47 protein-coding genes (1 of these 47 running past the window's edge) are annotated in these 57,671 nt (G+C 60.0%); 22 read left to right on the top strand and 25 right to left on the bottom strand.

Going from position 1 to position 57,671, the window contains the following annotated elements:
* The 3 genes from UIA24_RS16035 to UIA24_RS16045 form a co-directional block, all read left to right on the top strand.
* Nucleotides 1-762: bacteriophage T4 gp5 trimerisation domain-containing protein (locus UIA24_RS16035; RefSeq protein WP_330523284.1), on the top strand; the 762-nt coding region annotated here is incomplete at its 5' end.
* A complete protein-coding gene (locus tag UIA24_RS16040) occupies nt 759-1,589 on the top strand; it encodes a DUF4123 domain-containing protein (RefSeq protein WP_099775102.1) in 831 nt (276 codons plus the stop codon). The genes UIA24_RS16035 and UIA24_RS16040, both read left to right, overlap by 4 nt.
* Before the next feature lie 29 nt (nt 1,590-1,618).
* A complete protein-coding gene (locus UIA24_RS16045) occupies nt 1,619-4,120 on the top strand; it encodes a LysM peptidoglycan-binding domain-containing protein (RefSeq protein WP_330523286.1) in 2,502 nt (833 codons plus the stop codon).
* 40 nt (nt 4,121-4,160) lie between these two features.
* Here UIA24_RS16045 and UIA24_RS16050 read toward each other — a convergent pair whose 3' ends face one another.
* The 4 genes from UIA24_RS16050 to UIA24_RS16065 form a co-directional block, all read right to left on the bottom strand.
* The gene (locus tag UIA24_RS16050) at nt 4,161-5,165 is read right to left on the bottom strand and encodes a formylglycine-generating enzyme family protein (protein WP_330523287.1); all 1,005 of its coding nucleotides are present in this window, start codon (nt 5,163-5,165) and stop codon (nt 4,161-4,163) included.
* Nucleotides 5,166-5,323: 158 nt separating this feature from the next.
* Entirely contained in the window at nt 5,324-6,328 is a 1,005-nt protein-coding gene (locus UIA24_RS16055) for a formylglycine-generating enzyme family protein (RefSeq protein WP_330523288.1), read from the bottom strand.
* A gap of 147 nt (nt 6,329-6,475) precedes the next feature.
* A complete protein-coding gene (locus tag UIA24_RS16060) occupies nt 6,476-7,480 on the bottom strand; it encodes a formylglycine-generating enzyme family protein (RefSeq protein ID WP_330523289.1) in 1,005 nt (334 codons plus the stop codon).
* Nucleotides 7,481-7,620: 140 nt separating this feature from the next.
* Nucleotides 7,621-8,922 carry a glycosyltransferase gene (locus UIA24_RS16065; protein ID WP_330523290.1) on the bottom strand — a complete coding sequence of 434 codons (1,302 nt, stop codon included), beginning with the start codon at nt 8,920-8,922 and terminating at the stop codon, nt 7,621-7,623.
* Between the two features lie 244 nt (nt 8,923-9,166).
* Here UIA24_RS16065 and UIA24_RS16070 point away from each other — a divergent pair, with 244 nt between their 5' ends.
* The 3 genes from UIA24_RS16070 to UIA24_RS16080 all read left to right on the top strand — a co-directional run bounded on the left by UIA24_RS16070 (nt 9,167) and on the right by UIA24_RS16080 (nt 14,012).
* The gene (locus tag UIA24_RS16070) at nt 9,167-12,649 is read left to right on the top strand and encodes a response regulator (RefSeq protein ID WP_330523291.1); all 3,483 of its coding nucleotides are present in this window, start codon (nt 9,167-9,169) and stop codon (nt 12,647-12,649) included.
* Nucleotides 12,646-13,467: a CheR family methyltransferase gene (locus tag UIA24_RS16075; RefSeq protein ID WP_099775096.1), complete on the top strand. Its 822-nt coding sequence runs from the start codon at nt 12,646-12,648 to the stop codon at nt 13,465-13,467. Before UIA24_RS16070 ends, UIA24_RS16075 begins: the two co-directional genes overlap by 4 nt.
* A 167-nt stretch (nt 13,468-13,634) precedes the next feature.
* Nucleotides 13,635-14,012 (top strand): response regulator, encoded by a 378-nt coding sequence (locus UIA24_RS16080; protein ID WP_099775095.1) that lies wholly within the window; start codon nt 13,635-13,637, stop codon nt 14,010-14,012.
* A gap of 5 nt (nt 14,013-14,017) precedes the next feature.
* On the opposite strand, the gene UIA24_RS16085 is transcribed toward UIA24_RS16080, so the two are convergent.
* Genes UIA24_RS16085 through UIA24_RS16095 form a run of 3 tightly spaced genes read right to left on the bottom strand, consistent with a single transcriptional unit; the run spans nt 14,018 to nt 16,690 of the window.
* Complete coding sequence (locus tag UIA24_RS16085) at nt 14,018-14,626, bottom strand: TetR/AcrR family transcriptional regulator (protein WP_065757686.1); 609 nt, start codon at nt 14,624-14,626, stop codon at nt 14,018-14,020.
* 10 nt (nt 14,627-14,636) lie between these two features.
* On the bottom strand, nt 14,637-15,485 hold the full coding sequence (locus tag UIA24_RS16090; RefSeq protein WP_330523293.1) for a 3-hydroxybutyryl-CoA dehydrogenase: 849 nt from the start codon (nt 15,483-15,485) through the stop codon (nt 14,637-14,639).
* Between the two features lie 20 nt (nt 15,486-15,505).
* Nucleotides 15,506-16,690 (bottom strand): acetyl-CoA C-acyltransferase family protein, encoded by a 1,185-nt coding sequence (locus UIA24_RS16095; protein ID WP_102051510.1) that lies wholly within the window; start codon nt 16,688-16,690, stop codon nt 15,506-15,508.
* A 177-nt stretch (nt 16,691-16,867) separates the two neighbouring features.
* Between UIA24_RS16095 and UIA24_RS16100 the strand changes: the two genes are divergently transcribed.
* Complete coding sequence (locus UIA24_RS16100; protein ID WP_099775092.1) at nt 16,868-17,881, top strand: AraC family transcriptional regulator; 1,014 nt, start codon at nt 16,868-16,870, stop codon at nt 17,879-17,881.
* A 25-nt stretch (nt 17,882-17,906) separates the two neighbouring features.
* Here UIA24_RS16100 and UIA24_RS16105 read toward each other — a convergent pair whose 3' ends face one another.
* The 3 genes from UIA24_RS16105 to UIA24_RS16115 all read right to left on the bottom strand — a co-directional run bounded on the left by UIA24_RS16105 (nt 17,907) and on the right by UIA24_RS16115 (nt 20,281).
* A complete protein-coding gene (locus tag UIA24_RS16105; protein WP_330523294.1) occupies nt 17,907-19,055 on the bottom strand; it encodes a M14 family metallopeptidase in 1,149 nt (382 codons plus the stop codon).
* A 48-nt stretch (nt 19,056-19,103) separates the two neighbouring features.
* Nucleotides 19,104-19,613, bottom strand: coding sequence for a sigma factor-like helix-turn-helix DNA-binding protein (locus UIA24_RS16110; RefSeq protein ID WP_330523295.1), 510 nt, complete (start codon nt 19,611-19,613; stop codon nt 19,104-19,106).
* Between the two features lie 311 nt (nt 19,614-19,924).
* Entirely contained in the window at nt 19,925-20,281 is a 357-nt protein-coding gene (locus tag UIA24_RS16115; protein WP_065757681.1) for a DUF6124 family protein, read from the bottom strand.
* Between the two features lie 125 nt (nt 20,282-20,406).
* Between UIA24_RS16115 and UIA24_RS16120 the strand changes: the two genes are divergently transcribed.
* A complete protein-coding gene (locus UIA24_RS16120) occupies nt 20,407-21,060 on the top strand; it encodes a LexA family protein (RefSeq protein WP_099775089.1) in 654 nt (217 codons plus the stop codon).
* 61 nt (nt 21,061-21,121) lie between these two features.
* Here UIA24_RS16120 and UIA24_RS16125 read toward each other — a convergent pair whose 3' ends face one another.
* The 4 genes from UIA24_RS16125 to UIA24_RS16140 are packed head-to-tail and all read right to left on the bottom strand — an operon-like array spanning nt 21,122 to nt 26,696.
* Nucleotides 21,122-23,083, bottom strand: a complete 1,962-nt coding sequence (locus UIA24_RS16125) for an acetyl/propionyl/methylcrotonyl-CoA carboxylase subunit alpha (RefSeq protein ID WP_330523296.1) — start codon at nt 23,081-23,083, stop codon at nt 21,122-21,124.
* Nucleotides 23,080-23,898, bottom strand: a complete 819-nt coding sequence (locus UIA24_RS16130; RefSeq protein WP_065757678.1) for a gamma-carboxygeranoyl-CoA hydratase — start codon at nt 23,896-23,898, stop codon at nt 23,080-23,082. The genes UIA24_RS16125 and UIA24_RS16130 overlap by 4 nt, the downstream gene beginning before the upstream one ends.
* Nucleotides 23,899-23,901: 3 nt before the next feature.
* Nucleotides 23,902-25,509 carry a carboxyl transferase domain-containing protein gene (locus UIA24_RS16135; RefSeq protein WP_065757677.1) on the bottom strand — a complete coding sequence of 536 codons (1,608 nt, stop codon included), beginning with the start codon at nt 25,507-25,509 and terminating at the stop codon, nt 23,902-23,904.
* A 23-nt stretch (nt 25,510-25,532) separates the two neighbouring features.
* Nucleotides 25,533-26,696: an isovaleryl-CoA dehydrogenase gene (locus UIA24_RS16140; protein WP_065757676.1), complete on the bottom strand. Its 1,164-nt coding sequence runs from the start codon at nt 26,694-26,696 to the stop codon at nt 25,533-25,535.
* A 227-nt stretch (nt 26,697-26,923) separates the two neighbouring features.
* Between UIA24_RS16140 and UIA24_RS16145 the strand changes: the two genes are divergently transcribed.
* The 6 genes from UIA24_RS16145 (at nt 26,924) to glgB (ending at nt 32,486) form a co-directional block, all read left to right on the top strand.
* Nucleotides 26,924-28,612, top strand: a complete 1,689-nt coding sequence (locus tag UIA24_RS16145) for an AMP-binding protein (protein ID WP_065757675.1) — start codon at nt 26,924-26,926, stop codon at nt 28,610-28,612.
* A gap of 124 nt (nt 28,613-28,736) precedes the next feature.
* The gene (locus tag UIA24_RS16150) at nt 28,737-29,063 is read left to right on the top strand and encodes an ArsR/SmtB family transcription factor (RefSeq protein WP_065757674.1); all 327 of its coding nucleotides are present in this window, start codon (nt 28,737-28,739) and stop codon (nt 29,061-29,063) included.
* Nucleotides 29,060-29,494, top strand: a complete 435-nt coding sequence (locus UIA24_RS16155) for a YeeE/YedE family protein (protein ID WP_065757673.1) — start codon at nt 29,060-29,062, stop codon at nt 29,492-29,494. Before UIA24_RS16150 ends, UIA24_RS16155 begins: the two co-directional genes overlap by 4 nt.
* Nucleotides 29,495-29,496: 2 nt before the next feature.
* Nucleotides 29,497-29,916, top strand: coding sequence for a DUF6691 family protein (locus UIA24_RS16160; protein ID WP_099775086.1), 420 nt, complete (start codon nt 29,497-29,499; stop codon nt 29,914-29,916).
* 13 nt (nt 29,917-29,929) lie between these two features.
* On the top strand, nt 29,930-30,118 hold the full coding sequence (locus UIA24_RS16165) for a YgaP family membrane protein (RefSeq protein ID WP_065757671.1): 189 nt from the start codon (nt 29,930-29,932) through the stop codon (nt 30,116-30,118).
* 157 nt (nt 30,119-30,275) lie between these two features.
* Entirely contained in the window at nt 30,276-32,486 is a 2,211-nt protein-coding gene (glgB, locus tag UIA24_RS16170) for a 1,4-alpha-glucan branching protein GlgB (protein ID WP_102051557.1), read from the top strand.
* A 75-nt stretch (nt 32,487-32,561) separates the two neighbouring features.
* Here the strand turns inward: glgB and UIA24_RS16175 are convergent, their stop codons facing one another.
* The 5 genes from UIA24_RS16175 to glgA form a co-directional block, all read right to left on the bottom strand.
* Nucleotides 32,562-33,629, bottom strand: coding sequence for an autotransporter domain-containing protein (locus UIA24_RS16175; protein ID WP_102051558.1), 1,068 nt, complete (start codon nt 33,627-33,629; stop codon nt 32,562-32,564).
* A gap of 502 nt (nt 33,630-34,131) precedes the next feature.
* Nucleotides 34,132-36,285 (bottom strand): glycogen debranching protein GlgX, encoded by a 2,154-nt coding sequence (gene glgX / locus UIA24_RS16180; protein ID WP_330523298.1) that lies wholly within the window; start codon nt 36,283-36,285, stop codon nt 34,132-34,134.
* A 148-nt stretch (nt 36,286-36,433) separates the two neighbouring features.
* The gene (locus UIA24_RS16185; RefSeq protein WP_065757667.1) at nt 36,434-36,688 is read right to left on the bottom strand and encodes a DUF2934 domain-containing protein; all 255 of its coding nucleotides are present in this window, start codon (nt 36,686-36,688) and stop codon (nt 36,434-36,436) included.
* Between the two features lie 200 nt (nt 36,689-36,888).
* Nucleotides 36,889-38,958 carry a 4-alpha-glucanotransferase gene (malQ, locus tag UIA24_RS16190; protein ID WP_330523299.1) on the bottom strand — a complete coding sequence of 690 codons (2,070 nt, stop codon included), beginning with the start codon at nt 38,956-38,958 and terminating at the stop codon, nt 36,889-36,891.
* 111 nt (nt 38,959-39,069) lie between these two features.
* The gene (glgA, locus tag UIA24_RS16195; protein ID WP_330523300.1) at nt 39,070-40,629 is read right to left on the bottom strand and encodes a glycogen synthase GlgA; all 1,560 of its coding nucleotides are present in this window, start codon (nt 40,627-40,629) and stop codon (nt 39,070-39,072) included.
* A gap of 449 nt (nt 40,630-41,078) precedes the next feature.
* Here glgA and UIA24_RS16200 point away from each other — a divergent pair, with 449 nt between their 5' ends.
* From UIA24_RS16200 to zwf, 3 genes are all read left to right on the top strand, one after another.
* On the top strand, nt 41,079-45,608 hold the full coding sequence (locus UIA24_RS16200; RefSeq protein WP_330523301.1) for a dermonecrotic toxin domain-containing protein: 4,530 nt from the start codon (nt 41,079-41,081) through the stop codon (nt 45,606-45,608).
* 140 nt (nt 45,609-45,748) lie between these two features.
* Nucleotides 45,749-46,729: a phosphogluconate dehydrogenase (NAD(+)-dependent, decarboxylating) gene (gene gnd, locus UIA24_RS16205; protein ID WP_330523302.1), complete on the top strand. Its 981-nt coding sequence runs from the start codon at nt 45,749-45,751 to the stop codon at nt 46,727-46,729.
* Nucleotides 46,726-48,225, top strand: a complete 1,500-nt coding sequence (gene zwf, locus UIA24_RS16210; protein WP_330523303.1) for a glucose-6-phosphate dehydrogenase — start codon at nt 46,726-46,728, stop codon at nt 48,223-48,225. The genes gnd and zwf overlap by 4 nt, the downstream gene beginning before the upstream one ends.
* Before the next feature lie 78 nt (nt 48,226-48,303).
* Here zwf and nhaB read toward each other — a convergent pair whose 3' ends face one another.
* On the bottom strand, nt 48,304-49,806 hold the full coding sequence (gene nhaB, locus UIA24_RS16215; protein WP_330523305.1) for a sodium/proton antiporter NhaB: 1,503 nt from the start codon (nt 49,804-49,806) through the stop codon (nt 48,304-48,306).
* 164 nt (nt 49,807-49,970) lie between these two features.
* Between nhaB and UIA24_RS16220 the strand changes: the two genes are divergently transcribed.
* The gene (locus tag UIA24_RS16220) at nt 49,971-50,783 is read left to right on the top strand and encodes a crotonase/enoyl-CoA hydratase family protein (protein WP_330523306.1); all 813 of its coding nucleotides are present in this window, start codon (nt 49,971-49,973) and stop codon (nt 50,781-50,783) included.
* 37 nt (nt 50,784-50,820) lie between these two features.
* Nucleotides 50,821-51,651 (top strand): NAD(+) diphosphatase, encoded by an 831-nt coding sequence (nudC, locus tag UIA24_RS16225; protein WP_330523307.1) that lies wholly within the window; start codon nt 50,821-50,823, stop codon nt 51,649-51,651.
* On the opposite strand, the gene UIA24_RS16230 is transcribed toward nudC, so the two are convergent.
* The 5 genes from UIA24_RS16230 to UIA24_RS16250 form a co-directional block, all read right to left on the bottom strand.
* Nucleotides 51,619-52,398: a TSUP family transporter gene (locus UIA24_RS16230; protein ID WP_065757657.1), complete on the bottom strand. Its 780-nt coding sequence runs from the start codon at nt 52,396-52,398 to the stop codon at nt 51,619-51,621. The genes nudC and UIA24_RS16230 overlap by 33 nt on opposite strands.
* Before the next feature lie 122 nt (nt 52,399-52,520).
* Nucleotides 52,521-53,288, bottom strand: coding sequence for an SDR family oxidoreductase (locus UIA24_RS16235; RefSeq protein WP_065757656.1), 768 nt, complete (start codon nt 53,286-53,288; stop codon nt 52,521-52,523).
* Nucleotides 53,289-53,314: 26 nt separating this feature from the next.
* Nucleotides 53,315-54,382: a phosphotransferase family protein gene (locus UIA24_RS16240; protein WP_330523308.1), complete on the bottom strand. Its 1,068-nt coding sequence runs from the start codon at nt 54,380-54,382 to the stop codon at nt 53,315-53,317.
* A gap of 192 nt (nt 54,383-54,574) precedes the next feature.
* On the bottom strand, nt 54,575-54,892 hold the full coding sequence (locus UIA24_RS16245) for an SCP2 sterol-binding domain-containing protein (protein WP_065757654.1): 318 nt from the start codon (nt 54,890-54,892) through the stop codon (nt 54,575-54,577).
* A gap of 57 nt (nt 54,893-54,949) precedes the next feature.
* Nucleotides 54,950-55,660 (bottom strand): histidine phosphatase family protein, encoded by a 711-nt coding sequence (locus tag UIA24_RS16250; protein WP_330523309.1) that lies wholly within the window; start codon nt 55,658-55,660, stop codon nt 54,950-54,952.
* A 203-nt stretch (nt 55,661-55,863) separates the two neighbouring features.
* Here UIA24_RS16250 and sohB point away from each other — a divergent pair, with 203 nt between their 5' ends.
* The 3 genes from sohB to UIA24_RS16265 all read left to right on the top strand — a co-directional run.
* Entirely contained in the window at nt 55,864-56,880 is a 1,017-nt protein-coding gene (sohB, locus tag UIA24_RS16255; protein ID WP_099775067.1) for a protease SohB, read from the top strand.
* Between the two features lie 157 nt (nt 56,881-57,037).
* Nucleotides 57,038-57,232: a hypothetical protein gene (locus tag UIA24_RS16260; protein WP_065757651.1), complete on the top strand. Its 195-nt coding sequence runs from the start codon at nt 57,038-57,040 to the stop codon at nt 57,230-57,232.
* A gap of 182 nt (nt 57,233-57,414) precedes the next feature.
* Nucleotides 57,415-57,671: the 5' portion of a hypothetical protein gene (locus UIA24_RS16265; protein ID WP_099775065.1), read on the top strand. It continues 46 nt past the right edge of the window; only the first 257 of its 303 coding nucleotides appear in the window; its start codon is at nt 57,415-57,417; its stop codon lies beyond the right edge, outside the window.

Below are 57,671 nucleotides of genomic sequence, written 5' to 3' on the forward strand. Positions count from 1 at the left end.
TGGGCCGGCAATGGCCACGGCAGCGTCAGCATTCCGCGGGTGGGCATGGAGGTATTGGTGGTCTTTCTGGAGGGCGATCCGGACCGTCCGCTGGTCAGCGGTTGCCTATCCAATAGCCTCAACCCGGTGCCCCATGCCTTGCCGGCGAACAAGACCCGCAGCGTGTTTCGCAGCCGCAGCACACCGGGTGGTGGTGGCTACAACGAACTGCATGTGGAGGACCGCAAAGGTCACGAACTGATCTACCTGCGCGCCCAGCGAGACCTGGAGCAGAAGGTCGAGCGTGACAGCCGGCTGGAGGTGGGCGGTGAGTACTCGGCCCGGGTCGCGGGCAACAGCACCACGGTACTGGAAGCAGAAGAGCATTTCACGGTACTGGCGGATCGCAAGGTTCAGCTCAAGGCCAGTGAGTACCTGGACGTGGGGGCCAGCAGCCACACCCGGATCGGGCAGACGCTGGTGGTGGAGGCGGGGCAACAGATACACCTGAGCTCCGGGTTGAAGGTAGTGCTTGAGGCCGGGGCCAGCCTCACCTTGAGGGCGGGAGGCCACCACCTCGTCATCAGCGCCGGAGGGATATTCAGCAGTACGGAAATTCAACTGGGCGGTGCACCCATGACCGGCACGGCTGCAGCCTCGGTGCCGGTAAGACTGCCGATTTACCAACCGCATGCAGTGCTGGGAGCCTTGTCACCACCCGAAGTCTGTAGTTGCGGCGGCAAGGGTGAGTGCCCAGTTCATCAATCAGGGAAGCCAGCATGATCACATCCATTACTTCGCCGTTCGAGGCACCTGTTGCGTCGGGAACCCTGTGCGTCATCCTCGACGCCTGTTTCGACATGAACCTGCCGACCACCCTCAAGCATGCCTATGGCTACACCCCCGCCTGCTGCGTGCCATTGTTCGAGGGCACGCCCTACGCCGGGCTGCAAGCCGCTGGCCCCTATGTGCTGCGTTGCCCGGCCCATGGCGAACTCGCCGACTACGCCCGTGGCCTGCTGGAGCGGGCCGATGCCGGTTATGTGGCGTACCTGGCGGACGACGCCACCCTTGCGCAGGCCGTGGAGCATTGGCGCAGCCTGCTGACGATGCGCACCGACACCTCCCTGCGGATGCTGCGTTTTTTCGATCCACGCTGGCTCGAACCGTTGCTAACCAGTTTCGACGAGCGTGAGCGGGCGCATTTCATCGGCCCCTGCACTGACCTGGCCTGGCGCAACGAACTTGGCTGGCGTCACTGCGCCAACCCTTACCCCGAGTGGGACGGCGAACTGCGTGCGCCGGGTTGGCTGTACCTGAGCCAGGCGCATCAGGCAGGTCTGGAACAGCGACAACTTGAGGTACTGGCGCAACGCCTGGCTCAGGATTATCAGCGGGCGTTACCCATGCCTGAACCGGTCGAGTTTGTGCTTCGACAACTGCTGGGCGCCCGGCAGGCGGGGTATGCGCACGTAGCTGAGTTTGAGCGCTGGCTGTGCCTGGCCCTCCAGCGAGGCGATGGCTTTTGGCATCGCTCCCCAGACAGCGATCTGTTGGCCCGTAATGACCTTGCCAGCGTGGACAAGCTCAACGCGCTTGAACGGCTCTAACTGTAATAACGTACAAGGACGACAAACAGATGCTGGTTAACACCTACACCGTCAAAGCCGGCGACACGCTGGTGCTTATCGCCCAGCAGAATGGGTCTAGCGTGCCAGAGGTACTGGCGCTCAACCCGATCATCAAGGATCCCGATGTGATCAAGGTGGGCTGGCAACTGAACCTGCCTGCTACGCCTTCGCGTCCGCGGTTGCCCCCGCGCATGCACGCGGACAGCCAGACCTGCCTTTCCGTTGAAGGCAGTATCGAATGCAAGGAAGAGCTGGTTGATGTGGTCCATGTGACAGGCTCGCCGCACCTGTGCGTGTTGACCGCCCCGCAGGCCAAGGCCCTGAAACAGGAAGTCGTCTTCGTTCGCGAACTGATGGACGAACTGCACGAAACGCTGGCAGCCGCCCAGTCTGTCAGCCACTGCGCCCGCATCGAAGTGCCTTATGCCGCGTGCAGTTGCACCCGTTGCGTCAAGGAGGACTGGACGCTCAAGGCCGAAGCCGCAGGCGTGCTCACCCGTGAGGCGCCGGTCGAACCTGCTGAGCCGAGCACACCAACGCCGACGACCGAGGAAGATCTGTCCGGGCAACTCCATACCCTGCAGGAAGCCCGCGACTGGTACCAACGCTATGAGCCCAGCCTGTTCTCGGGCAGCCGCAGCGAAAGCAACTGGGAACAACTGCAGCAGCAGAAAGTGCAGGATATCGACGCGAAAATCACCGAACTGCGCACGAAATTGGCGGCCCAGCGCAAGGGCGAAGCCGAAGCCAGCAGCACCCGCTCCACGGCGGCCATGCCCGACCTCAAACACGGTAAAGGCCGTGAGCGCAGAGCAGAACAAGGGCATCAACAGCGCACCGGCATCCATGTGGTGGAAGTGATCCTGTTCAGCGACCCGAGCCGTCGCTACTACATTCGAACAATGTTTCATGAGCGCATCGACTGGAAAGTGCGCATCAGCACGCAGACTCTTGCCAGTAAACCCTTCAACAAGCAGTTGGCCGGTGAGCTGATCAAGGACATTCAGTCGGCGATCAGCACCAGCCGTAAATCAGGGCCACTGGGTAGCCTGGAGGCCAAGCTGGCCTCGTGGAGCAGTGACAAGGACAACCTGCTCAATACCCTGCACCAGGAAGTCTCCTGGACCTCCAACGCCACCGACGCGACCCGCTACGCCGTCTCGGCCGACGCCCAGGCCCTGCGCTTCGCCGCCAGCGCCAGTGCCGGTATCAATAGCTGGAACCCGGCGCAGGGGTTGATCGACGTCGGGGTCAAGGGCACGGCCGAATTTTCCCTGGCCGACGCCGCGGTGTCCTTCAACAGCTACTTCCCCAGCCAGGGCGGCTACCTGGCCAGCATCACCTACCGCAACGGCGAGGGTAAGACCGTGCGTCACCCCCTGGGCGTGTTCCGCCTGAGTGGCCGGCTGGAACTGAGTTGCTTCGTGGGCACCCAATTACAGGGGGAAGCGGCAACAAAGACACAGTACAAACCCCGCGAACAGCCCGCGGGCGCAACGGCCTTGCTCGGCACGCCAACCCTGGACGTGGGCAAAAGTGGCTACATCGGAGTCAAAGCCACTGCGTTTGCTGGCGCCCAAACCGGTGGCGCCTTGACCGGCAGCTTTCAATGGATCGAACCCGACCTGCAAGGCATCGGCAACATCGAGCCCGGGCAGGCGAATGCCAGCAGCAACTGGGTGGATTTGGCGCAGATCAAGGCGGAGGGGAATGTTGCCGCAGGCATTGGCGTGAGTGGCGAGTTTGGTATTGAAATCGCGAAGAACCGGCTGGCTATACGCTGCAGTGGTTCGCTGGTACTGGGGCCAGGGGCCGGCGGCGGCTTCACTACCGTAGTCGACGTGGAGCTGGTCGGGAAACTGGCGCTACTGTTTTGCAAGGCATTAGCTGAGGTGGATTATCGGTATCTATTCGGTGTTACTGAGGAGGCTTTTAGCTACCTAAGTTCAGTGTTTTTCCAGGCAGCAACCAATCCAGTAGATAGAACGTTTGAGGCATTTGACAAAGGTGCGCTTGAAGTTGCTGATTGGTGGGCAACCAGAACGGCAACAAAGATGGAAGCCTATTCGCTGGCAGGACACTTACTCGAAAAGGCAGAGGTCATGGTGAGGGGGCAATGCATTCCCTTGGCGCTTTTACCACCTCAAGCCATGGGGCCGATGGTTCATTTGTTGACTGAAAGCTATGTTGAGAGTTTTGAGGATACACAGGAATTGGCGCTGGTGAAGCTGTTGTCAGTACTGAGAAGTTGGCGACAGTTCATCGAAGTGCTGGAGCACTGCGACCCTCAAGCCAGAAAAGTCAATGCGATGGAGAGTCTGGAACGAATCAACGCCTTGCTTGATTGGCGGCAGCAAGATGAATTCAACTGCTTTATCGATGCTTTGGCTGTTGATCGGAGCCATCTGCAGGGTGAGCGGAAAGCGGCCTGGACTCCAGGACCGTACCGCCACAAAACGAATACTCTGCTGGCTGCGCGGCGTAGTGGCAGGTTTATAGGACTAGCCTAAATTGCTAATCAGCAAGGGCGCTTGGTCGCGCTCTTGTAGCTCATAGCATTTGATTGGACTGTATGGCGCAGCGAAAGCTGTACCCTGGGAAGTACCCCGATTTGACGGGCTCTGCCGCCCAGCGTCGAACGGTGCTTGCGGTAATTAACGGGCTCTCAACAAACGCGGAGCCCCTATGAATACGTAATGTACCTGTTGCTGGACCTGTCGGATTCTCCAAAGGGGAGTGATGATAGTAGTCCTCGCCATACCAGTCATTTACCCAATCGACAGCATTTCCTGAAAGGTTGTAAATACCTAATGGGTTGGGTGCGAAACTATCAACTTCAAAGGTGCGCCCCTTCCCGGGTTTTGGAAAGTTACGTCCGTAATCCAGGTTGCCATTATCGGTAGAAAAGTATACGTATTGGCCGCGACTGCGAGCGGCATATTCCCATTGTGCTTCGGTGGGCAAACTCACTGGATAGCCACTTAGTTGGCCTAGCCAAGCACAGTAATCCTTGGCTTCTTGCCAGGATTTAGTGGGGGCGGGCATTGTGGACTGAAAACGAAACGCTAAATCCTTTCGTTTGCGAAGCTCTCTGTCAAAAAGTGGCTTGCCTTGAGCAATAAAAAAATGGTCAAAATCACGTATCGTGGTCTGGAACTTAGAAAGATAGTAGCTACTTAACTTAACCGGATGAACAAAATCATCATCCCCATCCATGCTGATATTGCACAACCGCTCGGGCTCAACCCCACACGGCCATTCACACATATTGCTAGGGTCATAGTCACACTTCCAGCCAAAATCCCCCATCTGAAACTCGCCGCCTTCGACAAACACCATATTGTCCAGCGACTGCACCACGGTGTTGAGCAGTTGGGTACGTACGTCGGTGGACAGCTTCGGGTAGGTCTGGTCGATGGTCGTCGCGATCTGCGCGACTTTTTCCGCAGAGAGTTTTTCGCTCTTGGGCAATGGCAGGGATTGGGCCTGGCAGCCGGTCAGTAACAGCAGTGCGCAGGCGGGCAGAAGTACGCGAACAGCGGGTAGGTAGAACATGGCAGCATCCCTGTGGGCCAAGCGTCAGAAAAGCTTGGACGCTAGCAGATCCGGCTACTGGTTGGATGTAGGACCTTTCCCAAACTCCATTGCCAGCGAATGCGCATGCATGCATGGATTGTGAGGGGAGCTGCAGGACTGCATTAGAGGCATAGGTTTTAGAGCGGTTGATCAAACTGAATCGCGCAACGGAAGCCTGTACCGGGATAGTATCCCGTTCTGACGGGATCATTGGGGAAGCGACGCACCGTGCTGGCTGTCAGCAATGGGCTTTCACCAGCATTGGTCCCACGACGGATTTTCTGAGTTCCAGTACTGGGGCCTTGAGGGTTTTCAATCGGAGAGTGGCGGTAATAATCTTCTCCGTACCAGTCGTTGACCCAGTCGGTTGCATTGCCTGACATATTGTAAAAGCCCAATGGGTTGGGCACAAAACTGTCGACGGCGAATGTGCGCCCGAGGCCCTGAACGGGGAAGTTTCGCCCATAGTCCAAGCCGCCATTGTCCGTAGGGTAAAACAAATACTGACCGCGACTACGAGCGGCATACTCCCACTGTGCCTCGGTGGGTAGATCTACAGGGTAATCGCTTAGCTCACCTAGCCAGCTGCAGTAGTCTTTGGCTTCTTGCCAGGTTTTTGTAAATGCAGGGTTGTTCGGTTGATAGCGAAATTTCAAGTTTTCACGCTGACGGTACTCTGCATCAAAAAGAGGCTTACCTTGGATGGTGAAAAACAAATCGAAATCTCTAAGCGCTACCTGAAATTTCGATAGGTAATAGCTGCTCAACTTAACCTGATGAACAAAGTCATCATTGTTGCGAAAGCTGATCGGGCACAACCGCTCTGGCTCAACGCCACACGGCCATTCACACATATTGCTCTGGTCGTAGTCACACTTCCAGCCAAAATCCCCCATCTGAAACTCACCGCCTTCGACAAACACCATATTGTCCAGCGACTGCACCACGGTATTGAGCAGTTGGGTGCGTATGTCGGTGGGCAGCTTCGGGTAGGTCTGGTTGATGGTCGTCGCGATCTGCGCGACTTTTTCCGCGGAGAGCTTTTCGCTCTTGGGCAATGGCAGGGATTGAGCCTGGCAACCGGTCAGTAGCAGCAGTGCGCAGGCGGGCAGAAGTACGCGAACAGCGGGCAGGTAGAACATGGCAGCATCCCTGTGGGCCAAACGTCAGAAAAGCTTGGACGCTAGCAGATCCAGTCAGTGGCTGGATGTAGGACCTTTCCCAAACTCCATTGTCAGCGAATGCGCATACATGGGGCAGGAACTATAGGGCTGCTTTGGTACAGGGTTTTAGAGGGCCTGATCGGACTGCACTGAACAGCGGAAACCGAATCCTGGCAAGTATCCATTTTTGACCGGATCATCACCCCAGCGCCGAACAGTGCTCGCAGATATTAACGGGCCTTCACCATAGTACGAACCTCTATGGATGCGTAACGTGCCGGTCTCTGGGCCGGTTGGGTTTTCCAGTGGAGAATGACGGTAGTAATCCGCACCATACCAGTCATTAACCCAGTCAACGGCGTTGCCAGAGAGGTTATAGATACCCAGGGGGTTGGGTACAAAACGGTCAACAGCAAAGGTGAGCGATTCGTCGGGGTGAGGAAAATTTCGCCCATAGTCCAAACCACCGTTATCGGTAGCAAAAAAAACATACTGACCACGGTTGCGAGCAGCATATTCCCACTGTGCTTCGCTGGGTAAATCGACTGGGTAACCACTCAGCTTGCCCAGCCAATTGCAGTAACTCTTAGCTTCATCCCAGCTTTTGGGTGGTGCAGGATTATTGGGTGTGTACAGGAACTGTATGTCCTCACGCTTACGATCTTCTGCGTCATACAGCGGCTTGCCTTGAGCAATAAAAAACAGATCGAAATCGCGTATCGTGGTCTGAAATTTTGAAAGGTAGTAGCTGCTCAGCTTTACCGGATGAACAAAATCATCATCCCCATCCATGCTGATGTTGCACAACCGCTCGGGCTCAACCCCACACGGCCATTCACACATATTGCTCTGGTCATAGTCACACTTCCAGCCAAAATCCCCCATCTCAAACTCGCCGCCTTCGACAAACACCATATTGTCCAGCGACTGCACCACGGTATTGAGCAGTTGGGTGCGTATGTCGGTAGACAGCTTCGGGTAGGTCTGGTCGATGGTCGTCGCGATCTGCGCGACTTTTTCCGAGGAGAGTTTTTCGCTCTTGGGCAATGGCAGGGATTGGGCCTGGCAGCCGGTCAGTAACAGCAGGACCGCAACTGGAAACAGCATTTGAGTCGTTGGCAGGCAGAACACGGCAGCATCCCCAAGGGCCTCAAGGCCAGAGGTTTGGACGCTAGCAGATTGGACCGACGACTTGTTGTAGGACCTTTCCGAAAAGGCGATCGCTGTGAAGGGGCTCAGTGATCGCCTTGGGGCCTGTCGCTGCGCGACGGTTATGAGGCCTGTGTCGGGAAGCGGTTTTTCGCTTCGATCCACTGGGCCATGTACTGGGTGCTTTTGTGCTGGTGATGACGAAGCATGGCGCCGGTGAAGTTGTTCAGGCGTTGTTGTGGCAGGTCGGCCAGGGTTTGTTCGATCCGTTCGACCAGCGCGGTCGCGTGGATGCGCCGGTTGAAGCGCGTCGCGATGAGCGGCGTGCATGCCTGTTGTGCCGCGTTCCAGCGGGCTTCGTCCTGGTAAAGCTGCACGGCCGCTTCGGCCAGCGCTTCGGCGGTCACTTCAACAGCGCCAGGCCAGGGCAGGGCACCGTGCATGGCTTCGGCCCCTATCGGGGTGGTGACGCTGGGGGTGCCGCAGAGCATGGCATCGGTCAGTTTGCCCTTGATCCCGGCGCCGAAGCGCAGAGGCGCCAGGCACAGGCGTGCGGCGCTCATGACCTCCAGGGCATCTTCGGCCCAGTTCAGTACATGAAAGCCCTGCGCCGGGTTGTGCAATGCGGTGGCTTTGGGCGGGGTGTAGGCGCCGTAGACATGCAGTTGGGCCTGCGGCAGTTGTCGACGGATCATCGGCCACAGGCTGTGCTTCATCCAGAGCACGGCGTCCCAGTTCGGGGCGTGGCGGAAGTTGCCGATGCTGAGAAAGTGCGCGCGTTCGGCAAAACCTCGTACAGGGGGTGCCGGCTGGTCAAGCATCAGCGGGCACCAGTGCAGCAGCGCGGGTGGAACACCGAAATGCGCGGTCAACAGGTCGATTTCTACATCCGAGATCATCAGGCTCAGGTCGCTGCGGTAGATCGCGGCCACTTCACGTTGGGGCAGGTCGGCGTTGGCCATCTGGCGGTAAAGGGTCGCGCTCGGGGTGGCAAACAGCTCGCTGAAGTCGTTGCTGTCCAGGCCCTCGATCAAGCGGCGGCGCAAAAGCTGTTGACGGGCATCGCGCAGGCTTTGAAGGTCGGAGGTTTCCAGCACGCGCAGCGCCGCAGGGCAGTGTTTCTCGACACGCCAGCCAAACTGCTCCTCCATCATGAAGCGGTCGAACAGCACGACATCGGGTGCCAGTTCCGCGACAAAATGATCGAAACTGCTGCAGTTGAGCACGATGGCCTGTTCGGCAATGCCCAGTGCCGCGAGGTCTGCCTTGTGCTCGCCAACGGTGGCCGGGCTGCTGAAGGTGATTTGCCAGCCGCGTTCAAGAAAACTCTCGAGGATCTGCATCATGTGCCCGCCAGCGGCTGACGAGCGCGGTTCCGGCCAGACATAACCAATAACGAGAACCTTGAGCGGTGATGCGGGCATGAGCGATCGGCCTTCAGCGAAAAATGCGTATTTAACCACAGTGCAGCCTGCCGACGTGGGCACGCAGCGATTGTCGGTAATCTGCCTGAAAGGCACGCTTTCTATGCTGCTCAAGGGTTCTAGCGGTTAGACTCCAGCCCTGGCGAGTGCGTTGCGTTACAGCACGATTGCGAAAATGGAACTATTACTCGAGAGAACGCCAGACTCTCTTGTCCTGATACACCGTTACGGGGGCTTTTTAAGGATGATTCAGCCAACCGCAATCGACCAGCGGAGTTTTCGCAAGCTCCTGGGTCGTAATATCAGCTTGCCGTTGGGCGTTGGATTGCTCAGCGCGGTGGTGTTTGTTGCCGTCATCAGCTACTTGCTGTCAGTGATCCAGTGGGTGGAGCATACCGACCGGGTGATCAACAGTGCCAATGAGTCGATCAAGCTGTCCATCGACATGGAGACCGGGCTGCGTGGGTTCCTGATTGCCGGTGATGAGCATTTTCTCGAACCCTACAGCGTGGCCAAGCCCAGGATAGACGCCGACCTGGCTTCGCTGCAGGCACTGGTGTCGAACAACCCTCAACAGGTTGAACGGGTGGCTCGGATAAAGTCCCTGCAAGCCGAGTGGAATCGCTTTGCCGAGAACATGATCAACCTGCGTCGCAGCGGAGGTGCTTATGTCGAGGCGATGCGGGCGGGTCACGGCAAGCGCCTGACCGACCAGATCCGCCAGGAGTATGAAGCCTTCGTGTCCACCGAGCAGCAACTGCGCCAAGCGCGCAGCGATCGTGTGCAGAGCACGACGGTGGCCTCGATTTCGCTGTACCTGGGCTTCGTTGTGTTGCTCAGTGGCATGCTGGCCTATTTTGGTCGGCGCGATCTGTTGGGGTTGTCCAGCAGTTACAACAGTAACCTCGAAGCTCAACAACGCAGTGCTTTGAGCCTGCAGCAAGAGGCCTGGCTGCGCACGGGCCAGACCCGCCTGGCCGAACAACTGCTGGGGCAGTTGAGCTTGCCGTTGCTGGGACGCAACGCCTTGCAGTTTTTTGCCGAGTATCTGGGAACGGTGGTTGCGGCGCTGTATGTTCGTGATGCACAGGGCCACTTGCGTCGCGTGGCGTCCTATGGCCTGCCCCGAGAGCAAGAACAGCAGGAGCAACTGATCGGCAGCAATGAGGGCATGGTGGCCCAGGCGGTGCTGCAGGAACGCGTGTTGCGTCTGGACGACTTGCCGGGTGACTACCTGCGGGTCAGCTCCGGGCTGGGTGAAGGTTCGCCACACAGCGTTCTGGTAGCCCCGACCCGCAATGATGGGCAGATCAATGGTGTTGTCGAACTGGGCTTCCTGCGTCCGCTGGAGTCGCGTGATGTCGAGTTGCTGGAGCGGGTGGCCAATAACCTGGGCATTTCGATCGAGAGCGCCCGATATCGACAGCGCTTGCAGGAAGTGCTGGCTGAAACCCAGTTGCTCAATGAGGAGCTGCAGGTTCAGCAGGAAGAACTGAAATCCGCCAACGAGGAACTGGAAGAACAGTCACGTGTGCTCAAGGAGTCACAGGCGTATTTGGAGGCCCAGCAGGCAGAGTTGGAGCAAACCAATGAGCAACTGGCGGAGCGCACCGAAGCGCTTGCCCGGCAGCGCGACACGCTGGACCGCAAGAACGCTGAGCTGAACGAGGCTCAGATCGAACTGGAGCAACGTGCCGAAGCGCTGCAGCGTTCAAGCCAGTACAAATCCGAGTTTCTTGCCAACATGTCCCATGAGCTGCGCACGCCATTGAACAGTTCGCTGATTCTGGCCCGGTTGCTGGCTGAGAACGAACAGGGAAACCTCAGCGAAGAACAGGTGAAGTTTGCCGAGTCGATCTATTCGGCCGGTAATGATCTGCTCAATTTGATCAATGACATTCTCGACATTGCCAAGGTCGAGGCCGGCAAGCTTGAGGTGCGCCCGGAGACCACTCAGGTCGAGGGCCTGACCGAGCGCTTGCGCCAGCTGTTCGAGCCGCTGGCTGAGCACAAGGGCTTGGGCTTCAGTATCAACGTCGACGCCACGGCCCCAAAAGCCCTTTACACCGACCACCAACGCCTGGAGCAGATCCTCAAGAACCTGCTGTCCAATGCGGTGAAGTTCACCGAACATGGCGAGGTCAACCTGAGCATTGCTCGACAGGCGGGCGAGGGGATTGTTTTTCGTGTCCGCGACAGTGGTATCGGTATTGCGGCCCATCAGCAGCAGACTATCTTTGAGGCCTTTCACCAGGCCGATGGCACCACCAACCGGCGCTATGGCGGCACGGGCCTCGGGCTTTCGATTTCTCGCGACCTGGCCCAGTTGCTGGGTGGCCAGATCAGCGTCGAAAGCCGTTTGGGGGAGGGCAGTGAGTTCGCCCTGATCCTCCCGGAGCGCTACGAGCCGATTGTCGAGCAAACCGTTTCGCCGGTTATCATTCGTTCATCCGTTGTGCCGGTTCAGGCTGATTGTGCGCCGCCAGAGACAGTGCCGCGCGCGCCAGGTTTTGCTGATGACCGCCAGCTAGCGCCATTCAGCAAACGCTGCATTCTGGTGATTGAGGACGATCCGGACTTCGCTCGCATCCTCTTCGACCTGGCCCATGAACTGGGCTACAGCTGCCTGGTGGCGCACGCGGCCGATGAAGGGTTCGACCTGGCCGTCAGTTATGTGCCCGATGCCATATTGCTGGACATGCGCCTGCCGGATCACTCCGGGTTGACGGTGTTGCAACGGCTCAAGGAGCAGGCGCTCACCCGGCATATCCCGGTTCATGTGATCTCGGTGGAGGACCGCGTCGAGGCGGCGCTGCACATGGGGGCGATTGGTTATGCGGTAAAACCGGCCAGTCGAGAACAGCTCAAGGCGGTGTTTGGCCGGCTGGAGGCCACGCTGAGCCAGAAGCTCAAGCACATCCTGCTGGTCGAAGATGACGACCTGCAACGTGACAGCATTGCCCGGCTGATCGGCGATGAGGATATCGAAATCACGGCGGTCGGCATGGCCCAGGACGCCCTCGAATTGCTGCGCGAGCAGGTCTACGATTGCATGATCATCGACCTCAAGTTGCCTGACATGCAGGGCAATGAGCTGCTGCAGCGCATGGCCGAGGACAGTATCCGGGCCTTCCCGCCGGTGATCGTCTATACCGGGCGCAACCTGAGCCGCGATGAAGAGGCCAACCTGCTCAAGTACTCGCGCTCGATCATCATCAAGGGCGCACGTTCTCCAGAGCGCCTGCTCGACGAAGTGACGCTGTTTCTGCACAAGGTCGAATCGCAGTTGTCCCACGAGCGCCAGCGCATGCTCAAGACCGCGCGCAGCCGCGACCGGGTGTTCGAGGGGCGCACGGTGCTTCTGGTTGACGACGACGTTCGCAATATCTTCGCCTTGACCAGTGCATTGGAGCAGAAGGGGGCCATTGTCGAGGTCGGCCGTAATGGCCGCGAGGCCATCGACAGGCTTGAGCAGAACGAGGCTATCGATCTGGTCTTGATGGACGTGATGATGCCGGAAATGGATGGCTATGAGGCAACCCGATTGATTCGCAAAGACCCACGCTGGCGCAAGTTGCCGATCATCGCCGTGACGGCAAAGGCGATGAAGGATGATCAGCAACGCTGCCTGCAGGCTGGTGCCAACGACTACCTGGCCAAGCCGATAGAGCTGGAGCGATTGTTCTCGCTGATTCGCGTGTGGTTGCCGCATCTGGAGCGCATTTGACCAGTGAGTGCAGTGCCGATATCGAGATTCAAGGGCTGATCGAGGCGATTTACCTCACGTACAGCTATGACTTTCGCAACTACTCTGGCGCCTCTATCACGCGTCGGATACAGCACGCGTTGCGTCAGCTCGGCTGTGCGACCGTAGCGGCCTTGCAGACGCGCGTATTGCAGGACCCCGCGGCCTTCATGGCGTTATTGCAATACTTGACCATTCCGGTCAGCGAGATGTTCCGTGATCCCGAGCACGTCCTTGCATTGCGCCGGGAGGTGGTGCCGTTGTTGCGTACCTGGCCGTCGATCAAACTCTGGATCGCCGGTTGCAGCACGGGTGAGGAGGTGTATTCCATGGCCATCCTGTTGCGTGAGGAGGGGCTGCTGGAGCGCTCGATCATCTACGCAACCGACATCAACCCGTATTCACTGGAGCGGGCCAGGCAGGGTATCTATTCGATGCAGGCGATGGAGCGGTATGCGCGCAACTATGAAAAGGCAGGAGGCCTGCAGAGGCTCAGTGATTACTACACGGCGGCCTACGGCAGCGCGATACTCGACAGCAGCCTGCGTGAGAAGGTGACCTTCGCCGATCATAGCCTGGCGACTGACAGCGTATTTTCCGAGACCCACTTGATCTCGTGCCGGAATGTGTTGATCTACTTCAACAAGCCGTTGCAGGACCGGGCCCTGGGTTTGTTCCACGAGTCATTGTGCCACCGTGGTTTTCTGGTCTTGGGCAGCAAGGAAACCCTGAGCTTTTCGGGCTATAGCGAGCGCTTCGAGGCGTTGGTCAAAGCCGAACGAATCTACCGCAAGTCCTGAACCGTGTGGTGGCAAGGGGTATCGACGTACAGGAGTGCAGGCAAGGGGCTGACCTTTGCGGTACGCTTACAGGTGGCACGCCACGTGCAGGAAATTGACCGGCAGCAGGCAACCTCTGCCTGACGCTGGGGTCGGATAGCGATTGAATTGAAAAACAAGGCGTTGATATGAGTGAAGATGCACAAGATGTCGTGCTGATCGTCGAGGATGAGCCGGCGATCCGCAGGGTGCTGCACGATTATCTGGCCAGGGAAGGTTACCGGGTACTGGTGGCCGAAGATGGTGCGCAGGCGTTTGAAATGCTTGCCAGCAAACCGCACCTGGACCTGATGGTCACGGATTTTCGTCTGCCGGGCGGGATCTCGGGGGTCGATATTGCCGAGCCCGCGGTGAAGTTGCGGCCCGAGCTGAAAGTGATCTTCATCAGTGGCTACCCCGAAGAAATTCTGGAGTCCGGCAGTGCCATTGCGCGCAAGGCGCCGATCCTGACCAAGCCCTTCGACCTCGATACGCTGGGCGAGCGCATTCAACAGTTGCTCGCCTGAGTGCTTCAGGCAGCGCACACCTGAGCACTATCGTGCAGCGTCCGCTCGATGGCGCCCAACAGCAGGTTCTGCATCAACGTCAGGCGCTGGGCTTCGGGCAATTCACTCGACTGTAGCCAGCCCGGCAAACTGTTGAGCAGTGTCGCGATGGCATGGCCGGCCGCCTGCCGTGCCGCCTTCGACAGCGCCGCCGTCGGTGCGATCAGGCGCAGCAACTGGCATTCGTAGTCATCGCGCAGGTGCTTGATCCGGGCCTGTTGCTCGTCGGTCAGGCAGCACAGGTCACGCTCGGCCAGACGAAACTGTAGCGGACGTTCGCGGTGCAACTGCCAGTGCGCATCGATGACGCTCGTCAGCCAGTCCTCGCTGCTGCCACGGCTGCGCCGTGGCGGCTGCAGCGTGGCCAGCAACTCCTCGAACAGCTCTTCGATCAGGTCGAACAGCAGGTGCTGCTTGCTCGGGAAGTGGTGGTACAGCGAGCCTGCGGTCAGGCCCAGGTGGCTGGCCAGTTCGCGCATGCTGACCTGGCCGAAGCCCTTGACTGCAAGGAGTTCGAGCGCCTTGTCGCGCCGCTCTTCATAGTAGCCACCGCGTTCGGCACAGGTCATTGGCATGGTGATAGCCTCAGTAGGTGTAGAAACCGCGACCGGTCTTACGGCCCAGGTAGCCAGCGGCGACCATTTCCTTGAGCAGTGCGGCCGGGCGATATTTGCTGTCGTTGAAACCGTCGTAGAAGGCTTCGAGGATCGCCAGCAAGGTGTCCAGGCCAATCAGGTCAGCCAGGGCCAGCGGGCCGATAGGCTGGTTGCAGCCCAGGCGCATGCCGGTGTCGATGTCTTCCGGGCTGGCAAGACCTTCCTGCAGCACCATGATCGCTTCGTTGATCATCGGAACCAGAATCCGGTTGACCACAAAGCCCGGACGGTTGCCGGCGCTGATGGCGGTCTTGCCCAGTGCTTCGGTCAGGGCCAGCGCTGCTGCGTGAGTCGCGTCGCTGGTCTGCAGGCCACGGATCACCTCCACCAGGGCCATCATGGGCACCGGGTTGAAGAAGTGCACCCCAATGAAGCGCTCTGGCAGGCTGATGGTCGCGCCCAGTTGGGTGATCGACAGCGACGAGGTGTTGGTCGCGATGATGCAGGTATCGCTGACACTGGCTGCGACCTGGCCGAGAATGCGCTGCTTGAGCTCAAGGTTCTCGGTAGCCGCTTCGATGACCAGTTGCGCGCTCTTGAGCTGGGCGTAGTCGGTGCTGGTGCTGATTCTTTGCAGCGCCGCCTCGGCCTGTGCGGCATCCAGCGTTTGCTTGTTGACCTGACGCTCGAGGTTCTTGCGCAGGGTGGCTACGCCACGCTCAAGGGCAGCGTCGGAAATGTCGATCAGGGTGACCTGGAAGCCGGCCACGGCACAGACCTGAGCAATACCGTTGCCCATGGTCCCGGCGCCGATCACGGCGATGTTGTTGATTGTCACGGTATAAAACTCCTTTGGGCTCAAGTGCGTTCGAACAGTACGGCGATACCTTGGCCGCCGCCGATGCACATGGTCGCCAGGGCATAACGGCCCTGGATGCGGTGCAATTCATGAATGGCCTTGGTCGCGATGATCGCGCCGGTCGCACCCACTGGATGGCCGAGCGAGATGCCGGAGCCGTTGGGGTTGACCTTCTCAGGGTCCAAGCCCAGTTCGCGGGCAACGGCGCAAGCCTGGGCGGCGAAGGCTTCGTTGGACTCGATCACATCCAGGTCAGCGACGGTCAGACCGGCCTTTTCCAGCACCTTGCGGCTGGCCGGAATCGGCCCCAGGCCCATGAGTTCCGGCTCAACCCCGGCATGGGCATAGCCCACCAGGCGGGCGAGCGGCTTGAGCCCTTGGCGGCGTACCGTATCGCCAGTGGCCAGCACCAAGGCCCCGGCACCGTCGTTCAGGCCGCTGGCGTTACCGGCGGTGACCGTACCGTCCTTCTTGAATACGGTTTTCATGCCGGCCAGTTGCTCAAGGCTGACCTCGCCGCGCACGTGTTCATCGATGCTGAACTGCTGTGGCCCTTTGCGCCCAGGGACTTCGACCGTAACGATCTGCCCGGCGAAGCGGCCCTCGGCAATGGCGCGGGCTGCGCGGCGCTGGCTGGTCAGGGCCAGTTCGTCCTGCATCTGGCGGCTGATGCCCAGTTTGGCCGCGACGTTTTCGGCGGTGATGCCCATATGGAAGTGTTCAAAGGGGTCATGCAGGACGCCGACCATATAGTCGATACCCTGCAGGTCGCCCATGCGCGCGCCCCAACGGGCCTGTGGCAGCAGGTAAGGGCCACGGCTCATGGATTCGGCGCCGGTGGCCAGTGCGACTTCGGCATCGCCCAGCATCAGGCTCTGGGCGGCGGAGACGATTGCCTGCAGGCCCGAACCGCACAGGCGGTTGACGTTGAAGGCCGGGGTTTCCTTGGGAATGCCGGCATTCATTGCTGCAACGCGGCCCAGGTAGGCATCGCGCGCTTCGGTTGGAATCACGGTGCCCATGACCACATGGCCGATCTGGGCCGGGTCGATGCCGGCGCGTTCGATGCTGGCGCGGCAGACTTGAGTGGCCAGATCCGCCAGCGGCAGGTCTTTCAGCGAGCCGCCAAATGTACCAATGGCCGAGCGTACGGCGCTGACTACATAGATTTCGTGGTTGTTCATCGTCGACTCCAGAGTGCGAAAGCGTGGCGTGGCAGTGTTCGGCTCTGCGAGAATGCCGGGCACCAGCTTCAGGATGCAGTCGAGTCTAGGCAAAGGGACGCTGTCGTCCTATGCCATAACTGTCCAGACGAGCTGGCATTTTTTGCCATACCAGTGCGTGTTACAGCGGAACCAGCCATGCGGGAAAACGATTCGGTCGCGGTGTATTTTGTTCATGTCATGCTTCATGGCTTGCGTGATCAGCCTGCGCGCGCGGCTGCGCTGCTGGAGCAGGCCGGCATCGCTGTTGAGTTGCTTGACGAGCCGGGCGCCCGGGTGCCGGCGAAGGCCTTCGCCCGGCTCTGGCTTATTCTGATTCACGAACTGGATGACGAGTTCTTCCACCTCGACAGCCACGGCATGCCATTGGGCAGTTTTGCCTTGATTTGCCGTGGCCTGATCCAGGAGCCCAACCTGGAAAAAGCCTTGCGCCAGTGTTTGAGTTACTTTGCGCTGTTCCTGCGTGACCTCAAGGGTGTATTGACCCTCAAGGGGCAGCGCGCGGTGATCCGCCTGGAGTCGACGATGGCCGATGCACAGACCCGGGTCTATGCCGAGGAAACCTTCCTGGTGCTGGTGATCAGCCTGTTGTGCTGGCTGAGTGGGCGGCGCATCGGCATCGACCGCACGGAGCTGGCCGACTCCCGGGCACCGCTGGATGATGACGCGCTGCTGTGGGGGCCGAACCTGCAGTTGGGGGCGGGGCATACCGAAATCGAATTTGCTGCCGATTACCTGCGCCTACCGGTGGTTCAGGACCTGGGGGCACTGAAGACCTTCCTGCACAGTGCGCCGCAGTGGCTGGTGATTCGCTACCGTAATCAGAACGGCCTGGCAGCAAGGGTTTATCGGCACTTGCGTGCACGGCAGTACGGGCAATGGCCGACATTGTTGGCCATGGCCGAGGGGGAAGGCTTGAGCCCCAGCAGTTTTCGTCGGCAGTTGGAGCGTGAGGGCTGTTCGTTCCAGCAGATCAAGGATGAAGTGCGCCGGGCGATGGCGTTCGAGTGCCTGCGTGGCAGCGAACTGAGTGTTGCGGAAATTGCCGAGCAGACGGGTTTTCAGGAGCCCAGTGCCTTTCACCGGGCCTTCAAGAAATGGACGGGTGAGAGCCCGGGAAGCTATCGGTTGCGGTTGGCCACGACGCGCTGAGCGCAGCAGGGCCAACCGCAAGCACTCAACGCAGGTCGCCGACCATCGGCGCTAGCGTATCCAGCACCGCACTGGCCAGCGCTTTGGAGCGCTGCCCAGACCAGCCGGTAATGGCATTGGGTGCGTCGTCGTGGTCTTTGAACGGCATTTCGAGGGTCAGTGCCAGGCAGCCATAGGCCTGCGCAACGCTGTTACAGGCCAGGGTCAGGTTCGCCTGCCCAGGTTTGTCGCGCGGGTAGCCATGCACTTGCTGGAAGTCCGCGGTCAGGCGGCACAAGCGCTCACGGAACGCGCTTTCCAGTTGCTCGATACGGGGCGTGTAGCCTGGTGTACCTTCGCTGCCTGCGGTGAAGACGTGAGGGATTTCTTCATCGCCGTGAATGTCGAGGAACAGATCGACACCCTGCAGTTTCATTTGTTGCTGCGCAAAGAACACTTCCGGACTGTGTTCGACACTGGCGTCCTGCCAGGCGCGGTTGAGGTCCTTGCCCTGAGCATTGGTGCGCAGGTGCCCGTGGAAGGCACCATCGGGGTTCATGTTCGGGATCAGGTACAGGTCGGCCACCTTCAGCAGCGCCTGAACCGTTGCATCGTTGGCCTGCAGGCGATCAATCACGCCCTCCATGAACCACTCTGCCATGTGCTCGCCGGGATGCTGCTGGGCGATGATCCATAGCTTGCGTTTGCCTGCTGCGCCGTCGCCTGCGCGCAGTAGCGGGATGTCTCGCCCTTCGACGCTGCGCCCTGTGGCCAGCAGTTCCACGCCAGGCAGGCTGACCGCCCGTTCAATCAGTTGGTTGTGGCGGGCGCGGGAGTAGGGTTCAAAGTAGGCAAACCAGGCCTGCTGTTCGCCGGCCTCAAGCTGGAAGTGCAGCGCCTGGCCGTCGAACTGGGTCGGTACCCGAAACCAGTGTTGCTGATCATAAGAGGCAACCGCCTGATAGCCGTCCCATGCCTGGTTATAGGAGGATTGCCCAGCGTTCTCCAGGGTGAAGCGGTGTGTGTGCCCTGGGGTCAGCCCGCTGGCCTTGAAGTGAAACCACTGGAAATGATCGCTGCGGGTATCGGGACGGATCGCCAGGCGCACCTGAGAGGGCTCGCTGGCATCGCGAACCACGATGTTACCGGAATCGAAATCGCAAGTGATGTGCAGGGGGGACAGCGTCACGCTCATTACCAGGCTCCTTCAGCGTTGTTGTGCCCTTTACTCTACACCCCTGCGTCAGGCGCAGAAACCGAGTGTCAGTAGCGTACCGAGCAGTACGGCAATGGCGACCGAGCAACCACCCAGGGCCAGTACCGGACGAACCTGACGGTAGCCTTGGCCATCGCCCAGTACCTGCGCGGGTGCGAGCAGGCTTCGCCAGCGCAGCTCAGTGGCATGGAACGCGGTCAGGTGGGCGGGTGCGCTGTCCAGCCAGCGGCGAAAGTCGATACGTTCGCTGGCGGTAATCTGCGGGTTTTGCAGGCGCACATACCAGTACCCGGCCTCACGGGCTAGCGGGTCAGTGGCGGGTTGCACGCTTTGCAGCACCTGGTTCATGTACCGCTCCACCGTGCTTGGAGGGACGGCCAGGTGTTCGGCGATCATGGCAAACGACCATTGATCGAGGCGACTGAGCAGGAACACCTGTTGAGCGCGGCGCGGGAGTTTTTTCAGGCGCTGCAGCAGTGCCTGATCACCCGGGGCGGCGAGGGCAGGGGATTCAAGGGGCAGCAACAGAGGGGTCATGGTACGGGCTCCTTGCAAGAAAACGGGTGGGGCGTGGTGCTTGAATGCGGCCATTCGGACGGGACAAGCGCAAAAAAAAGACCCGGCAAAAAGCCGGGTCAAAAACCGTGATTAGCCTGATGAGGAGATAACCTGAGAGTCCGACCTGTGAGCTTTCAGTTTATCCAACCAGTCTCGCGACCAGTTGCTGACAATAATAATCGTTATCATTTACAGGTCAAGTGAATTTTCTGTCATGGCAGAAAATAGGTTTCTCGGTGTGTCTGTTTTCCCGCGTGATGACCCATTCGGGCCATTACTGACCCGCCGGGTCAGGTGCTTTCGATTCCTGGCGGCAAGCCAGTTCGCTCGCCCAGGCTGTGCTCCACCAGAGCCAATGCCATGTTGATGATGTGCACCACTGACAGCGCCATGTCGCGCCGTGTCCCTTTGAGGTCGTCTGCCATTTCATAGGTGGTTGCCGACGCACAGCGCAGCAGGCTGCAGGCGTGTTCGCTGGCTTTCAGGCGGCCAAGATCGGGGCGCGGGACAAAAAACGGTGCCTCCATTTCTGCGGCGCGCTGTGGGGGGTTGAGGTAGTAGTCCAATGCACGTCGGGCGGCGTCGCTGCTGCTCAGCGATTCGCTGTCCAGTTTGGCATCCAGTGCATCCGGTGAATGTGAGCTCATGGGGGCTGCCTGTGGCGATTGTGGGTGGGTGTATTAACGATAAGTACGGGATGTATTTATTTCGACGTTTTAAATACTACAATTTGTGTATTGAGAGCTTCGGGGCAGTCCGTATCGTGCCAGCAATGGATAAATGGATTGCCCTGGTCAGGGCCAGAATGTGTGAGCTGAAGATCACGCAGGAAAAGTTGGGTGAGCGCATTGGGGTGACTCAAGGCGCCGTCGGGCATTGGTTGCGCAACGAGCGCCGGCCAAAACTGGAGACGATGAACCAGATTCTGGTGGTGCTCGGATTGCCGCCAATGGAGTTCGCGCTGGTTACCGAACTCGCCGAATCCTCCGGTTCCTATGGTGACGATCAGAATTCGGCTACAGATGCCGAAGGACGTATCCCACAGCACAATCTGTATTTTCGCTACCCGGTCACGCGCTGGGAAAGCCTCGGGGTGGAAGACCCTGAGGCACGTTTTGAAGCCACCGATTATTACGCCCAGGGTTCGGCGTTCTGGCTGGAGGTGCAGGGCGATGCGATGACGGCGCCGGTGGGCTTGAGTGTGCCCGCCGGGATGCTGATCCTGGTGGATGCGGGGCTATCGGCACTGCCCGGCAAACTGGTGATTGCCCGCTTGCCCACGAGTGCAACGCCGGTCTTCCGGCAGTTGATCGAGGAAGGCGGGCAGCGTTATCTGCGCCCGCTCAACCCGACCTATCCCAAGGTTGTATGCGATGACGCGTGTGAAATGATCGGTGTGGTGGTGCAGGCCACGATGAAGTTCTGATCGGCACCCTTCGCTCGGCGCCAGCAGCCGGTCTCCCAGGCTACTGGCGTCGCAGGTGGTATTACGCGTCGCTGCCTTCCAGCTCGACCAGTACGCTGCCTTCGCTGACCATGTCGCCTTCCTCACAGAACAAGGCTTTCACTGTACCGTTATGCGGTGCACGGATGCTGTGTTCCATCTTCATGGCTTCCAGTACCACCAGTGGTGTACCGGCTTCGACAACCTGGCCGACTTCCACCATGACCCGCACAATGCTGCCGTTCATGGGCGCGCCCAAGCCGCCTTGATGGCTGTGGCTGGCATCGGCTTCGGCAATCGGGTCGAGCTGAGTGATTGCCTGGAGTTCGCCATTCCACTGCAAATAAAGCGTATTGCCACGGCGGATCGCCAGGTGCTGGCGACGCAAGCCGTTGTGCTCGTGGACCAACTGCTCACCGCGCAGCGTCAGGGTTGAGGGCGCGCTGTGGTCAAGGCTGACGGCCTGTTCTTCGGTATTGCAGCGCAGGTGCAGGCTGATATGCGCTGGCACGCCCAGGCGCAAGCCGCTGTGGGTGGCCCATGGCGAATGCCGGTCGTCATCGCGTTGTACCAGCGGTTCACTCTGGATGAAGGCTTCGGCAGCCGCTTGCCAGAACTCGGCAGGTAGCGTGTCGGCTTCAGGCAACAGTTGCGCCTGATAGCGTGGAATGAACCCGGTATCCAGCTCGGCGTCGGCAAACGCCGGGTGCGCGAGAATGCGCCGCAGGAAGGCAATGTTGGTTTTCAGGCCACCGATGGCGAACTCGTCGAGCATCGCCAGCAGGCGAAGGCGTGCCTGCTCACGGTTTTCGCCCCAGGCAATCAGCTTGCCGAGCATTGGGTCGTAGTAGGGCGAAATGCTGTCGCCTTCGCTGACACCGCTGTCGACCCGACGCCCAGCACCGGGAGCCGACTCGCGGTACAGCGTCAGATCCCCAGTGGCCGGGAGAAAATCGTTGGCCGGATCCTCTGCGTACAAGCGCACTTCGATGGCGTGACCGTTGAGCGGTACCTGTGCCTGGGTGATCGGCAACGGCTCACCGCAGGCAACACGGATCTGCCAGGCGACCAGGTCGAGGCCGGTAATGGCTTCGGTGACCGGGTGTTCAACCTGCAGGCGGGTGTTCATCTCCATGAAGAAGAATTCGCCCCGGGCGTCGAGCAGGAACTCTACGGTACCGGCCCCCACATAACCGATGGCTTGAGCCGCGCGCACAGCGGCTTCACCCATCGCCTGACGTTGTTGCTCACTCAGACCGGGCGCTGGCGCTTCCTCGACGACCTTCTGGTGGCGCCGCTGAATGGAACAGTCACGCTCGTTCAGGTACAGGCAGTTGCCGTGTTGGTCGGCAAATACCTGGATTTCCACGTGGCGGGGCTTGAGCACGTATTTTTCCACCAGCATGCGGGCATCGCCGAACGACGACAGCGCCTCACGCTGGGCCGACGCCAGGGCTTCGCCCAACTGGCTTTCCTGTTCGACCACTTTCATGCCTTTGCCGCCACCACCGGCCGTCGCCTTGAGCAGTACCGGGTAACCGATCTTTTCGGCGGCCGCGCGGAAGGTTTCCAGGTCCTGGGCTTCACCGTGATAGCCCGGTACCAGTGGCACACCGGCGGTTTCCATCAGGGCTTTGGCCGCCGACTTGCTGCCCATGGCCTCGATGGCCGAAGCCGGTGGGCCGAGGAATATCAGGCCGGCCTCTTCGATGGCGCGGGCAAAGCCGGCGTTTTCCGAAAGGAAGCCGTAGCCGGGGTGAATGGCCTGGGCACCGCTGGCCTTGGCCGCAGCAATCAACTTCGCGACATCCAGATAGCTTTCAGCGGCTTTTGCTCCGCCCAGGTCAACGCGGATATCGGCTTCGCGGCTATGCCGGGCCTCGCGGTCCACAGCACTGTGAACGGCCACGGTGGTCAGGCCAAGGGCTTTGGCGGTGCGCATGACGCGGCAGGCAATTTCGCCACGGTTGGCAACCAGCAGGGTGGTCAGCGTGGGACGGCTCATGGGCGCGGTTCCTTCTTGTTGGGTTCGACGTGCCAGTTCGGCGTGCGTTTTTCCAGAAAGGCGCGCAGGCCTTCCTGGCCTTCGGCGCTGACCCGGATTCGGGCAATGGCGGTTTCGCAATAGCGGCGCAGGGCAGGGGTGAGCTCGCCATGGCCGACTTCACGCAACAGCTCTTTGCTGGTGCGCATCGCCTGCGGGCTGTTCTGCAGCAGGTTGGTGACCCATAGCTCGACCTGCTGTTCCAGTTCGGCCAAGGGGTAGGCTTCGGCCAGCAAACCCAGGTCACGGGCACGCAGGCCGCTGAAACGTTCGGCGGTCAGTGCATAGCGGCGTGCGGCACGCTCCCCCATGGCTTGAACCACGAACGGGCTGATCACCGCAGGGGCGAGGCCGATACGTACTTCCGACAGGCACAGTTGGGCATCTTCGCTGCCAATGGCCATGTCGCAGCAACTGATCAACCCCAGCGCGCCCCCGAAGGCGGCGCCTTGCACCACTGCCAGGGTCGGTAGCTTGAGCTTGGCCAGGTTGTACATCAGCTCGGCCAGTTCGCGAGCATCGTCCAGGTTGGTGTTGTAGTCCAGTTGTGCCGATTGCTGCATCCAGGCCAGGTCTGCCCCGGCGCTGAAGTGCCGTCCGCGTCCGCGCAGCAGCAAGAAGCGCAGGCTGGCATCGTTGCCGACGGCGTCGATGGCCAGGATCAACTCGCGGATCATCTGCGCGTTGAAGGCGTTGTTCTTGTCCTCGCGACTCAGCCACAGTGTGGCGAAACCGCGTGGGTCCTTGATCAGTTCGAGGGTCGTGAAGTCGCTCATCGGTCACATCCGGAAAATGCCGAAACGGCTTTGCTCGATCGGTGCGTTGAGTGCCGCCGACAAGGCCAGGCCCAAGACATCGCGGGTCTGTGCCGGGTCAATGACGCCGTCGTCCCAGAGCCGGGCACTGGAGTAGTAGGGATGGCCCTGGTGCTCATACTGGTCAAGGATCGGTTGCTTGAGCCGCGCTTCGTCGTCGGCGCTGAATGGCTGGCCACTGCGTTCGCTCTGCTCGCGCTTGACCTGGGCCAGTACCCCGGCCGCCTGTTCGGCACCCATCACGCCGATACGGGCGTTCGGCCACATCCACAGGAAACGTGGGTCGTAGGCCCGGCCGCACATCCCGTAGTTGCCCGCACCGAAGCTGCCGCCGATGATCACGGTGAACTTCGGTACCTGGGCGCAGGCCACGGCGGTGACCAGCTTGGCGCCGTGCTTGGCGATGCCGCCGGCTTCGTACTTCTGGCCGACCATGAAGCCGGTGATGTTCTGCAGGAACAGCAACGGAATGCCACGTTGGCACGCCAGCTCGATGAAGTGCGCACCTTTTTGCGCCGCTTCGGCAAACAGGATGCCGTTGTTGGCCAGGATCGCAATCGGGTAGCCGTGCAGGTGGGCGAAGCCGCACACCAGGGTGGTACCAAACAGTGCCTTGAACTCATCAAACACCGAACCGTCGACCAGGCGGGCGATCACTTCACGCACATCGAACGGCTGTTTGGCATCGGCCGGAACCACGCCATAGAGTTCCTCAGCGTCATACAGCGGCGCGATCGGCATGCGCTGCTGCAAGGTGCCGAGTTTGTGCCAGTTCAGGTTGGCCACGCAGCGCCGGGCAATCGCCAGGGCGTGTTCGTCGTTGTCTGCGTAGTGGTCGGCGACACCACTGGTCTTGCAGTGTACGTCGGCACCGCCGAGGTCTTCGGCGCTTACCACTTCGCCGGTGGCCGCTTTCACCAACGGTGGGCCGGCAAGGAAGATGGTCGCTTGCTGGCGAACCATGATGGCTTCATCGGCCATGGCCGGCACATAGGCGCCGCCAGCGGTGCAGGAGCCCATCACCACCGCGATCTGTGGAATGCCGATGGCGCTCATGTTGGCCTGGTTGAAGAAGATCCGCCCGAAATGTTCGCGGTCGGGGAATACTTCGTCCTGACGCGGCAGGTTGGCCCCGCCTGAGTCCACCAGGTAAATGCAGGGCAGACGATTCTGCAGGGCAATTGCCTGGGCGCGCAGGTGTTTTTTCACCGTCAATGGGTAGTAGGAGCCGCCTTTGACCGTGGCATCGTTGGCCACGATCATGCATTCGACGCCTTCGATACGGCCGATGCCAGCGATTACCCCGGCCGCCGGAACGTCCTCGCCATACACCGCATGGGCGGCCAGTTGGCCGATTTCGAGAAACGGTGAGCCGGGGTCAAGCAGACGGTCGATGCGCTCGCGCGGCAGCAGTTTGCCACGAGAGGTATGCCGCTCCTGTGCCTTGGCGCCGCCGCCCTGGTGAACCTGGGCGAGCAGGGTGCGCAAGGCCTGAACCTGTTCGAGCATGGCCGCGCTGTTGTGGGCGAACTCCGCCGAGCGCGGGTTGATCTGGGAGTGCAGGATAGCCATGGGCGCCTTTTCCTTATCGCAGCTCAGCGGGATTCGTTGAACAGTTCGCGACCGATCAGCATCCGGCGAATCTCGCTGGTGCCGGCACCGATCTCGTACAGCTTCGCGTCGCGCAACAGGCGGCCGGCAGGGAATTCATTGATGTAGCCATTGCCGCCGAGAATCTGGATGGCGTCCAGGGCCATCTGTGTGGCGCGTTCGGCGCTGTACAGGATCACCCCGGCAGCGTCCTTGCGGGTCGTCTCGCGGCGGTCGCAGGCCTGGGCCACGGCATACAGGTAGGCACGGCTGGCGTTGAGCTGGGTGTACATGTCAGCCACTTTGCCCTGGATCAGCTGGAACTCGCCGATGCTCTGGCCGAACTGCTTGCGGTCATGGATGTACGGCACGACGATGTCCATGCAGGCTTGCATGATCCCGGTCGGGCCGCCGGACAGTACCACGCGCTCATAGTCCAGGCCGCTCATCAGCACTTTGACGCCACCGTTAAGGCTGCCGAGGATGTTTTCTTCCGGCACCTCGACGTCGTCGAAGAACAGCTCGCAGGTGTTGGAGCCGCGCATGCCCAGCTTGTCGAACTTGTTGCTGCGGGTGAAGCCTTTCCAGTCACGCTCGACAATAAAGGCGGTGATGCCGTGCGCCCCTTTCTCCAGATCGGTCTTCGCGTAGATCACGTAGGTGTTGGCGTCCGGGCCGTTGGTGATCCAGGTCTTGCTGCCATTGAGTACATAGTGGTCGCCGCGCTTGTCAGCGCGCAGCTTCATCGAGACCACGTCGGAACCGGCGTTGGGTTCGCTCATGGCCAGTGCGCCGATGTGTTCGCCGCTGATCAGTTTCGGCAGGTACTTGGTTTTCTGGTCGTGGGTGCCGTTACGGTTGATCTGGTTCACGCACAGGTTGGAGTGCGCACCGTAGGAGAGGGCAACCGAGGCCGAGCCACGGCTGATTTCTTCCATGCTTACCACGTGGGCCAGGTAGCCCAGGCCAGCACCGCCATATTCTTCCGGTACGGTGATGCCGAGCAGGCCCATGTCACCGAACTTGCGCCACATATCGACGGGGAACAGGTTGTCGTGGTCGATTTGCGCGGCGCGTGGCGCCAGTTCCGCCGCAACGAAGGCCTGGACCTGGTCGCGGAGCATGTCGATGGTTTCGCCAAGGGCAAAGTTCAGGGTCGGATAACGCATGCTGGCACCTTTAATGGTTGTTCTTGGGAGGTGTGTTCTATGAGGTCCGTGTCGCAGGCTTTCAGCGACTGGCCAGTACCGTGGCCGTTCATTTCTAACCTTTACGTTAACGTAAACCTGCCGCTGTTAACTGTCAATCGCACCATGACCTTTACGTTAACGTAAATTTGCGCCAGAGTAAGAGCCGCTTGAATCCGCTCCCAGAACAAACACAAAAAGGGACCGCCATGAATCAACCGAGCTACACCCAGGGCCGCCAGGACAAACCCTTGCTGGCCAAGACCATCGGCCAGGCTTTCGACCACACGGCCTCACGCTTTGCTGATCGTGAGGCCCTGGTGGTGCGTCACCAGCAGATACGTTACACCTGGCAGCAACTGGCTGACAGTGTCGACCAGCATGCCAAAGCGTTTATGGCGCTGGGCATGAAAACCGGTGATCGACTGGGTATCTGGGCGCCGAACTGCGCTCAGTGGTGCATTGCCCAATTCGCCAGTGCCAAGGTCGGTGTGATCCTGGTCAACATCAACCCGGCCTACCGCACCAGTGAGCTGGAGTATGTACTCAGACAGTCAGGCTGCCAGTGGCTGATCTGTGCCGATGCGTTCAAAACCTCGAACTACCATGAGATGCTCGGCGAGCTGTTGCCTGACCTGGCACATCAGGCGCCTGGTCAGTTGAACAGTGAGCGTCTGCCGGATCTGCACGGTGTGATCAGCCTTGCGGCACAACCGCCGGGCGGTTTTCTCGCCTGGGGTAATCTGGCTGCGTTGGCCGAGGGTGTCAGTGAGCAGGAGTACCTGGCCCGTCAGCACAGCCTGCAGTTCGATCAGCCGGTGAACATCCAGTACACCTCCGGCACCACCGGCTTCCCGAAAGGCGCGACGCTGAGCCATTACAACATTCTCAACAATGGCTACATGGTGGGTGAAAGCCTGGGGCTTACCGAGCACGACCGTATGGTGATCCCGGTGCCGCTGTACCATTGCTTCGGCATGGTCATGGGTAACCTGGGCTGCGTCACCCATGGCAGCACCATGATTTACCCCAACGATGCCTTCGACCCATTGCTGACCCTGAGTACGGTCAGTGAAGAACGGGCCACGGCGTTGTATGGCGTACCGACCATGTTCATTGCCTTGCTCGATCACCCGCAACGTGGTGAGTTCGATCTCTCCAGCCTGCGCACGGGGATCATGGCCGGTGCGACCTGTCCGATTGAGGTGATGCGCCGGGTCATCAATGAGATGCACATGAGTGAAGTGCAGATCGCCTACGGCATGACCGAGACCAGCCCGGTGTCGTTGCAGACCGGGCCGGACGATGAGCTGGAACTGCGGGTGACCACGGTAGGGCGCACCCAGCCGCAACTGGAAAGCAAGATCATCGATGAGCACGGCTGCGTCGTCCCGCGTGGGCAGATTGGTGAACTCTGTACCCGGGGCTACAGCGTCATGCTCGGTTACTGGGGCAACCCGTCGGCAACCAGTGATGCCATCGACCCGGCAGGCTGGATGCATACCGGTGACCTGGCGACGATGGATGAGCGGGGGTATGTATGCATAGCCGGGCGCAACAAGGACATGATCATCCGCGGCGGGGAGAACATCTACCCACGCGAACTGGAAGAGTTCTTCTTCACCCATCCTGCGGTGGCCGATGTGCAGGTCATTGGCATTCCGGATGACCGCTATGGCGAGGAAATCGTGGCCTGGATCAAGTTCCACCCGGGCCACAGCGCCAGCGATGTCGAGCTGCAGCAGTGGTGCAAGAGCCGTATTGCGCACTTCAAGACACCGCGTTACTTCCGCTTTGTCGACGAGTTCCCGATGACCGTTACCGGGAAAGTGCAGAAGTTCCGCATGCGCGAAATCAGTATCGAGGAGCTGCGCACGCGCCAGGGCAACAACGGGTAAATCAACGTCGATCAGCAGACGCCACCAAGGAGCGATGCAATGTCGCCTCCCGGTGGCGTTTTGCTTGCCATACACTATACAAAGTAATAGATTGTTATTATCTTAATTGAATGGCCCGCCTGACATGAATAGCCACGTGCAGCCCCTCGATATCCAGCAACTGCATGCCAATGCCGACCAGGCCAGTCAGTTGCTCAAGGCCTTGGCCAACCCGGATCGTCTGCTGTTGCTGTGCCAACTGACCGAGGGCGAGCGCAATGTCAGTGAATTGGAGGCACTGCTGGGCATTCAACAACCGACGCTGTCGCAACAGCTCGCGGTGTTGCGTCGCGAGGGCTTGGTTGCCACCCGCCGTGAAGGCAAGCAGATCTATTACCGGATCAGCAGCCCGGCGGCGCTGGCGGTGATCAATACGCTGTATCAACTGTTCTGTGCAGGAGAGGCTTCGTGAACATCGACTGGTTACATTTCACACCAGGCTCATCCCTGGCCGGTGGCGCGCTGATTGGCCTGGCGGCCAGCCTGTTCGTGCTTGCCAACGGGCGGATTGCCGGTATCAGCGGCCTGCTGGGTAGCGTGTTGCAGCGCGACGGCGAGGGGCGTGGCGAAAAGGCGCTGTTCTTGTTGGGGCTGCTGGTCGCGCCATTGGTCTGGGGGCTTTTTGCTGCGCTGCCAAGCCTTGAGTTCCAGAACGGGGTGCTTGGTCTGGTCAGCGCCGGTTTGCTGGTTGGTATCGGTACACGTTATGGCGCCGGGTGCACCAGTGGCCATGGGGTGTGTGGCATCTCACGGTTGTCTGGGCGCTCGCTGGTGGCAACCTTGTGTTTCATGGCCAGTGGTTTTGCCACGGTGTTTGTCCTGCGTCATCTATGGGGAGGTTGAGCATGAACAAGCTGACAGCGTTTCTTGCAGGGCTGTTGTTCGGTATCGGGCTCCTGCTGGCGGGGATGGCCAACCCAGGCAAAGTACTGGCGTTTCTCGACCTGGGCGGTGCCTGGGACCCCTCGCTGGCACTGGTGATGGTGGGAGCGATAGCTGTGGCCTTTGTGCCTATGAGCGTGGCCCGCAAGCGCTCGACCTCGTTACTGGGCCTGCCCATGCAACTGCCGGTCAAGCGTGAGCTGGATCGTCGCTTGATCGTCGGTGGTCTGGTGTTCGGTATAGGCTGGGGAATTGCCGGTATCTGTCCGGGGCCGGCGGTTGCAGTGTTGTTAACCGGGCATTGGCAAAGCGTTGTCTTCGTGTTGGCCATGCTGGCCGGCATGTTGCTGTTCGCGGCGCTGGAGCGTCGGCGCGCGCATTGATCGGGAGATCACCATGAACGCAAATGTTGGAACCATCGACGGTAGCCTGCGTGTTATCGCTGGCCTGATCCTCATCGGCCTGAGCCTGGCCGGGGTGATCGGCGTTTGGGGCTGGATCGGCGTAGTGCCGGTATTGACCGGTATTTTCCGCTTTTGCCCGGCGTACGCATTGTTGGGTATCAATACCTGCAAGCGCGGTTAACGCCAGTGCGCATATCAAGCGCGCACGCTGCGTTCAGTCGTCTATGCTGCTGCCAGGGTGTTGGCTGGTGCAGGGGCTCATGACGCCGACCGCCCAAGCGGTTGGCCGTATCCTTGCATGGTCTGCATGGGCTTATCAGTACCTGGGAGAGCAGTAGATGAGCGTGCACAAGCGGGAGCAGGGGCGGCTTGACCAACGGGATATCGAGGCGCTGGTAAAGGCCGAGCATGCCGATCCGTTTGCAGTCCTGGGGCCGCACCTTGATGGTGCCGGCGCTCAGTGGGTCACGGTCTACCTGCCCAAGGCATTGACGGTACAGGTATTGGCCCGTGACCGTGATGAGGTGCTCGCCGACCTGGTGCAGGGTGACGTAGAGGGACTGTTTACCGGGCGTATCGGTACGGCACAGGCTTATCGCTTGAAGATCGGTTGGGAGGGTGACGAGCAAATCACCGAAGACCCCTACAGCTTTGGCCCGCTACTGGGTGATACGGACCTTTACCTGTTCGCCGAAGGCAATCACCGCGACCTGTCCTCGCGTTTCGGTGCGCAGCCGATGCAGGTGGACGGTGTTGATGGCGTGTGTTTCTCGGTGTGGGCGCCCAATGCCCGGCGGGTCTCTGTCGTGGGTGATTTCAACAACTGGGACGGACGTCGGCATCCGATGCGCTTGCGCCATTCCAGCGGGGTCTGGGAAGTGTTCGTGCCTCGGTTGTATCCCGGCGAGGCATACAAGTACGAAATTCTCGGCCATGAAGGGATCCTGCCGCTTAGGGCCGACCCCTTGGCCCGGGCCACGGAGCTGCCACCGAGCACGGCGTCGAAGGTGGCTGGGCACCTGCAGCATGACTGGCAGGATCACTACTGGATGCAGAATCGCAGTGCTCGCCAGGCCACCGATGCGCCATTGTCAATTTATGAACTGCATGCGGGTTCCTGGCAGTGCGAGCTGGACGATGAGGGTGAGGTTGCAAGGTTTTACAACTGGCGAGAGCTGGCCGAGCGCCTGATCCCCTACATCCAGAGCCTGGACTTTACCCATATTGAACTGATGCCGATCATGGAACATCCGTTCGGCGGCTCTTGGGGGTATCAGCCGTTGTCGCTGTTTGCGCCCACGGCACGCTACGGTTCGGCCGAGGATTTCGCTGCCTTTATCGACGCCTGCCATCAGGCCGACATCGGTGTGATTCTCGATTGGGTACCGGCACACTTCCCGACCGACACCCACGGCCTGGCACGTTTTGATGGCACGGCACTGTATGAGTATGACAACCCGCTGGAGGGCTTTCATCAGGACTGGGATACGCTGATCTACAACCTTGGCCGTACCGAAGTTCATGGGTTCATGCTGGCTTCGGCACTGCACTGGCTCAAGCACTTCCACATTGATGGGTTACGGGTCGATGCGGTGGCCTCGATGTTGTATCGCGATTATTCGCGTAACGAAGGTGAGTGGATACCCAACCGTCACGGTGGTCGTGAGAACCTTGAGGCCATCGACTTCCTGAAGCATTTGAACGCGGTGGTTGCCGAGGAAGTGCCGGGTGCGCTGATGATCGCTGAAGAGTCGACGGCCTGGCCCGGTGTCAGCCAGCCGACTCAGCAGGGCGGGCTGGGCTTTTCCTACAAGTGGAACATGGGCTGGATGCACGACACCCTGCACTATATCCAGAACGATCCGGTGCACCGCGTGCACCACCACAACGAGATGAGTTTCGGCCTGATCTATGCCTACTCCGAGCATTTCATCCTGCCGATCTCCCATGACGAAGTGGTTCATGGCAAGCACTCTCTGATTGACAAGATGCCGGGCGACCGTTGGCAGAAATTTGCCAATCTTCGGGCGTACCTGACCTTCATGTGGGCGCATCCTGGCAAGAAGCTGCTGTTCATGGGCTGCGAATTCGGCCAGTGGCGTGAGTGGAACCACGACAGTGAGCTGGACTGGTACCTGCTCAAGTACTCCGAGCACCTGGGCGTTCAGCGTCTGGTGGGGGACCTCAATCGGTTGTACCGCGAGGAGCGCGCGTTACATGAGCAGGACTGCCTGCCAGGCGGCTTTCAATGGCTGATCGGTGACGATGCACACAACAGTGTCTACGCTTGGCTGCGCTGGAGCGCGAAAGGTGAGCCGTTGTTGGTGGTCGCCAATTTCACCCCTGTGCCGCGTGAGGGCTACCGCATCGGTGTACCCTGCGGTGAGCACTGGCGTGAGGTGCTCAACAGCGATGCCGAATGCTATGCCGGGTCCAATTACGGCAATGGTGGCAGCGTGGCCAGTGAGCCGATTGCCAGCCATGGGCAAGCGCGGTCACTGGCACTGAACCTGCCACCGCTGGCGGTGTTGATCCTGCGTCCGGCATAGCCGCCTACCGCCTGCTGGGGCTGGTATGCCGAGCCCCATGCAGGAACCGGCGTTGCCGACGATGGGGCCACGCCACTACCAGCGCACCCGTACACCCAGGTTGCCAATCAAGCCATTCAGGGCGTTATCGTCGACAACGCTGCTGTAGTCGGCGCTGACGAACAGGCTCACCTTGGGTGTCATCCGCGCGACCAGGCCCATCCCCAGTTCAATCGTGGCAGAGCTGCGGCTACTGCTGACTTTGTCTACCTTGTCGAGGCTAAGGGTGTCGGCGTTGGAGAAGTCATACCAGACGTTGGTGCGCACGTAGGGTTCGATCGGCATGCCGCGTACTTCATAGCGTCCAGACAAGCGCGCGCCGACGCGTCCGCTCCAGTTCGGCAGGCTGTCGTGGCTTTGCAGCATTTCGGCCTGGTTAGGGTTACCAGGGTAGTACTGTTGGTTGATCAATTGTGCCTGTGGTTCGATCACCCAGTTGTCACCCAGGCCAATGGGGTAGCCACCTTCTACCGAGAGGGTTAGCGCATGGCCTGTACCGTCCAGGCGAGTACCGCTTTCGTTGCGGCCGCTGGCATCGAAGCGGGTACCCATGGCGACAGCATCCACATGCCAGCCTTGGTCATGGGTCATGCTCCAATAGACGCCCAGGCTTTCACCTTCCAGCTTGACCGCATTCTTTGGTTCGCTGCCGCGTGGGCGCATACCATCAAAGCGGCTTTGCAAGTTGCTGTGACCGACGAAGAAACCAGCGCGGTGAGTATTGCCATCACTGGTTTCACGGACGAACAGGTCGGGGCTGATCTGCAGGTTCTGGTTCGGCGCGTCAAGGTTGTACGGTGCAGTGCCTGCAGGCTTGCCAGGGGATGGAAGGAACTGCGCCCATTGGCTGGCAATGCTGTCCTGCGGAACCTGTATTGCGCGCTCAGCCTGGCGTCCAGAGAAGCCGCTCAGGCTACTCAGGCTCAACCCCGCAACGCTGACCGGTTGCAGCGACACAACCGGCAGGTCCGCCGATTGTGCGTAGAACGAATCGTTATCCTCTAGGCTCACTGCATGGGTTTCCACAGGGGTTGCGATTAGCAGCGACGTGGAAACCGCATAGAAAACATACTCAAAGCCCGAAGGACTCGATGTTTTTTTCATGGCGGATCTCCTCTGTTGTAACAGCCAATGGCCTGGCTGAATGTCACGGGCTGTACAACAAAATCAGAGGGCGACACGCGCCAGCAAACCTACCTCTGGCTTGCGCTAAAAACCGCGAGCTAGAGGCTCGGAATGAGAAATTCTGTAAGGTTTCACTCCCTGAAGCTAAGGAGAGGTCAAGGCGGGCGTCAAGAAATTGTGAAAGTGTCGTGAGCGGTGCGTTGGAGCATCTAATATGCTGAAAATTATGATTTCTTCATTTTTTATAGCCCCGGTGGGTCTTTCAACGGGGCTGGCTATTTCGAATCATTTCTAAGGAGTGCTTCCGGGCAGTGCAATGCAACGATGTTGCATCTTTCCTGGCGCGCTCGTTCCTTGTGGCGCACTTTTCGTGTCTTTCGGTATGAAAAATGATCAAGGCGTGCGAAAAAGCTTAACTATCTGATTTGTAAAAACTAAAAAAACGAGCCTACCGCCTCGATGAAAATCAGCACGCCCGAAATCACACATCCTCGGCAGCGTGCAGTTCCAACAACACGAGAGAACGGCCACTGACCTTCAGTTTGCTGCCGAACGCCAGCCGTCTGGTCTTGCCCTCTGCAGGCCGGGCGGTATTGAGCAGGCAGCGCCAGTGGTTGCCATCCGGGACTGCCGGCAAGGTGAAGGTGCGTGGGTCGTGGTAGGCGTTGACGATCACTAGCAGGCTCGCGTCGTTCCCCGGGCGCAGGATGCCGCTGGCCTGTGCCCGCCCGTTCAGCAACATGCCCAGGCAGCGCCCTTGGCGGTCATGCCAGTGCTCTGTGGTCATTTCGTGGCCGTCGGTTGCCAGCCAGGTGACATCTTTGACGCCCAGGGCTTCGTTGAATGTGCCCACCAGGAAGCGCGAACGGCGCAGCACCGGGTAGTGCTGGCGCAGTGCGGACAGGCGTTTGACGAAGTCGAGCAGGGCTGTGCCTTCTTCATCCAGGTTCCAGTTGACCCAGCCGATCTCGCTGTCCTGACAATAGGCGTTGTTGTTGCCGTGCTGGGTACGGCTGAACTCGTCGCCCGCCACGATCATGGGGGTGCCTTGGGCCAGCAACAGGGTTGCGAAGAAATTGCGCATTTGCTGCATGCGCAGGGCACGGATCTCGGGGTTGTCGGTAGGGCCTTCGACGCCATGGTTCCAGGACAGGTTGTGGTCGCTACCGTCCTGGTTGTTCTCGTCGTTGTCCAGGTTATGTTTCTGGTTATAGGACACCAGGTCGCGTAGGGTGAAACCGTCGTGCGCGGTGATGAAATTCACTGAGGCGAAAGGCCGTCGGCCACGTCGGTTGAACAGCTCGCCGGAGGCGGTCATGCGCGAGGCGAAGTCCGTCAACTGGCCCTCGTCACCCTTCCAGAAGGCGCGCATGGTGTCACGGAAGCGGTCGTTCCACTCGGCCCAGCCGGGAGCGAAGTTGCCCACCTGATAGCCTCCGGGGCCACAGTCCCAGGGTTCGGCGATCAGTTTGAGCTGACGCAACAGTGGGTCCTGGCGACAGGCAACAAGAAAACTGTGACGCTCGTCATAGCCGCTATGGTAGCGACCAAGGATGGTCGCCAGGTCAAAGCGGAACCCGTCCACGTGCATGTCGCCAGCCCAATAGCGCAAGGAGTCGGTCACCAGTTGCAGCACGCACGGGTGGCTCAGGTCGAGGGTGTTGCCGGTGCCTGAGTCGTTGATATAGAGCCGCTTGCTATCGGGCATAAGGCGGTAGTAGGAGGCATTGTCGATACCGCGCATGGACAGGGTCGGGCCTTGCTCATTGCCTTCGGCGGTGTGGTTGTAGACCACATCGAGTATGACCTCCAGCCCGGCATCGTGCAGGTGCGCGACCATCTCCTTGAATTCGGCGATTTTGCCGCTGGCCAGATAGCGCTGATGAGGGGCAAAAAACGCGATGCTGTTGTAGCCCCAGAAATTGTTCATGCCTTTTTTCAGCAAGTGCTGGTCGTTGACAAATGCATGAATGGGCAGCAGTTCAACGGAGGTAACCCCCAGCTGTTTGATATGGCTCAACAACGCCTCGCACATCAAACCGGCAAAGGTGCCGCGGTGGGGCTCCGGTACGGCCGGATGGCGCATGCTGATGCCGCGTACGTGCGCCTCATACAGCAGGGTTCGATCCCAGGGGACGTTGACGCGCTGATCGCGCCCCCAGGTGTAGGCCGGGTCGATGACCTTGCACTTGGGCACGAAGGGCGCGCTGTCGCGGGTGTCAAAACTGAGGTCGCCGTCGGGGTGGCCGATGGTGTAGCCAAACAGCGCTTCGGACCACCGCACGTCGCCGACCAACTGTTTGGCGTAGGGGTCGATCAGCAGTTTGTTGGGGTTGAAACGGTGGCCGTTTTCCGGCGCGTAGGGACCATGCACACGGTAGCCATAGAGCAACCCTGGGTGCGCGTCGGGCAGGTAGCCGTGGTAGATCTCGTCGGTGTACTCAGGCAGTTCGATTCGCTCAAGTTCCACCTGACCGTCAGCGTCGAACAGGCACAGTTCAACTTTGGTTGCGTTGGCTGAGAACAGTGCAAAATTGACACCCAGGCCATCCCAGGTGGCACCCAGCGGATAGGGCAGGCCCTCACGCAATCGCGAAGGTTCATGGAGTGGCGCAGCGGGCTTGCGTGTCGTCATGGAGGTCCTTGCTTCATGGGGGCCGGTGGGTGGTGGCGGTCGCAGTTCCGGGCCATGTTGTGCCTGCAACGGACCCACTCACCGTTCATCTGTCGCTTGCTCGAACATACGTCGGCCTGTGCAGCGGCAGGCCGACGTTGCAGTGCGCTTACTGTGCAGCAGGCTTTCTGGTAGTGCGTGGTTTTTTCACCGACGCTGGCTTGTCTGCGCTGGTGGGGCTAGCACGTGAGGGGGCGCTGGCGGCAGCTTTGGGTTTGCGCGGTTTTGCCTTGGGTGCCAGTGCTTCGGCCTCAGCCAGTTTGCGTGCCATTTCCCAATGGCGATGCTCCTGGCCGTCGGGTTTACCTTCCGACTCCCAGATCAGGTAGGCGAATTCTTTAATGCGTTTTTCCTCGACACTCATCTTGATGCTCCTGTTTCAGGCGATAGGCTGGATAGCGAGATTGACGGGAAATGTGTCAGCACGTCCCGAACAGCTGGCAGAGGACAAGACAAAGGGTAGAAGCACAGGTGTGTTGTCCCGGTTCTGTGCCGGGATCAAGTGGGGTGTTGCAGTGGCAGGCAAAGCGCAGGGCAGCAGCGCCGAGATCGCCGGGGTTGAATTCATCTGTCACGCTCGAAGGCTTGTTCACGGGCTTGCGCCAGCAGCTCCAGGCGGCGAGCGGCGTCCGGGTCATCGAGCAAGGCATCGGCGTTCAGGGCGAAGCGTCGACGCCAGTTGGGATGGCCGCTGACCGTACCCGGAAGGTTGGGTTGTTCATCAATGCCCAAGGCATCCTCTAATGGCAGCAGCACTAGCGGCGCACGGGTGTGGCCAATAAAGCGTACGCAGGCATCGATGAGCGAATCACTGTCCGGGAGCGACTGGTGGTAGTTCTGTTCCAGAATGCTGCGCAGGCCTTTGCATTCCGCTACGCGGGTTTCGCGCCAGTGCCGCTCGGTGATGGCGTCGATCAACCCCAGGCGCTGGTTCCAATCGATGTCGCGGGCCTGCAGCCAGCCGGCCAGCGGTGGCAGGTCGTGGGTGCTGCTGGTGGCCAGCGCATCGTCTGGCCAATCAAGGATCGGCTTGAACTGGCCATGTCCATGCTGCTCAAACAACAGCACACGAAGGCCGAGTATGGCCCGTGCGGAGAGCTTGTCGCGCAAGCCTTCCGGTATGGTGCCGAGGTCTTCACCCAGCACAATGCCCTTGTGTCGCACTGATTCCAGGCTCAGCAGGCGCAACAGGTCGTCGAGCGGGTAGTGCAGGTAGGCGCCGTCACCCGCTTCGGCGTCCAGGGGGATCAGCCAGAGCCGCTGCAGGCCCAGTACATGGTCGATGCGCAAGCCCCCGGCATGCTGAAAGCTGGCCCTGAGCATCTCGATAAAGGCGCGAAAGCCATTGCGCCGCAATCCTTCAGGGGAAAACGCACACAGGCCCCACTTCTGCCCGGCACGGTTGAGCAGGTCGGGCGGCGCGCCGATGCTGAAGTCGGCCAACAGTTCGTCCTGGCGACTCCAGGCCTGGCTGCCAACACCGTCAGCACCGATGGCCAGGTCGCTGATCAGGCCAACGCTCATGCCGTTGCTGCGGGCAGCGTCCTGGGCACGTTCTAGGCTGCGGGTAATCAGCCATTGGCAGAACGCGTGATAAGTAACCCGTTCGGCGTGCTGCTCGGCGAAGGCTGCGACCTCCGCGCTGTAGGGGTTGTGCCAGGTTTTCGGCCAATGTCGCCAGTCAGCGTCCATGCCGCGTTCAGCGGCGGCCTCCAGCATGGCTTCAAAGCGGCAGTGATGCTCCAGGGCTTGACCACCGGTGTCGCGAAAGCTCTGGAAGTCGTTGTACAGCGGGTGTTCCTGCTGGATGAAGTCTCGGTACAACGCCTCTAGCAGGCGCTGCTTGGCCTTCGCGGCACTGGGCCATTCGATCAGTGGAAGGTCTTCGAGGCGTTGCAGTTCCTCTTGCCCGATCTGTTCATTTGCCTGGCGTACGGCACGCTCGCCAAAAATGATGGCCGGGCTGGCGTACAGGCTGTTCAGAAACAGTCGGCTGGACGGTGAGTAGGGGCTGTAGCGTTCAGTGTCGCTGGCAAACATCGCATGCACCGGGCTGATAGCCAGGGCATCCGCACCGCGCTCGGCGGCACTGCGTGCCAGCGCCTCCAGTGCCAGGCAGTCACCGAAACCGCCATCACCCGGGCGACGCAGGCTATAGAGTTGAGCGCTCAGCCCCCAGCAGCGTGGATGATCGGTGCCCAAGGCATCCGCCAGGCTGTAGCAACGCAAAGGTGCTACGGCGAGGGTGAAGGTACGTCCGTCGATCGCCACCTGGTGGTAGCCGATTGGCAGCGTGCCGGGCAGCATGGCGTGGGCGTCCAGTTGCAGCGACTGTTCATGCGTGTCTTCCAGTGTCACCTGGCAGGTGCTGCCTGCGGCAAAGTAGTGCGACAGGTCCAGTGGCTGCCCCAGATCCACCGTCAACAGGGGAGGGAGATGCTTGGCGTCATGGGCTTTGAGCAGTGCGCTCAGGCTCTTCTCGATGGCTGCTGGGGTGTCGGCCGGATGGCCCAACCCGGCCAGCATTTTACGCAGGACGGTGTCGGTGACCCGTTGTTGACGGCCGTTGGCGTCGGTCCAGTCCACTTGCAGGCCGGCACGGTGCGCCAGCAAGAGCAAGGCGTGGTCAGTCATGGGAAGGCTCCGGTTGCCCGGAGCGCGAAACGGCTAGTTTCGTGCTCCAGCAGGTGATTACCGAGGGTTGGCAACTGGGCCGGGCTTTTGGGCATGCCCGTTACCTCGTGCTTATGAGTGACCTTGAGTGGCGCGTTCTACCAACGCTTCATACAAACGGGCGTAGGGCTCTACCGCCTGGCACCAGTTGAAGGGTTGGGTCATCGACAGGCAGCGCATGGCGTGCAACAGGTCTTTTTTGGCATAGACATAAAAGGCCCGGCTCAAGGCTTCGCGGTAACTCTCCACCGTAGACTCGTTGAACAGAAACCCGGTGACGCCATTTTCGATGGTGTCGGCCAGGCCGCCGGTATTGCGGGCTACCGGCAGTGAACCGAAGCGCTGCGCATACATCTGGCTGAGGCCGCAGGGCTCATAGCGTGACGGCATCAGCAGGAAGTCGCTGCCGGCAAACATGCGCCGGGCGTCAGTTTCATTGAAACCGATGCGTACGCCGATCTGCCCTGGAAAACGTAGCGCCAGGTCACGCATGGCCTGTTCTTCTTCCGGCTCGCCACGACCGATAATCGCGATCTGGCCGCCTTGTTGGACGATGTATTCGGCAACGCCCAGCGTCAGGTCCAGGCCTTTCTGATAGACCAGTCGTGACACGACTGCAAACAGTGGCCCCTCGCTGGGCTGCAAACCGAACAGTGTGCGTACCTGTTGGGTATTGCGCGCCTTGCCCTCCCAGTCGTTGAGGCTGAAGGGGTGGCTCAGGTGGGTGTCGGTAGCCGAATCCCAGCTCTCGTCGATGCCGTTGGGAATGCCACTCAACAGGCCCGACTGCGCCTTGCTCGAGAGAAAACCGTCGAGGCCGCAGCCAAACGCGGGTGTGGTGATTTCCTGCGCGTAGGTGGCGCTGACGGTGGTGATGTGGCTGGAATAGGCAAGGCCGGCCTTGAGGAAGGACAGCTTGCCATAGAACTCCATGCCTTCCTGCTGCAGGGCGTGTTCTGGGATGGCCAGTTCCGGGCAGCACGCCCGGCTGACCACCCCCTGATAGGCGAGGTTGTGAATGGTGAACAGGGTTGGGGTATGCAGGCCGCGCCAGTGCATGTACGCCGGCGCCAGGCCAGCGGGCCAGTCATGGGCATGCACCAGGTCGGGCTTCCAGTGCACCATGCCCTCGCCAGCCGCGATCTCGGCGGCGGCCAGCCCCAAGCGGGCGAAGCGGATGTGGTTGTCAGGCCAGTCGCGGCCATTGTTTGCCCCGTAGGGCGTGCCTTCGCGCTGGTACAGCTCTGGGCAGATCAGGACATAGATCACCAGGCCGTCGGCCAAGTCCATGCGGCCGATCTTGCAAGGAGGGAGTGCGGCGTGTCCGCCCAGTTCCCCGACCAGATGAATCGGATTATCGCTTTCCAGCACCTGCGGATAGCCGGGGATCAGTACCCGCACGTCATGCCGGTGGCTCATGGCGCGCGGCAGGGCAGCCGAGACATCACCCAAGCCACCGGTCTTGACCAGGTCGGCAATCTCGGACGTGACGAACAGGATTTTTTTCTTGTTCGGGTTTTGCTGTGGTACGGGCTTGGAAGGCGTCGCTGCAGGTGCGAAAGGGGGGCTGGCCGGCTCGATGACTTGAGCAGTGAAATGCGTTACATGAGGTTCGACAGCAGCATCAATCATACGTCTCTCCGTCCCTATGCAAACGGGTGTAATGGCACCCGAAATGGTCATTAGCGGTAAAGCGATTTCTCTGTTTTATACGTCGTGTTGAAGTGTTCGTTTTCTTGCATGCAAACGCCGCACCCATTGATGCTTTCCGCCGAAGGCGTGTTTCAGACGGAGGGCGAAAGGGTTGTACCTGTTGTCAGGAACCCTGGCCTGGTTACTACTGGGTGGTTAGCCCGTTTTTCAGGCGTGACCGGTGCGACAGGGCAAGTTCCCCAAACGTTATCCGGGCAGCGTTATGAGTGTAGGAGAGCTTGAGCGAAATATGTGACCCGCTGGTCACTTTAGCGAGGGTTTTGCGAAGGTTAAGCGGTTTTGTTGCAGGGCGGTATCAGGATACCGCGTGGCATTGGCAGCACTGCGTTCAAATCGGGCCTTCAGTTCTATACAAGAAGGCTTTTCAGATGACAGACCTACACTATGCCCAATGGCGCGAGCGCCATGTTTCACAGGCAATGACCTTGGCTGGTATCGTTGCCTCCCGACCCACCCTGGGCACGGTGGCCGAGCAACTGCTGAACCGAGAATGGGCGGCGCGGCAATTGCCCGTGACGCTGGACCCCCTGCATGTCACCGTGCGTGGGCCGGTCTCTGACCAGGCGAGTACCGCGCTGAGCCTGGCTCAAGCGGTGGTTCAGCAGTGCGCCAGCAAAGTGACCTGCAACCTTACCCCCGGCCATGATTTCCTCACGCAAGAGCAGGGCGCCGAATTTCCTCAGGCCCTGACGCTTGATCTGCATGTCGTGGAGTTGCTGATCAATGCCTGCGGCACTGCACTTCTCGATGCGTACAAACAGGCGCTGGTCGAATTCTGGAACCGCGCATTACCCACCGGGCAAACACCGCTCAGTTGCACTGAGCACTGGCTGCGGCAGCATTTTGCAAGCGCAGTCCAGGTCGCGAAGGCGTCGGGTCGCCTTACCGCTACCCAGCAGTCACTGCTGACTGAACTGGCCCGCTACCCTTTCGAGGCGGATCGTTCACGGGTTACCGAACTGGCCAAGGTCAAGCTGTACGTGCTGGGTGTACCGCCGGGCGAGCAGGGGGGCGCTGGCGAATTGATGAGCAGCCTGATCATCAGTGGGCTGGAGGGTGAGCACAATACCCAGGTGTACCTGTACGACCTGAGCGGCTATCTGCAACCCTTCGACTCACTCCAGGCGTTGCTGCAGTATGTTGAACAATGGCCCGAACACGGTGCGGCCACCTGTACCGTTTCCCGTACCCTTGGCGATATGTTCGAGGCTCAGGCACGTTTGCTGCTTGAGCAGCAGCTCCATTGGATTGACCTGATGGGCAAGCGCGCGGACCTTGATGGCAGTACCTTCGCTGCAACGCTGGATGGCGTGATCTCGATGCAAGCCATCGGGCAACTGCAGGCCATTGATTATGCACGTGAGCTGTCCCGGCATCTCCCGGAGTGGTTGTTGAACGCACGCAAAAGCGACCAGGATCGCTATGTTCAGTGCCTCAAGACAGTGGCACAGATACCGGAGGTCATGAGTGGCCGTTCTTATCTCGACGGTATTCCGACGATCGAGGTCTTTGCACAAAAGCGCCTGCAGCAACAAATGCTGCGTGATCACCCTGATGCCCAGGCCGTGGCGATCGAGCAGATCGAAGTCCTCAATCATGAGGTGATCGGTGCAGCGTTGGGTAGCGCTGGCAACCTGACGGTGCAGGGTACGATTAAAACCAGCGTCCGCAGCCTGACACAACTGGCACTCGACAACCTCGAGAGCTTGCGCCCCGGGGCACTTGAAGTTCGCACCCGAGGCGCGGCTGCCTTGCCGGAATGGTTCGACATTGACTATGTCAGGCACCTGGTCCGTAGCGTCGATGCAGGCGCGCAGTATCAGGCCTTGTTGGCAAACCAACTGCGTGATGATGCTGCGCAGGTTGAACTGCGCTATCCGTTGTTCAGGGCCCAATGGTATGGGCAACTGCCGTTGCTGGCACTTGAAAACACCATTCGCGGTGCATGTGGCTTTACCGAGGCGGGGTATGAGTTGGCGGTTGCACTGACGTCATCGCCAGCGGGGCCGTCGCCAACGGTGTCCGCACTGGCCTTTGTCGCTGAACCGGGCGCCTCGGCGGACAAGGTAGAGAACACCTACTTGATTGAGCCGTCCTCGCCGGGGCCTCTGCTGTTGTTTCGACCCCTGCACGCCACGCCGCTGTTGCAGTTTGCCTCGCGCAAGGCTCTGTTGGAGCAGATTGTGGCTGACCCAGGGTTGCAGGCGGACATCCTGTCCCGCTTGGCCGATCTGGTACGGCCGATCTACGACCATGGCGGTTTCAGCGAGCCGCACCTGCGAAGGGTTCTGCTGGAACCCGATTTCCAGGCCATCGAAACGCCGGCACCTGTAGTGTTGAGTAGCCTGGCACTGCCGGGTGAGGCCGCTCGGCATGTCTATGAAGGAACTGTTGCGCAACTGCTGCGCATTGCCGACCTGCAGTCCATCTCCAATGCCGAGGACCGTGCAAAGCATTGGCAAACGCTCAGTTGGCTGCTGTTCAATACGCTGTTGCCATTTGTGCGTGGTCCCTTGGCCGCTGTGGGTTGGGCGCTGGCGTTTGCCCATGGTGTACAGCAGCTCAATGGCCAGACCAGCCCGTCGCAACTTGTACCGGCCTTGCTCGATCTGTTGTTCTGCCTGATGTACGTCCTGGAGTTACTGCCGCTACCGGTACGGCCACCGGCTGCAGGGGCTACGCCGTTACCCCCGGCAACCGAGGCTCCGATATCGCTGCGTGTTGAAGAGGCGCCCGCGGTATTGAGTAACGGTACGGTGCTCAATCAGTTGGACTTTTCCTGGTCATCGGCTCAAGGCCAGTTGTCGAGCGCACAGGTTCGGGCGCTGGCACGTTTTCGCTCAGCTAAATCAATCGACACACTCGGCTCGCCGGATGCGCAGGGCGTGTATTCCTTCCAGCACAAAAACTGGGTTCAGATCGGCCATGACGTTTACCCGGTGCGAGTGGATGAAGAGGGGGTACGCATCGCCGACAGCCGCACACCGGATGAGCCGGGGCCCTGGCTGAAACGTCAGGCCGATGGCACCTGGGCGTTGGACCTGCGTTTACGCCTGCGCGGTGGCATGCACGGCAGTGCGCGTATACGTGCGGCCCAGGTGAGCAAGCAGGCGCGTATTGCAGCGTTACAGGGAGAGCTGACAACCCAGCGTGCGCAACTGGAAGCGCTGCGGGACGCACCCAGGCGCCCAGAGGAAATATCCGGGGCTGAACTGGCCAGCCTGATTGAACGGCTGCGTCAGCACGACGAATTGGTCGGGCAGGTGATCACCAACATGCAAACGCTGAACGACCTGTCGGCGGTAAGCGGCTATCGGCGCATTATGGCCGAAATGCTCAGGCAGCACATGCTGGTCAAGGGGCAACTGTCTTCAGAGCTGCGTTTGCAGCGCTTTAGCGTCAAGCAGTTGATCGACCGCTTGGTCGACAGTTTCGAGGGGCGAGGGGGGTTGCCTGCGTTGCTCAAGGGGCACGGTACGCCGGAACGTGCACTGTTGGAGAAGTATTGTGCCAAGCAACAGGCCCAAATCACTGAAATTGCCGAGACGACTTACGCCATGGAGTCGCTGGCGCCAGTATTGGAAAAAGCGCTTCCTGATGGCCCTCGTTACTTGACGGAAATTCAACTGCTTCAGGTCGGGTTGTCATCCTCCCTGGCCTGGCGGGGGACGCAGTTGTACACGATGGCCCTCGGGATCATCCTGAAGATCGAAGACAGCAGCACGGTGTTGCTGGAACAGGTCATTCCGCAAGCCAAACTGGCCTGTCGGTTGAGAATCGATGCGAAGGACCCTGCCTTGTCGGCGCAGGAGCAGGTGGAGGTGTTGGATAATGCGGTACGAAGTTACCAAAAATCACTCGACACGCTTGATAACTATCGTCAAAGCCTTGATGAAGCCGAACATCAGGCCTTGCTGGCGCCGCTGAGCGATCTGATTCAGAAACTCCTGGACCAGGCATTACAGGCGCTGGCAGAGCAGATCACTCGCCTTCCCAAAGCGCCAAAGCCCAAACCGGGGCCTTCCAGCCGGGGTAAAACGCTGATTCGTACCCGAGGGCAGCGACTGGTCGTCGGGCAGCGTCGTGCTGAGGGGCACGCCGGGCAACCGGCGATTGTCGATGTAATGGACCCGATCGAGAACACGGTCATTACCAGTTATGAGCAGACCCCCGGCGAGTCGGTGTGGCGCGAGGTGCCAATGGCCCAACGGACGCAGGCCGCCGCGCAACCGGGTGTTGCCCTGCGGACATTGCTGGGGCGTGCCGATGCGCTGTTGCGTCAAGCCGATCAGTCCATTGCGCGTGCTCAGGCCCAGTCACTGACGGCTCAGTTGCCTTCTGACATGGAGGACCTGCTGGTGTTGCAGGCCCGGCCCTTGCTTGACTTGTACACGCAGATCGATGCGCTGCTCATTCGTGACAACGCGACCGATGAGGCGGTGACGGGGCAGTCTGCAGAATTGATAAACAAGGCCTTATGGGACAAGTCCGAGCAGATGCGCGAGGCTGGCAAGCGGATTCGTATCGAGATGATCAAACGCCAACTGCCAACGGCTGCACGGATTGCCTACCTGCACGAGCAGAAGGCGATCACCATCGCACGTACCGTCAGGCGTAAACCGTTGAAGGACAAGCAGCAACGGCTGGTGGACTACCTGGATGAGTACGAAATACGTGACAAGGATGGCGAAGTGCTCTGGTATGCCCATTTTCATTACGCCAGTGCCGACGCAGCCGAGCGTGACTTCAGCGCTGCCCATGTGAAAACCCGCGAGCAACGACGACAAGGCTTGCAGTGGCAGAAAGCGCAGGCCAGCGACGGCCAGCAGGTGATTGCGATCTATCGCGCCAAACTGGACAAGAAAACCGCAGATGAAGTGTTTCTCGGCCAACCCTGAGTGAACGACGGCGCTGCTGCAGGCGTTGGCCGGTCAGTCATCGCGCGTCGGTGCGCTTTATGACGGCCAATGCCTCTCTCTGGACTAATCTTGAGCCCAACAACGGGCTGAATTTTCCGACATCCAGTGGAGCCATCGTCATGCAATTGGGAATCGTGGGGCTGGGCCGCATGGGCGGCAACATCGCGAGAAGGTTGATGCGCCATGGCCATCTTCCAGTGGTTCACGACCGTAACGTGGAGGCAATCGATGCCCTGGTCGTTGAAGGCGCGCGCGGCGCGCAGAGCCTCGAGGACATGGTTGGTCTGCTGGACAAGCCGCGGGCCGTGTGGGTAATGCTGCCAGCCGGTGAGGCTACCGAGCAGACCATTGCCCGGTTGGCCGACCTGCTGGAAGCCGATGACGTGATTATTGATGGTGGTAACACCCACTACAAGGATGACATCCGTCGGGCCGACACCTTGGCCACACGTCAACTGCATTATGTCGATGTAGGAACCTCGGGCGGCGTCTGGGGCCTGGAGCGCGGCTATTGCATGATGATCGGTGGCGAGGCAGCCATCGTGGAACGGTTGGAATCGTTGTTCATCGCGCTGGCGCCGGGGGTTGGCAACGTTACCCGTACCGAGGGGCGCACGGGGCCGCTCGGGCGCGCTGAGCAGGGCTACATCCATGCCGGGCCTGCAGGTGCCGGTCATTATGTGAAGATGATCCACAATGGCATCGAGTATGGCCTGATGCAGGCTTATGCCGAGGGCTTCGACCTGCTCAAGAGCAAAGCCAGCGCAGCACTGCCCGCCGAGCAGCGTCTTGACCTCGACCTGGCCGAGATTGCCGAGGTCTGGCGCCGTGGCAGTGTCGTCACGTCCTGGCTGCTAGACCTGACCGCCAGCGCGCTGGTCGCCGATCCGCAACTCGACAGTTTCAGCAGCGCCGTTGCCGACAGTGGGGAGGGGCGTTGGACCATTGATGCGGCAGTCGAGCAGGCAGTGCCCGTGCCGGTGTTGTCGAGTGCCCTGTTTGCGCGCTTCCGCTCACGCCAGCAGCAAGGCACCTATGCCGACAAACTGCTTTCAGCGATGCGTTTTGGTTTTGGTGGGCACAGTGAGAAGTTCGAATGACGCTAGCCAAGGCTGAAACCGCTGAACCGTGCACGCTGTTTCTGTTTGGTGCCAATGGCGATCTGGTCAAACGTCTGCTGATGCCTGCCCTGTTCAACCTGCAGCGTGATGGCTTGCTTGACCCGCGCATGCGTATTGTCGGGGTCGATCACAACCCGTCCGCCGACCGTGAGTTTGCCGCGCGTCTGGAAGCCTTCATGCGTGAACGCGACCAGGGTAATGAGGGCGCACGCTGTTTTGATGAAAAACGATGGGGGCGCCTGGCCAGGCGTATTCATTATCTGACTGGCGATTTCCTCGCCTCGACCACCTATCAAGCCATCGCACAACGGATCGACAAGAGCGGCACGGGCAATGCCATCTTCTATCTGGCTACCGCGCCGCGTTTTTTCGCCGAGGTGGCCCGGCAACTGGGCGGTGCAGGGTTGCTCGACGAAGCCAACGGCTTTCGTCGGGTTGTGGTGGAAAAACCGTTCGGTTCCGACCTGGCCAGCGCTGAGGCGTTGAATGCGTCGTTGCTCGCGGTGATGAGCGAAAAGCAGATCTACCGCATCGACCACTACCTGGGCAAAGAGACGGTGCAGAACATTCTTGTCAGCCGCTTCTCCAACGGCTTGTTCGAGGCCTTCTGGAATAATCACTACATTGATCATGTGCAGATCACCGCAGCCGAAACCATCGGCGTGGAAAGCCGTGGCGGGTTTTACGACCACACGGGAGCATTGCGGGACATGGTGCCAAATCACTTGTTCCAGTTGCTGGCGATGGTTGCCATGGAGCCGCCAGCGGCGTTTGGCGCCGATGCCGTGCGCAGCGAGAAGGCCAAGGTGATCGGGGCTATCCGGCCTTGGTCGACGGCCATGGCTTTGAAAAATTCGGTGCGTGGGCAGTACACGGCAGGCAAACAAGGGCGCAAGAAACTGCCGGGGTATCGCGAAGAGCCCAGGGTTGGCCCGCATAGCCAGACCGAAACCTATGTTGCGTTGAAAGTCATGATCGACAACTGGCGATGGGTCGGCGTGCCATTTTACCTGCGTACCGGCAAGCGGATGAGCGTGCGTGATACCGAAATCGCCATCTGCTTCAAGCCGGCACCTTATGCGCAGTTTCGTGACAGCGATGCCGAGCGGCCGAAGCCCAACTACCTGAAAATCCAGATCCAGCCCAATGAAGGGATGTGGTTTGACCTGCAAGCCAAACGCCCGGGGCCAACCCTTGCCATGGAGACGGTGGAGTTCGGCTTTGCCTACAAGGATTTTTTCAAGATGCAGCCATCAACGGGCTACGAAACGCTGATCTATGACTGCCTGACCGGCGACCAGACGTTGTTCCAGCGCGCCGACAACATCGAGAATGGCTGGCGTGCGGTACAGCCTTTTCTCGATGCGTGGCAGTGTGGCGGTGATGTACAACCTTATGCGGCTGGCGAAGATGGCCCGACTGCAGCGGATGAACTGCTGGCACGAGATCACCGCGCCTGGCATCCGATTGGCTGAAAATTGGCTGAAAAAAACAGGGCTTCGACCGGCTGTTGCCTGTCGAAGCCCTGTTCGACGCTCAAGTGTGCTGTTGGCTTACAGCCAATAGGTCACGGCCCACCAGCCCAGCCCGCCCATGACGATGGTGTAGGGCAGGGCCATCCAGACCATCCGCCCGTAGGACAGGCGAATCAGCGGTGCGATGGCCGACGTCAGCAGGAACAGGAACGCCGCCTGGCCATTCGGGGTGGCCACACTCGGCAGGTTGGTGCCGGTGTTGATCGCCACCGCCAGGGTTTCGAAATGCTCGCGGCTCATACTGCCCGCCAGGAACGCCTGCTTGACCTCGGTGATGTAGATCGTGGCGACGAAGACGTTATCGCTGATAGCCGACAACAGGCCGTTGGCAATGAACAGCATGCCGGGCTGCTGCTCGGCCGGCAGGGCCAGTACCGCTGCAATCAGCGGGCTGAACAGTTGTTGTTGGTGGATGACCGCGACCACGGCAAAGAACACCACCAACAACGAGGTGAATGGCATGGCGTCCTGGAAGGCGCGGCCCAGCCGATGTTCATCGGTAATCCCGGTGAAGCTGGTGATCAGCACGATGACCAGCAGGCCGATCAGGCCCACTTCGGCGATGTGCAGGCCAAGGCTGACAATCAGGATCAAGGCGGCCAGGCCCTGAATCAGCAGTGCGGCGCGTTGCTGGGAGGTCCGGGCGGCATCGTCTTCGGCAGCGTAGGCGGCGAGCACGCGGCGCACGTTGTCTGGCAGCAAGGTGCCATAGCCGAACCAGCGCAGTTTCTCCAGCAGCACGCAGGTCACCAGGCCGGCGGCCAGTACGGGCAAGGACACCGGTGCGACCTTGCGGAAGAAGTCGGCAAAGTGCCAGCCCATTTCATGACCGATCAGCAGGTTCTGCGGCTCACCCACCAGGGTGCAGACACCGCCCAGTGCCGTACCGACTGCGCCGTGCATCAGCAGGCTGCGCAGAAAGGCGCGGAACTGTTGCAGGTCTTCATGGTGCAGGTTGGCCAGGTGCTGATCATCATCGACCAGCGACTCTTCGCGTGGGTTGTTGCCTGATGCCACCCGGTGGTACACCGAGTAGAAGCCCACGGCGGCACTGATGATCACCGCGGTCACGGTGAGGGCATCAAGGAAGGCCGACAGAAACGCCGAGAGGAAACAGAACAGCAGCGACAACAGGGCCTTTGAGCGCACCCCGAGCAGGATGCGCGAGAACACGAACAGCAACAGCTCTTTCATGAAGTAGATGCCGGCCACCATGAACATCAGCAGCAGGATCACCGGGAAGTTGTGTTGCAGCTCTTCGTACAGTGTTTGTGGCGTGGTCATCCCCAGCAACAGGGCTTCGACCATCAGTAACCCGCCTGGCATCAATGGGTAGCACTTGAGCGCCATGCCCAAGGTGAAAATGAATTCGATTACCAGTACCCAGCCAGCCACTACCGGGCCGAGGGTAAACAGCAACAGTGGGTTGAGCAGCAGGAACAGGCAAATGGTGGCTTTATACCAACGTGGCGACTGCCCGAGAAAATTGTGGGCCAGGGCGCCGGCCAGGGAGCGGGACATGAAAAATGTATCCTTATGATTCAACAGCTGCGCAACTTGCCGGATGTGGGCGACAAGATCAAGGCGGATGTAGTCCTTGTTTTGGCAAAACCACGGTCTGGGTGTCGGCCGTCACCTTGATATAGTCCTGCGATTAACCCTGCCTTAGCCCAAGGAGTGCCGTTGTGACCGACTATCAAGCGTTCAAGGTCGAACTGTCGAACAACATTGCCCATGTACAGATCAACCGTCCGGAAAAGGTCAACGCGATGGACGCCGCGTTCTGGACGGAAATCATCGACATTTTCAAATGGATCGACGATACCGATGCTGTGCGGGTCGTGGTGATCAGCGGCGCGGGCAAGCATTTCTCGTCCGGCATCGACCTGATGCTGCTGGCCTCGGTGGCCAACCAACTGGGCAAGGACGTTGGCCGTAATGCGCGCCTGCTGCGGCGCACCATTTTGCAGATGCAGGCGTCCTTCAATGCCGTCGACACGTGCCGCAAACCGGTCCTGGCGGCCATTCAGGGCTACTGCCTGGGGGGTGCCATCGACCTGATCACCGCCTGCGATATGCGCTATGCCGCCAGCGATGCACAGTTCTCGATCAAGGAAATCGACATGGGCATGGCGGCGGACGTCGGCACCTTGCAACGTTTGCCACGTATCATCGGCGATGGCCTGGTGCGAGAGCTGGCCTATACCGGCCGTACCATCGACGCTGAAGAGGCGCGGCAAATCGGCCTGGTCAACCGTACCTTCACCGATCAGGCCAGCCTGCTCGACGGGGTCTTTGCCATTGCCAAGGAAATTGCGGGAAAATCCCCCATTGCCGTGGCCGGCACCAAGGAGATGCTCAGCTACATGCGTGACCACCGCATCGACGATGGTCTGGAGTACATCGCCACCTGGAATGCTGCCATGCTGCAGTCCACCGATCTGCGGGTAGCCATGGCTGCCCACATGAGCAAACAGAAACCCGAGTTCGCCGACTGAAACCACCCAGCCGCGGGCTCGCACAAGGAACCGGAATATGTCAGTGCGTTGGACAACCGCGGTACTGGATACGAACATCAGCGGCGGCTTGGCGGTCGCCCGCTGTGCCCAGGGTTTTCTGGTCGACGATAATGGTGCCTTGTTTCCCCGCGATTGGCTCAAGCGCCAGGGCCTGGAGGTGTTGTGCGAACACGGCATCGGCTATTTTGATGGGCAACCGGTGTTTCTGTTGGAGCTCAAGGCCGAGCAGGACGTACCCGGCTGCAGCTGGCGTGGGCTGCGCCAGTTCATGCTCGAAGGTGACTTCGAGATTTACAAGGTGCTGGGGTACGCCGCGCAGATCGGTACCTGGGCCCGTGAACACCGCTTCTGCGGCAGTTGTGGTCAGCCGATGCAACAGATCCACTGGGAGCGCGCGATGTACTGCGCGCCGTGCGACCTGCGTTTCTACCCACGTATCTCGCCCAGCATGATTGTGCTGATCACCCGTGGCGATGAAATCCTGCTGGCCCGTTCACCACGCTTTGTCACCGGGGTGTACAGCACCCTTGCAGGCTTTGCCGAACCAGGTGAGTCCGCTGAAGACTGCCTGGTTCGTGAAGTGCGTGAGGAAGTGCAGGTCGAGGTGAAGAACATCCAGTACGTCGGCAGCCAGTGCTGGCCGTTCCCGCACTCCATGATGCTGGGGTTCCATGCTGAGTACGCCGGGGGCGAGATCGTCATGCAGCCTGACGAGATCGAGGATGCCCGGTGGTTCCGGGTCGATGCATTGCCGCCGTTGCCAGCAAGCCGCTCTATCGCCCGGTACCTGATTGACCTTTATGTAGCCCGTCGTTCAGGCCTGGCTGAACCAGTGTTGCCAAGCTAAGCGGACAGTCAGTCCGAGCACGACGGTGATGAACACCGGGCGGATAAACTTGGCGCCGCCGCTGATGGCGGTGCGTGCACCGAAAAACGCACCCACCATCAGCGCTGAACCCATGGACAGCCCGATCAGCCAGTCCACTTGCCCCGAAAAGATGAACACCGACAGTGCAGCTGCGTTGCTGACAAAGTTCATGCTGCGCGCCACACCGCTGGCCCGTACCAGGTCGATGGGGTACAGCAGCAGGCTGCTGACGGTCCAGAAGGCGCCCGTGCCAGGGCCGGCAACGCCATCATAGAAACCCAGGGAAAAGCCTTGGGGAAACTGCCTGCCTTTCTTGATTGGCGCGTTGGCGTCCAGTGGTGCCTTGGGCGTGCCGCCGAACAACAGGTAGACGCCGCAGGCGAAGACGATCACCGGTAGCATCTTGTTCAACCACTCGGCGGGCAGGTAATGGGCGGTGACCGCGCCAATCAATGCACCAATCGCCGTACCGATCAGGCCTCGACGCCATTGAATGGGGTCGAACAGCTTGCGCCGGTAGAACGTGAAACCGGCGGTAGCCGAGCCAAAGGTCGAGCTGAGTTTGTTGGTACCCAATACCAGGTGCGGTGGCAGGCCGGCAGTCAGCAGGGCGGGGGTGGTAAGCAATCCGCCGCCACCGGCGATGGCATCGATAAAGCCGGCGACAAAAGCAACGGCGGCGAGGATGGCGAGGGTGGTCAGGTCAACGCTGAGTTCAAAAGGCATTTAATCGGCTTAATTCGGCAGGGCGCAGAAGGGCCGACATGGTACCGCCAGGTGCCTGCTGGAGCCAGCCTTGCTGGCGCCTGCAGCCGCAGGCAAGCCAACAAACCGCCTCGCCGCGCGGCTCAGGACAGGAAACCGCCATCGACGTTCAACGCCACCCCTGTGGTGTAGCTCGAGGCATCGCTGGCCAGATACAGCACCGCACCCGCCATTTCCTTGGGATCGGCCACGCGCTTGAGCGGAATCTGCTGCAGGGCCGTGTTGAGGATGGCCTCGTTCTTGACCAGCGCGGAGGCGAACTTGGTATCGGTCAGGCCGGGCAGCAGGGCATTGCAGCGGATACCGAACGGGGCGCACTCCTTGGCGAACACCTTGGTCATGTTGATCACGGCGGCTTTCGTCACCGAGTAGATGCCCTGAAACAGCCCCGGCGAAACCCCATTGATCGAGGCGACGTTGATAATACTGCCGCCGCCGTGCTCGCGCATGAGCTTGCCGGCTTCCACCGACATGAAGAAGTAGCCGCGGATATTCACGTCAACGGTCTTCTGGAAGGCACTCAGGTCGGTGTCCAGTACGTTGCAGAACTGCGGGTTGGTGGCCGCATTGTTTACCAGAATGTCCAGGCGCCCGAACTGCCCGCGAATAACGGCAAAGGTCTCGCGGATCTGTTCCATTTCGCCGATGTGACATGCCACGGCAGTCGCCTTGCCGCCTGCCGCGATAATGGCATCGGCGACGTGCTGGCAGCCTTCGAGCTTGCGGCTGGAGACGATGACATGGGCGCCCTGCTGGGCCAACAGGTGCGCAATGGCTTCGCCGATGCCACGGCTGGCCCCCGAGACAAAGGCGATCTTGCCGTCGAGGTCGAACAGTTGGGTCTTGGACATGGGCAATTCCTTTCTTCTTGTTGGTGTCAAAGGCTGGATTTTTCGATGACCTGCAGGCTCATATGCTCCAGCAGTCTGTTCATGTGGATGAACGGGGCGAAACGCTTGTCCTGGGTTTGCCCGTGATAAAAGCGGTAGTAGATCTGCTGGATGATACCGGCCAGGCGAAACAGGCCGTAGGTGTAGTAAAAATCAATGTTATCGATCGTGATGCCCGCCCGTTCGGCGTAGTAATCAACGAATTGGCGACGGGTCAGCATTCCGGGGGCGTTACTCGGCTGGCGGCGCATCAGTTGTACGGGGGCAGGGTCTGTCGCTTCGATCCAATACGCCAGGGTGTTACCCAGGTCCATCAGCGGGTCGCCGAGGGTGGTCATTTCCCAGTCCAGTACGCCGATGATCCGCATTGGGTTGGCGGCATCGAGGATCACGTTGTCGAAGCGGTAGTCGTTGTGAATGATGCCGGGGCGCGCGTGGTCTGCCGGCATCTTCTCGCGCAGCCAGGCGACCACGGCTTCCCAGCGCGGCGCGTCAGGGGTCAATGCCTTCTCGTAGCGACTGCTCCAGCCTTCGATCTGGCGCTGCACGTAACCTTCAGGCTTGCCGAGGTCGGTCAGGTTGCAGGCGCTATAGTCGACCTGATGCAGCTCGACCAGGCGATCGATGAAGCTCTTGCACAAGGCTTCGGTGCGCTCGGCGTTCAGGTTCAGCTCTGCCGGCAGGTCGGCGCGCAGGATGATGCCCTTGACCCGTTCCATTACGTAGAATTCGCTGCCGATCAACGAGGCGTCGGTGCAATGCACATAGGCCTTGGGGCAGTACGGGAAACCACGGTTGAGCTGGTTGAGGATACGGAACTCACGGCCCATGTCGTGGGCCGATTTGGCCTTGTGCCCGAAAGGCGGGCGGCGCAGTACCAGTTCCTGTTCCGGGTACTGCAGCAGGTAGGTCAGGTTCGAGGCCCCGCCGGGGAACTGACTGATGCGCGGCGTGCCGTCCAGGCCGGGAATCTGTGCTTTCAGATAAGGGTCGATGAGGGCGACGTCGAGTTCTTCGCCGGGACGGACCTGGGTGGACTGGTCGTTGAGCGTCATGCTTATCCCTTATGATTGAGGCCTGAGATTATTGGCTAATCTAATTCTGGCCCTCGGGCCGAACAAGTGCCGCAGGGCTTTATTGGCGGCCGTGTTGCCGGTCGATCAGCGGTCCTGATGGGCCAGCAAAATGCAGGCGAAAAAAAACCGAAGCAGGCAACACTTCGGTTTCAATTGCATCCGGCAGACGGCTTAAACCGGGAACAGCTCGCTGAGCTTCATCGACAGCATCATGTCGCCCTCAACGCGCAGCTTGCCGCCCATGAAGGCCTGCATGCCGTCGGTTTCGCCGCTGACGATACCCTTGAGGGTTTCGCTGTCCATGACCAGGGTGACGTTGGCGTCTGGGTTTTCGCCTTCCTGCAGGTCACAGGTGCCATCCTTGATGATCAGCGCATAGTGCTTGTCTTCGTCGGTCACGTTGAAACCGAAAACCAGGTCCAGGCCAGCAGCGGCAGCTGGGTTGAACTTGGATTTCATGGCTTGAACGGCATCAGCTACAGAGGTCATGGTGCATTCCTTATTAAGTGATTTCGGCGACCGGCAAAGGTCACCATGGGCCGGTACTCAACGATAGGTCATGAGTTCCGGCGCCTTCAACAGCTGCACATGGGCTTGGCTGTTGAAGGAAGCCAGGGCCACCTCGCTGCCGCGAAACTTCAATTGGCTGAGCGAGGTGTTGATGATCTGCCAGTTCAGTGCGAAGGCCTGGTCTGGTGTCATTCGGGTAATCAGGTGGAGCAGGGCAGTAATGGTGCCGCCCGACGTAAAGATCGCGATATTGTCGCCATGCTCGGCCTGTTGCAGCACGCGTTGCAACCCGGCATTTACCCGGGCGACGAAACCCTGCCAGCTTTCCACCTTGGGGTGCTGGTAGTCACCCGTGTGCCAGCGGCGAACAATCAGGGCGAAAATACGCTGAAACTCACTGCGGTGTTGTGCCGCGTTGCGCAAGACATCCAGTGCGTGGGGCTCGTCTGGCAGCAGGCTCGGCAGCAGGGCGCGAATCAGCGTATCAGCATCGAACTCGTTGAAGGCGCTGTCGGTTTCCAGCCTCGGCACCGTGGCGCCGGCCTCCTGCATGCGCGCCAGTGCCAGGCGCCCGGTATCCTGCTGGCGACGCAGATCGCCGGCCAGGCAACGGTCCAGGCGCAGGCCCAGTTCGGCCAGGTGTTCGCCAAGCACGGTGCTCTGGCGAACACCGACGGGCGAGAGGACGTCGTAGTCGTCTGCACCAAAGGAGGCCTGGCCATGTCGAATCAGGTAAATGCTGCCCACGTTGCGACCGTCTGCCGGAATTAAGGGTTTCGGCGAGGTTAGGTTGCCGCTGTCAGGCTGTCAATGAAAAAACATACAAGCGTTTGAAAAGGTTGTTTGAACTGTGATGCCGGTGTTTTCAGGCGCTGGCAGGGGCGGGGTAGCGTCGGTATGCTTGAGCTCTGGTTCGCGCCGTATGGGCGCAGGCATGTTAAGGAGTTACTGTGGAGTTTCTGGCTGAGTACGCAAGCTTTCTCGCCAAGACCGCGACCCTGGTGATCGCGATACTGGTTGTTCTGTCGGCCCTCGCCGGCCTGCGTGGCAAGGGTCGGCGCAAGGCCGGTGGGCAATTGCAGGTTACCAAGCTCAACGACTTCTATAAGGAACTACGTGAGCGGCTGGAGACCAACCTGCTCGACAAGGCCCAGCTCAAGGCATTGCGCAAGCAGCAGGGCAAGGCCGAGAAGTTGCAGAAAAAAACACCTGACGATAAAAGCCGGGTCTTCGTGCTGGACTTCGACGGTGACATCAAGGCGTCTGCCACCGACAGCCTGCGGCATGAAATTACGGCGCTGCTGACGCTCGCGACGCCGCGTGACGAGGTTGTGCTGCGCCTGGAGAGCGGCGGCGGCATGGTCCACAGCTACGGCCTGGCTGCTTCGCAGTTGGCGCGCATTCGCCAGGCGGGTGTACCACTGACCGTGTGCATCGACAAGGTCGCGGCCAGCGGCGGCTACATGATGGCCTGTATCGGCGAGAAAATCGTCAGTGCACCGTTTGCCGTGCTGGGCTCCATCGGCGTGGTGGCGCAGTTGCCCAACGTCAATCGCTTGCTGAAAAAGCATGACATCGACTTTGAAGTGCTGACCGCAGGTGAGTACAAGCGCACCCTGACCGTCTTTGGCGAGAACACCGAGAAGGGGCGGGAGAAGTTTCAGGAAGACCTGGACGTCACTCACCAGCTGTTCAAGGATTTCGTGTCGCGCTATCGCCCTCAGTTGCACATCGACGAGGTCGCCACCGGCGAAGTCTGGTTGGGTGTTGCCGCGCTGAACAAGCATCTGGTTGATGAGCTGAAAACCAGCGATGAGTACCTCAGTGACCGTGCCCGAGAGGCGAACCTCTATCACCTGCATTTTGCCGAGCGCAAAAGCCTGCAGGAGCGGGTTGGCTTGGCTGCCAGCAGTTCGATCGAGAATACGCTGGTGGGCCTGTGGAGCCGTTTGAGCCGCTGGCGCTGAGTCAACGGTGTCCTCGGTGAGGCAGCTGGTCGGGCTTTTTGCATTTCGGACTTTAAGTCTGCAAATGACCAGCTAGTCTCAGTTTCTGTTGATGGCCGGTATTTTCAGGTAATCGATGGGTTACCGGTAGCGGTCTATCGCAGGAGGGGGCGCAAGGATGAGTGATCCTTACATTGAAGACGATGGGGACGAGTTTCCAATCAATAGCCGGGTCCGCTGTGGCCAGGCGGCAGTCAGGCTCGGCTTCGCCAACATGACTGCCGACGATGCGTCAGGCCTGAACCCGCCTGTCAGCCAGCAGCGGCGTCGCCTGGCCAAGTTCGTGCCCAGGGTTGTGGTACCGAAGCGTTAACGAACACGTCAAGAATAGCCCCGTCTGCATGAGGGGCTTTTTAATGCCTTTTGTCGGTAACAGCCTGTTGAGCAAGGTATTTTTTCTGATTGATTGATCTCGCTCAAACGCCTGAGCAGTTGGTCTCGCGGCTGTAACACTTGTGTGTCTTACTAGGTGCGATTCAATCGAGGAGGACCTCAATGCGTATCAGGGAAGCGACTTATTGGCGCTGGGCAGACCGGCAATTGAGCTGCCGTAGCCATGATGAAAAACTCAGCGACGGCATCAGTATTGATGTGAAAGCCCGCCTTTCACGTACTGGCGCTACACAGTTGTTCGTGGGTATCTATGCCCGCAACGGCAAGGCGTTGGTCGAGGAGTACTACGCGAACCGGCCTTGCGAAAGCATGACCCGGGCGTTGGTGTGGGGGGTTGATCGGGCCCGGGCCTTGGCCAC

Source organism: Pseudomonas sp. AL 58, from assembly GCF_036348395.1.
Classification (GTDB): Bacteria; Pseudomonadota; Gammaproteobacteria; order Pseudomonadales; family Pseudomonadaceae; genus Aquipseudomonas; species Aquipseudomonas defluvii.

Excerpts from the sequence above, each read along its gene's own strand:
- UIA24_RS16045 (WP_330523286.1), top strand. The coding sequence starts at position 1,619 with ATGCTGGTTAACACCTACACCGTCAAAGCCGGCGACACGCTGGTGCTT.
- UIA24_RS16200 (WP_330523301.1), top strand. The coding sequence starts at position 41,079 with ATGACAGACCTACACTATGCCCAATGGCGCGAGCGCCATGTTTCACAG.
- UIA24_RS16080 (WP_099775095.1), top strand. The coding sequence starts at position 13,635 with ATGAGTGAAGATGCACAAGATGTCGTGCTGATCGTCGAGGATGAGCCG.
- UIA24_RS16150 (WP_065757674.1), top strand. The coding sequence starts at position 28,737 with ATGAATAGCCACGTGCAGCCCCTCGATATCCAGCAACTGCATGCCAAT.
- UIA24_RS16230 (WP_065757657.1), bottom strand. The coding sequence starts at position 52,398 with ATGCCTTTTGAACTCAGCGTTGACCTGACCACCCTCGCCATCCTCGCC.
- UIA24_RS16100 (WP_099775092.1), top strand. The coding sequence starts at position 16,868 with ATGCGGGAAAACGATTCGGTCGCGGTGTATTTTGTTCATGTCATGCTT.
- UIA24_RS16240 (WP_330523308.1), bottom strand. The coding sequence starts at position 54,382 with ATGACGCTCAACGACCAGTCCACCCAGGTCCGTCCCGGCGAAGAACTC.
- glgB (WP_102051557.1), top strand. The coding sequence starts at position 30,276 with ATGAGCGTGCACAAGCGGGAGCAGGGGCGGCTTGACCAACGGGATATC.
- UIA24_RS16065 (WP_330523290.1), bottom strand. The coding sequence starts at position 8,922 with ATGCCCGCATCACCGCTCAAGGTTCTCGTTATTGGTTATGTCTGGCCG.
- UIA24_RS16120 (WP_099775089.1), top strand. The coding sequence starts at position 20,407 with ATGGATAAATGGATTGCCCTGGTCAGGGCCAGAATGTGTGAGCTGAAG.
- UIA24_RS16095 (WP_102051510.1), bottom strand. The coding sequence starts at position 16,690 with ATGAACAACCACGAAATCTATGTAGTCAGCGCCGTACGCTCGGCCATT.
- UIA24_RS16070 (WP_330523291.1), top strand. The coding sequence starts at position 9,167 with ATGATTCAGCCAACCGCAATCGACCAGCGGAGTTTTCGCAAGCTCCTG.
- UIA24_RS16105 (WP_330523294.1), bottom strand. The coding sequence starts at position 19,055 with ATGAGCGTGACGCTGTCCCCCCTGCACATCACTTGCGATTTCGATTCC.
- UIA24_RS16140 (WP_065757676.1), bottom strand. The coding sequence starts at position 26,696 with ATGCGTTATCCGACCCTGAACTTTGCCCTTGGCGAAACCATCGACATG.
- glgA (WP_330523300.1), bottom strand. The coding sequence starts at position 40,629 with ATGATTGATGCTGCTGTCGAACCTCATGTAACGCATTTCACTGCTCAA.
- UIA24_RS16185 (WP_065757667.1), bottom strand. The coding sequence starts at position 36,688 with ATGAGTGTCGAGGAAAAACGCATTAAAGAATTCGCCTACCTGATCTGG.
- UIA24_RS16160 (WP_099775086.1), top strand. The coding sequence starts at position 29,497 with ATGAACAAGCTGACAGCGTTTCTTGCAGGGCTGTTGTTCGGTATCGGG.
- UIA24_RS16115 (WP_065757681.1), bottom strand. The coding sequence starts at position 20,281 with ATGAGCTCACATTCACCGGATGCACTGGATGCCAAACTGGACAGCGAA.
- UIA24_RS16235 (WP_065757656.1), bottom strand. The coding sequence starts at position 53,288 with ATGTCCAAGACCCAACTGTTCGACCTCGACGGCAAGATCGCCTTTGTC.
- nudC (WP_330523307.1), top strand. The coding sequence starts at position 50,821 with ATGTCAGTGCGTTGGACAACCGCGGTACTGGATACGAACATCAGCGGC.
- UIA24_RS16260 (WP_065757651.1), top strand. The coding sequence starts at position 57,038 with ATGAGTGATCCTTACATTGAAGACGATGGGGACGAGTTTCCAATCAAT.
- UIA24_RS16055 (WP_330523288.1), bottom strand. The coding sequence starts at position 6,328 with ATGTTCTACCTGCCCGCTGTTCGCGTACTTCTGCCCGCCTGCGCACTG.
- UIA24_RS16050 (WP_330523287.1), bottom strand. The coding sequence starts at position 5,165 with ATGTTCTACCTACCCGCTGTTCGCGTACTTCTGCCCGCCTGCGCACTG.
- UIA24_RS16110 (WP_330523295.1), bottom strand. The coding sequence starts at position 19,613 with ATGACCCCTCTGTTGCTGCCCCTTGAATCCCCTGCCCTCGCCGCCCCG.
- malQ (WP_330523299.1), bottom strand. The coding sequence starts at position 38,958 with ATGACTGACCACGCCTTGCTCTTGCTGGCGCACCGTGCCGGCCTGCAA.
- UIA24_RS16135 (WP_065757677.1), bottom strand. The coding sequence starts at position 25,509 with ATGGCTATCCTGCACTCCCAGATCAACCCGCGCTCGGCGGAGTTCGCC.
- UIA24_RS16040 (WP_099775102.1), top strand. The coding sequence starts at position 759 with ATGATCACATCCATTACTTCGCCGTTCGAGGCACCTGTTGCGTCGGGA.
- UIA24_RS16130 (WP_065757678.1), bottom strand. The coding sequence starts at position 23,898 with ATGAGCGACTTCACGACCCTCGAACTGATCAAGGACCCACGCGGTTTC.
- UIA24_RS16165 (WP_065757671.1), top strand. The coding sequence starts at position 29,930 with ATGAACGCAAATGTTGGAACCATCGACGGTAGCCTGCGTGTTATCGCT.
- zwf (WP_330523303.1), top strand. The coding sequence starts at position 46,726 with ATGACGCTAGCCAAGGCTGAAACCGCTGAACCGTGCACGCTGTTTCTG.
- UIA24_RS16245 (WP_065757654.1), bottom strand. The coding sequence starts at position 54,892 with ATGACCTCTGTAGCTGATGCCGTTCAAGCCATGAAATCCAAGTTCAAC.
- UIA24_RS16145 (WP_065757675.1), top strand. The coding sequence starts at position 26,924 with ATGAATCAACCGAGCTACACCCAGGGCCGCCAGGACAAACCCTTGCTG.
- glgX (WP_330523298.1), bottom strand. The coding sequence starts at position 36,285 with ATGACGACACGCAAGCCCGCTGCGCCACTCCATGAACCTTCGCGATTG.
- UIA24_RS16125 (WP_330523296.1), bottom strand. The coding sequence starts at position 23,083 with ATGAGCCGTCCCACGCTGACCACCCTGCTGGTTGCCAACCGTGGCGAA.
- UIA24_RS16085 (WP_065757686.1), bottom strand. The coding sequence starts at position 14,626 with ATGCCAATGACCTGTGCCGAACGCGGTGGCTACTATGAAGAGCGGCGC.
- gnd (WP_330523302.1), top strand. The coding sequence starts at position 45,749 with ATGCAATTGGGAATCGTGGGGCTGGGCCGCATGGGCGGCAACATCGCG.
- UIA24_RS16175 (WP_102051558.1), bottom strand. The coding sequence starts at position 33,629 with ATGAAAAAAACATCGAGTCCTTCGGGCTTTGAGTATGTTTTCTATGCG.
- nhaB (WP_330523305.1), bottom strand. The coding sequence starts at position 49,806 with ATGTCCCGCTCCCTGGCCGGCGCCCTGGCCCACAATTTTCTCGGGCAG.